The 57,671-nt window shown below is 36.8% G+C and carries 51 protein-coding genes (1 of these 51 running past the window's edge); 31 read left to right on the forward strand and 20 right to left on the reverse strand.

The window, feature by feature from the left end:
* Nucleotides 1–225: 225 nt before the first annotated feature.
* A complete protein-coding gene (gene hutH, locus MM239_RS04450) occupies nt 226–1,794 on the reverse strand; it encodes a histidine ammonia-lyase (protein ID WP_241346944.1) in 1,569 nt (522 codons plus the stop codon).
* Between the two features lie 349 nt (nt 1,795–2,143).
* On the opposite strand from hutH, the gene MM239_RS04455 reads away from it, so the two are divergent.
* Nucleotides 2,144–2,401 (forward strand): GxxExxY protein, encoded by a 258-nt coding sequence (locus MM239_RS04455; protein WP_241347092.1) that lies wholly within the window; start codon nt 2,144–2,146, stop codon nt 2,399–2,401.
* Nucleotides 2,402–2,721: 320 nt separating this feature from the next.
* Nucleotides 2,722–3,594: a LysR family transcriptional regulator gene (locus MM239_RS04460; protein WP_241346946.1), complete on the forward strand. Its 873-nt coding sequence runs from the start codon at nt 2,722–2,724 to the stop codon at nt 3,592–3,594.
* Nucleotides 3,595–4,292: 698 nt separating this feature from the next.
* Here MM239_RS04460 and MM239_RS04465 read toward each other — a convergent pair.
* The gene (locus MM239_RS04465; protein ID WP_241346948.1) at nt 4,293–5,327 is read right to left on the reverse strand and encodes an alpha/beta hydrolase; all 1,035 of its coding nucleotides are present in this window, start codon (nt 5,325–5,327) and stop codon (nt 4,293–4,295) included.
* A gap of 184 nt (nt 5,328–5,511) precedes the next feature.
* Here MM239_RS04465 and MM239_RS04470 point away from each other — a divergent pair, with 184 nt between their 5' ends.
* The 22 genes from MM239_RS04470 to MM239_RS04575 all read left to right on the forward strand — a co-directional run bounded on the left by MM239_RS04470 (nt 5,512) and on the right by MM239_RS04575 (nt 25,959).
* Nucleotides 5,512–6,018 carry a hypothetical protein gene (locus tag MM239_RS04470; RefSeq protein WP_241346949.1) on the forward strand — a complete coding sequence of 169 codons (507 nt, stop codon included), beginning with the start codon at nt 5,512–5,514 and terminating at the stop codon, nt 6,016–6,018.
* Between the two features lie 59 nt (nt 6,019–6,077).
* Nucleotides 6,078–6,905 carry a tetratricopeptide repeat protein gene (locus MM239_RS04475; RefSeq protein WP_241346951.1) on the forward strand — a complete coding sequence of 276 codons (828 nt, stop codon included), beginning with the start codon at nt 6,078–6,080 and terminating at the stop codon, nt 6,903–6,905.
* Between the two features lie 481 nt (nt 6,906–7,386).
* Nucleotides 7,387–7,893 carry a winged helix-turn-helix domain-containing protein gene (locus tag MM239_RS04480; RefSeq protein ID WP_241346953.1) on the forward strand — a complete coding sequence of 169 codons (507 nt, stop codon included), beginning with the start codon at nt 7,387–7,389 and terminating at the stop codon, nt 7,891–7,893.
* A 249-nt stretch (nt 7,894–8,142) separates the two neighbouring features.
* Complete coding sequence (locus MM239_RS04485; RefSeq protein ID WP_241346956.1) at nt 8,143–8,745, forward strand: DUF6624 domain-containing protein; 603 nt, start codon at nt 8,143–8,145, stop codon at nt 8,743–8,745.
* A gap of 143 nt (nt 8,746–8,888) precedes the next feature.
* Nucleotides 8,889–10,145, forward strand: coding sequence for an ABC transporter ATP-binding protein (locus MM239_RS04490; protein ID WP_241346957.1), 1,257 nt, complete (start codon nt 8,889–8,891; stop codon nt 10,143–10,145).
* The gene (locus tag MM239_RS04495; protein WP_241346959.1) at nt 10,142–11,212 is read left to right on the forward strand and encodes a DegT/DnrJ/EryC1/StrS family aminotransferase; all 1,071 of its coding nucleotides are present in this window, start codon (nt 10,142–10,144) and stop codon (nt 11,210–11,212) included. Before MM239_RS04490 ends, MM239_RS04495 begins: the two co-directional genes overlap by 4 nt.
* Entirely contained in the window at nt 11,209–11,826 is a 618-nt protein-coding gene (locus MM239_RS04500) for an acetyltransferase (RefSeq protein ID WP_241346960.1), read from the forward strand. The genes MM239_RS04495 and MM239_RS04500 overlap by 4 nt, the downstream gene beginning before the upstream one ends.
* On the forward strand, nt 11,819–12,706 hold the full coding sequence (locus MM239_RS04505) for a glycosyltransferase (protein WP_241346962.1): 888 nt from the start codon (nt 11,819–11,821) through the stop codon (nt 12,704–12,706). The genes MM239_RS04500 and MM239_RS04505 overlap by 8 nt, the downstream gene beginning before the upstream one ends.
* Complete coding sequence (locus tag MM239_RS04510; protein WP_241346964.1) at nt 12,685–13,659, forward strand: glycosyltransferase family 2 protein; 975 nt, start codon at nt 12,685–12,687, stop codon at nt 13,657–13,659. Before MM239_RS04505 ends, MM239_RS04510 begins: the two co-directional genes overlap by 22 nt.
* On the forward strand, nt 13,656–14,447 hold the full coding sequence (locus MM239_RS04515) for a glycosyltransferase family 2 protein (protein WP_241346966.1): 792 nt from the start codon (nt 13,656–13,658) through the stop codon (nt 14,445–14,447). Before MM239_RS04510 ends, MM239_RS04515 begins: the two co-directional genes overlap by 4 nt.
* Nucleotides 14,448–14,560: 113 nt before the next feature.
* On the forward strand, nt 14,561–15,307 hold the full coding sequence (locus MM239_RS04520) for a hypothetical protein (RefSeq protein WP_241346968.1): 747 nt from the start codon (nt 14,561–14,563) through the stop codon (nt 15,305–15,307).
* A gap of 10 nt (nt 15,308–15,317) precedes the next feature.
* Entirely contained in the window at nt 15,318–16,307 is a 990-nt protein-coding gene (locus MM239_RS04525; protein ID WP_241346969.1) for a hypothetical protein, read from the forward strand.
* Nucleotides 16,308–17,288 carry a glycosyltransferase gene (locus MM239_RS04530; protein ID WP_241346970.1) on the forward strand — a complete coding sequence of 327 codons (981 nt, stop codon included), beginning with the start codon at nt 16,308–16,310 and terminating at the stop codon, nt 17,286–17,288.
* Nucleotides 17,281–18,108, forward strand: a complete 828-nt coding sequence (locus tag MM239_RS04535) for a glycosyltransferase family 2 protein (RefSeq protein WP_241346972.1) — start codon at nt 17,281–17,283, stop codon at nt 18,106–18,108. The genes MM239_RS04530 and MM239_RS04535 overlap by 8 nt, the downstream gene beginning before the upstream one ends.
* Nucleotides 18,105–19,007 carry a glycosyltransferase gene (locus tag MM239_RS04540; protein WP_241346974.1) on the forward strand — a complete coding sequence of 301 codons (903 nt, stop codon included), beginning with the start codon at nt 18,105–18,107 and terminating at the stop codon, nt 19,005–19,007. The genes MM239_RS04535 and MM239_RS04540 overlap by 4 nt, the downstream gene beginning before the upstream one ends.
* Complete coding sequence (locus MM239_RS04545) at nt 18,997–19,860, forward strand: glycosyltransferase family protein (RefSeq protein WP_241346976.1); 864 nt, start codon at nt 18,997–18,999, stop codon at nt 19,858–19,860. Before MM239_RS04540 ends, MM239_RS04545 begins: the two co-directional genes overlap by 11 nt.
* A gap of 2 nt (nt 19,861–19,862) precedes the next feature.
* Nucleotides 19,863–20,810, forward strand: coding sequence for a hypothetical protein (locus tag MM239_RS04550; RefSeq protein ID WP_241346978.1), 948 nt, complete (start codon nt 19,863–19,865; stop codon nt 20,808–20,810).
* A 30-nt stretch (nt 20,811–20,840) separates the two neighbouring features.
* A complete protein-coding gene (locus tag MM239_RS04555) occupies nt 20,841–21,971 on the forward strand; it encodes a glycosyltransferase (RefSeq protein ID WP_241346980.1) in 1,131 nt (376 codons plus the stop codon).
* Entirely contained in the window at nt 21,968–23,068 is a 1,101-nt protein-coding gene (locus MM239_RS04560) for a glycosyltransferase (RefSeq protein ID WP_241346982.1), read from the forward strand. Before MM239_RS04555 ends, MM239_RS04560 begins: the two co-directional genes overlap by 4 nt.
* 27 nt (nt 23,069–23,095) lie before the next feature.
* Entirely contained in the window at nt 23,096–24,835 is a 1,740-nt protein-coding gene (locus MM239_RS04565; RefSeq protein WP_241346983.1) for a DUF6044 family protein, read from the forward strand.
* A gap of 171 nt (nt 24,836–25,006) precedes the next feature.
* Nucleotides 25,007–25,414, forward strand: a complete 408-nt coding sequence (locus MM239_RS04570) for a hypothetical protein (RefSeq protein WP_241346985.1) — start codon at nt 25,007–25,009, stop codon at nt 25,412–25,414.
* A 119-nt stretch (nt 25,415–25,533) separates the two neighbouring features.
* Complete coding sequence (locus MM239_RS04575; protein ID WP_241346986.1) at nt 25,534–25,959, forward strand: hypothetical protein; 426 nt, start codon at nt 25,534–25,536, stop codon at nt 25,957–25,959.
* Nucleotides 25,960–26,215: 256 nt separating this feature from the next.
* Here the strand turns inward: MM239_RS04575 and proC are convergent, their stop codons facing one another.
* The 17 genes from proC to MM239_RS04660 form a co-directional block, all read right to left on the reverse strand.
* Nucleotides 26,216–27,019 (reverse strand): pyrroline-5-carboxylate reductase, encoded by an 804-nt coding sequence (proC, locus tag MM239_RS04580; RefSeq protein WP_241346988.1) that lies wholly within the window; start codon nt 27,017–27,019, stop codon nt 26,216–26,218.
* Nucleotides 27,020–27,132: 113 nt separating this feature from the next.
* Nucleotides 27,133–28,350 carry an ATP-grasp domain-containing protein gene (locus MM239_RS04585; protein ID WP_241346990.1) on the reverse strand — a complete coding sequence of 406 codons (1,218 nt, stop codon included), beginning with the start codon at nt 28,348–28,350 and terminating at the stop codon, nt 27,133–27,135.
* 3 nt (nt 28,351–28,353) lie between these two features.
* On the reverse strand, nt 28,354–29,787 hold the full coding sequence (locus tag MM239_RS04590; protein ID WP_241346992.1) for a leucyl aminopeptidase family protein: 1,434 nt from the start codon (nt 29,785–29,787) through the stop codon (nt 28,354–28,356).
* 83 nt (nt 29,788–29,870) lie between these two features.
* The gene (locus MM239_RS04595; RefSeq protein ID WP_241346994.1) at nt 29,871–30,995 is read right to left on the reverse strand and encodes an alpha/beta hydrolase; all 1,125 of its coding nucleotides are present in this window, start codon (nt 30,993–30,995) and stop codon (nt 29,871–29,873) included.
* Between the two features lie 41 nt (nt 30,996–31,036).
* Entirely contained in the window at nt 31,037–31,534 is a 498-nt protein-coding gene (locus tag MM239_RS04600; RefSeq protein WP_241346996.1) for a hypothetical protein, read from the reverse strand.
* Complete coding sequence (locus tag MM239_RS04605; protein WP_241346997.1) at nt 31,531–32,247, reverse strand: 16S rRNA (uracil(1498)-N(3))-methyltransferase; 717 nt, start codon at nt 32,245–32,247, stop codon at nt 31,531–31,533. The genes MM239_RS04600 and MM239_RS04605 overlap by 4 nt, the downstream gene beginning before the upstream one ends.
* Before the next feature lie 123 nt (nt 32,248–32,370).
* Complete coding sequence (locus MM239_RS04610; RefSeq protein WP_241346999.1) at nt 32,371–34,125, reverse strand: DEAD/DEAH box helicase; 1,755 nt, start codon at nt 34,123–34,125, stop codon at nt 32,371–32,373.
* A gap of 204 nt (nt 34,126–34,329) precedes the next feature.
* Nucleotides 34,330–34,590 (reverse strand): acyl-CoA-binding protein, encoded by a 261-nt coding sequence (locus tag MM239_RS04615; protein ID WP_241347000.1) that lies wholly within the window; start codon nt 34,588–34,590, stop codon nt 34,330–34,332.
* Between the two features lie 263 nt (nt 34,591–34,853).
* Nucleotides 34,854–36,143 (reverse strand): citrate synthase, encoded by a 1,290-nt coding sequence (locus MM239_RS04620; RefSeq protein ID WP_241347002.1) that lies wholly within the window; start codon nt 36,141–36,143, stop codon nt 34,854–34,856.
* Nucleotides 36,144–36,443: 300 nt separating this feature from the next.
* Nucleotides 36,444–36,863 carry a BrxA/BrxB family bacilliredoxin gene (locus MM239_RS04625; protein ID WP_241347004.1) on the reverse strand — a complete coding sequence of 140 codons (420 nt, stop codon included), beginning with the start codon at nt 36,861–36,863 and terminating at the stop codon, nt 36,444–36,446.
* A gap of 27 nt (nt 36,864–36,890) precedes the next feature.
* Nucleotides 36,891–37,229: a DUF59 domain-containing protein gene (locus MM239_RS04630; RefSeq protein ID WP_241296959.1), complete on the reverse strand. Its 339-nt coding sequence runs from the start codon at nt 37,227–37,229 to the stop codon at nt 36,891–36,893.
* An 11-nt stretch (nt 37,230–37,240) separates the two neighbouring features.
* Entirely contained in the window at nt 37,241–37,669 is a 429-nt protein-coding gene (locus MM239_RS04635; RefSeq protein WP_262918438.1) for a SufE family protein, read from the reverse strand.
* Nucleotides 37,666–38,892 carry a cysteine desulfurase gene (locus MM239_RS04640; protein ID WP_241347006.1) on the reverse strand — a complete coding sequence of 409 codons (1,227 nt, stop codon included), beginning with the start codon at nt 38,890–38,892 and terminating at the stop codon, nt 37,666–37,668. The genes MM239_RS04635 and MM239_RS04640 overlap by 4 nt, the downstream gene beginning before the upstream one ends.
* A gap of 8 nt (nt 38,893–38,900) precedes the next feature.
* Nucleotides 38,901–40,178, reverse strand: coding sequence for a Fe-S cluster assembly protein SufD (gene sufD / locus MM239_RS04645; RefSeq protein ID WP_241347007.1), 1,278 nt, complete (start codon nt 40,176–40,178; stop codon nt 38,901–38,903).
* Nucleotides 40,179–40,211: 33 nt separating this feature from the next.
* A complete protein-coding gene (sufC, locus tag MM239_RS04650) occupies nt 40,212–40,970 on the reverse strand; it encodes a Fe-S cluster assembly ATPase SufC (RefSeq protein WP_241347009.1) in 759 nt (252 codons plus the stop codon).
* Nucleotides 40,971–41,152: 182 nt separating this feature from the next.
* Nucleotides 41,153–42,598 carry a Fe-S cluster assembly protein SufB gene (gene sufB, locus MM239_RS04655; protein ID WP_241347011.1) on the reverse strand — a complete coding sequence of 482 codons (1,446 nt, stop codon included), beginning with the start codon at nt 42,596–42,598 and terminating at the stop codon, nt 41,153–41,155.
* Between the two features lie 255 nt (nt 42,599–42,853).
* A complete protein-coding gene (locus tag MM239_RS04660) occupies nt 42,854–43,330 on the reverse strand; it encodes an Lrp/AsnC ligand binding domain-containing protein (RefSeq protein WP_241347013.1) in 477 nt (158 codons plus the stop codon).
* An 841-nt stretch (nt 43,331–44,171) separates the two neighbouring features.
* Here MM239_RS04660 and MM239_RS04665 point away from each other — a divergent pair.
* From MM239_RS04665 to MM239_RS04680, 4 genes are all read left to right on the forward strand, one after another.
* Nucleotides 44,172–44,645: a hypothetical protein gene (locus MM239_RS04665; RefSeq protein WP_241347015.1), complete on the forward strand. Its 474-nt coding sequence runs from the start codon at nt 44,172–44,174 to the stop codon at nt 44,643–44,645.
* 166 nt (nt 44,646–44,811) lie between these two features.
* Complete coding sequence (locus MM239_RS04670; protein ID WP_241347018.1) at nt 44,812–47,649, forward strand: S9 family peptidase; 2,838 nt, start codon at nt 44,812–44,814, stop codon at nt 47,647–47,649.
* A gap of 280 nt (nt 47,650–47,929) precedes the next feature.
* Nucleotides 47,930–49,573, forward strand: coding sequence for a sodium/sugar symporter (locus MM239_RS04675; protein WP_241347020.1), 1,644 nt, complete (start codon nt 47,930–47,932; stop codon nt 49,571–49,573).
* Nucleotides 49,574–49,809: 236 nt separating this feature from the next.
* Entirely contained in the window at nt 49,810–51,333 is a 1,524-nt protein-coding gene (locus MM239_RS04680) for a GH3 family domain-containing protein (protein ID WP_241347021.1), read from the forward strand.
* A gap of 2 nt (nt 51,334–51,335) precedes the next feature.
* Here the strand turns inward: MM239_RS04680 and MM239_RS04685 are convergent, their stop codons facing one another.
* On the reverse strand, nt 51,336–51,908 hold the full coding sequence (locus MM239_RS04685; protein WP_241347024.1) for a hypothetical protein: 573 nt from the start codon (nt 51,906–51,908) through the stop codon (nt 51,336–51,338).
* A 305-nt stretch (nt 51,909–52,213) separates the two neighbouring features.
* Here MM239_RS04685 and MM239_RS04690 point away from each other — a divergent pair, with 305 nt between their 5' ends.
* From MM239_RS04690 to MM239_RS04700, 3 genes are all read left to right on the forward strand, one after another.
* Entirely contained in the window at nt 52,214–56,296 is a 4,083-nt protein-coding gene (locus MM239_RS04690; protein ID WP_241347026.1) for a hybrid sensor histidine kinase/response regulator transcription factor, read from the forward strand.
* 198 nt (nt 56,297–56,494) lie between these two features.
* Nucleotides 56,495–57,367: a PKD domain-containing protein gene (locus tag MM239_RS04695; protein ID WP_241347028.1), complete on the forward strand. Its 873-nt coding sequence runs from the start codon at nt 56,495–56,497 to the stop codon at nt 57,365–57,367.
* Nucleotides 57,368–57,438: 71 nt separating this feature from the next.
* Nucleotides 57,439–57,671 carry the start of a SusC/RagA family TonB-linked outer membrane protein gene (locus MM239_RS04700; RefSeq protein ID WP_241347030.1) on the forward strand. The gene runs 2,704 nt beyond the window's last position, so the window shows 233 of its 2,937 coding nt (coding positions 1–233); the start codon lies at nt 57,439–57,441; its stop codon lies beyond the right edge, outside the window.

Genomic DNA, 57,671 nt, shown 5'->3' on the forward strand with positions numbered 1-57,671 from the left:
TTTCCAATTCCTCTACTACTTGCTTCTTGAAGCTAATACTGTACCGCTTGAACTCTCGAACACTTTTTGTCATGTTTTTCCCAATTTTAGTTTGATTTAATTTGTCAAGCTATTTCAGGACATGACATCTTTGTCTAATTTCTCGCATCTCGTCTCTCGAATCTAATCTTCAATTAATATTTATCTCCTATTTTTTTTGGTACCTTAGAGACTTAGTGACTTTTTTTAAAATCTATCAAAATCCCCCGACCATTGCGTCTCAAACTCTAATTCTTCTTTTTTTGCTACTTCTCGCGCTAAGATAAGCAATTCCCCACTTCTGATGATTTCAATGGCGGTTTCCATATCTTCATACATGATTTGATCTTCGGTGATATGCTTGATTTTGGTACGTACATGCTCGTAGAGGGCAGTCATGATTTTTCCTGATTTCATTGGTGCATGAAAATCTACAGCTTGCGCAGCACAGAATAACTCTACACCTAATATTTTCTCTACATTTTCGATCACTTGTAAGGCCTTTCTAGCTCCAATGCTTCCCATACTTACATGATCCTCTTGACCCAAAGATGTTGGAATGCTGTCAGCGGAGGACGGAAAACATAAACCCTTATTTTCACTGGCAAGGGCAGCTGTAGTATATTGAGGGATCATAAATCCTGAGTTTAGGCCTGTTTCTTTGAGAAGTAGTTTAGGAACTCCAGGGGTGTCACCTTCCAAGGAAAGATATATTCTTCTATCAGAGATATTGCCGATTTCGGATGCGGCCAAACAAGCATAATCCAGAGGCATGGCAATGGGTTGACCGTGGAAATTGCCACCGCTGATGGTGTGGTTTTCGTCAAATACCACTGGGTTGTCAGTCACTGAGTTGATCTCTGTTTCAAGCATCTGCTTCAGGTGCAGCCATGCATTGCGTGAAGCTCCGTGAACTTGTGGCATACAGCGCAAAGAATAAGGATCCTGCACCCGTGCACAGGTTGCATGGGAATGCACGATTTCAGATTCGTGTAAGAGGTTCAGGATGGTTTGGGCTACGTGCTGATTACCTGCGTAGGGACGTAGTTGATGGAGCTCTGCGGAAAATGGCTTGATCGAACCCAGCAATCCTTCTAACATCATGGCACCCGTGAGATCTGCATGGGCAAGGATATTGTAAAACCGCTCCAAAACTTTCACGCCAAAGGCGGCGATAAATTGTGTGCCATTGATCAATCCCAATCCCTCTTTGGGTCCAAGGTGAATGGGGGATAGGTGATGCTCTTGGAGGACTGTAGCTGCCGATAGTATTTTCTCACCTACATGTACCTTCCCCAAACCAATCAGCGGCAAAAACAAATGGGAAAGAGGAGCGAGGTCACCTGATGCACCTAAAGAACCTTGTTTGGGTACCAATGGAATGATATCATTTTCAATGTGCCAAAGTATCCTATCCAAAGTCTGTTCCTGAATGCCTGAGTATCCCTTGGCAAGCGCATGTAACTTCAGGATCAGCATCAGTTTGGAAATCTCCACAGGAATAGGCTCGCCCACACCTACTGCATGGCTTTTGAGTAGGTTTTCTTGGAGTTTCTGAGTCTGATCGGGAGAGATCAATGTGGTACATAATGGTCCAAAACCAGTGTTGATGCCATATACCGGTTTGCCATTAGCTACGATTTTTTCTATAGCAGCAGCACTTACCCGTACTTTTTCGCGGGTTTCAGGAGTTAGTATACCTCTTATTTCCCCTCTAGCGATGCCCAGGGCTATGGAAGGAGTAAGGTGTTGTTGGCCGTATTGGAAGGTTTTCATATGGTTCTTATTGTTTCTCGCAAAGTCACAAAGGCACTAAGAGTTATTTCAAGGTGTTTTTTATTAGCAAATTGAAACCTTAGTGCTTTCATGGCATTACAAATACATTTCAAAATTAGTCAGTTATAAACATAATTATAAATACCAATTTAATGCATTACTAATAACTTCAGGTTATTATAAATTAATCGTTTCAATTTGTTATAAATCTTGAGCCTTTTGAATTGAATCCGTATTTTGTTTTTTTTAATTTTAAACTTTTAACAAATGGAATTCAATAACCTATAGTTTTGAAAAAGAGAGAAAAGGAAAGTGTATTGTCAATGCTTGTTTTCTAATTCATAAAAGTATTGGACCTGGTCTTTTAGAGAAGGTTTATGAAGTTTGTCTTACCCATGAGCTTAGAAAAGCATGTTTGGAAGTTAAAAGGCAAGTAACGATTCCTATTCTATATGATGGAATAAAATTCGATGAGGGCTTGATATTAGATTTACTTGTAGAGGACAAGGTTATCATTGAGTTGAAATCTGTTGAACAAGTCAATCCAGTGTGGGAAGCTCAAATTATTAGCCATTTGAAGATGACAGGTGTATCCCTGGGCTTTTGATAAACTTTAATGACCATTGATAAAGAAAGGGATAAGGAGGTTTCGTTATTTAAAGGGTTGCCACTAAGGCTCATAGACACAATGGGAATTGAATAAAAAATAATCCAAAAATCATAAAGCACTAACCTCAGAAATAAAATGGTGGCAATACCCAATCCTATCATGTCCATAATTTAGATGCCTTTATGACTTAAAAAGCATCTTTGTGCCTTAGTGATGTTAAAAATAAACTTAATGCCTTGTGGCAAATTACACCTTCCTTAGTGCCTTTGTGGCATATAATTATCTTTGTGTCTTTGCGGTAATAAAAACATGGAACCTTGAACATAGAATTAAGACACCTCGAATACTTTCGTGCCGTTGCTGAAGAACTGAACTTTGGCCGGGCAGCGGAGCGACTGTTTATCTCCCAACCAGGTCTCAGCCGACAGATCAAGCAAATGGAGGAGATATTGGAAGTACAACTCTTCGAACGAACTAAGCGGAAAGTAGTACTCACCCCTGCAGGACACTTCCTGAAAGCGGAAGTGGATTACATCTTCAATCACCTAGAACTGACCAAAACCCAACTCAAGGAAATTGCTTCGGGTAACATAGGGGAATTGAGGGTTGGATTTCTAGGCTCTGCAGCTCATACAGTAATTCCTGAGCTCCTCGTCAAAATCTCTCAAACCTATCCAAGCATCCAAACTTCACTTGAAGAACTCAGTAATGCCATGCAGGTTGAAATGTTGGAAAAAAACAAGCTGGATTTGGGCTTCGTCAGGCTTGCTCGTGTTCCAGAAACATTGAAGATGAAATTGGTTCATCAAGATACTTTTTCATTGGTTTTGCCAAAGGATCATTCCTTGTCTGAAGTTGATTTCAAGCATGTTGGGCAATTAAAAGAAGAGAATTTTATACTTTTTTCACAGGATTATTCCTCCATTTACTACGATAAAATTATGTCTATTTGTGAAGATAGGGGTTTTTCACCACGCATCACCCATAAGTCTGTGCATGCTCTCACCATTTTCAAATTGGTGGAAGCTGGTTTGGGGGTGGCCATTGTGCCGACTTCTTTAAAGCAGGGGTATGATTTGAATGTGAAGTTTCTTGAACTGGATAAGATCAAGCAAAAAACGGAGCTGTATGCTGTTTGGAAAAAGGGGAATAGGAATGCGGCATTGGGTAAGGTGTTGGGTTTGATATAAATAAAAAATGATATTGATAGATATATGGTTTATGATATGCCATAGAAATTAGGTGGATATAGAATAGAAATATAATGATGATTATGTGGATATATAGTTGGAAATGGAGGAGGTCCGAAAAAACAAAATAGCAGTCTACACAATAATAGATCATCAAAAGATACCTTCGCAGATTGTTTTCAAGTAAAAAGTTTGTCTGAAAAAAGGTTTGTGAAGAAAATTGGAGTACTTACAGAACCTGAATTAGCCGAAGTCAAGGTTTGTTTGGCAAAAGTACTGGAGTTTATTTAGCTTTTTGGGATATTGCCTTTTAAGCTAGACCAAGTCAAGAAGCAAAAAATATTATCAAAAACTTGCTATTACACGATACACTATCTTTTTTTTTTTTTGTAAAAACTTCATAATATGAAAGTTAAATCGATAATTCCCCAGGAATTGATTAAAGAAGCTATGGGGCTTTCCAAGGCTGATATGATCACAGAGGCTTTGAAGGTGGCCTTAGTTTCTTACATCCGCTCTCATTAAGTCAAGCAATTGGAGATGCTAATGTGATTGAGCCCTTAGTGTTTAAATACACTGCTCAGGAATTAAGAGATTTGAATCGCCGATGAGAGGTGTTGTTTTTAAATGAATTAAAGCTTTGGACTTTGGATAAAAAGCTAAGAAGGTTCATGGGGTATGGTTTGTTATTTTATCCCTCAAAATTCTAAATCTCTAACCCAATTCGTAATAAACTCTTTCGGCTCGTGATCCATATTGTAGGCACCCATAATATCCACAGGGTCTTCTTTGAAAAAGTGTCCCAACCTATCAAAAACCTTAATTTTTATCTTAGAGTTTTTGATTGATTTCAATAGCTGAGTTTCGCTCTCAGCACTGATAAATTGATCTTTTTCGCCGATCACATAAAGTGTTGGGATAGCTAAATTTTCAAAAATGGGTTCGAAGTTTCTTTTGATCATCTCAAGATTGTAAGGTGTGGAGAAGTAAGAGAATTTATTATACCGTCTTTTGGTGTAGCCGATTTCTTTTGCTTTTCTATAGGCGATTTTCCTTATTTCTTGATTTGGGAGGTGGCTGTTTTTGCCAATTTCATCATTGATGATCTCGACTACACTGACTTTTTCTTCTAATGTGTTATACTTGAATTTATCTTTTAGGGTAGGATTGTCATTTTCTAACTGATGTGTAAAAAAGGCTCCATGCTTTTGGATGGGACTTGCCAAAAAGACAAGAAAATCAGGCTCAATACCTATTTCTATAGCTTCTAAAATACCCATTCCTCCATAACTGTGTCCCAGTATTCCAAAAATTTTGCCTTCAAGAATAGGAATAGATTTTAGTTTTTCAACCAATTTCTGCAAATCTCTTCCAAGCATAGGGAGGGTATAGCTGTAGTCATTGTAAGTTCCTGTTGAGCTTCCATTCCCACGTTCATCGTATCTGAAAATAGCTATGTTTTTTTCTAAAAAAGCTTCAGTCAAAAAAGGGTGATTGTGTCTTGTGTCAGGTCCTGATCCAGGTACGATAAATATAATCTTTGAAAAATCATCAGAAGGCATAATCAAACTGCCGAAAAGCATGATGTTATCTTTATCATTTATAGCCGAAATCTCTATTTCTGAATATGTTGCCTTCATCTCAATGGTTCTTTCATGAGTGAAGATTTCTTGAGATTTGGCTTGAAAGATAAAAGTGAATGCTATTAAAAAGGACGTAATTGATTTTTTCATCTATTAAAAATCTCTAAAATATCTTAGTTTTCAAAGGCATTTAAAGTTTCTTAACAAAATTTAAAATGCTATTCAGTATCTTACTCATAAGCTATTTTAGTAAAATTATAATGACTTTCCTTCGTGTTTAACTTGTTAGTAGCATTTGGAATTTCTTTCTTTGCATAGGTTAAAATTGTTTGATATGATTCGTATGCTATTGATGCTCATTGTTTTTGGATTGTTTTCATGTAATGCCAAAACTGAATTCAAACCCGAATATTTAAGACATATAGGGGATATTGTAACTGATTCAAGTTTAGATGATGCAGATTTTGAATTGTGCGGGGAGGAAGATGCTGTGTTGCAATATTTCAATTTTGGAGACTCTGACAAGTATGAAGGTGAAAGAATTGCTATTTACGATTACTTTCAAGAACATTATCAGCCTGTATCTATTGATGAATCTGGATGGATTAGGGTACGGTTTATAGTCAATTGCCATTGGCAAACTGGACGTTTTAGAATGATTGAATCGGATGAAAATTACAATGAAAGACCTTTTGATAAAGCTATTTCTAATCAAATCCTCGAATTGACAAAAAGCCTTAAAGGCTGGATTGGTTATGAAAATGAAGAGAGAGGCCTTGATTACTACCAGTATTTGGTATTCAAAATTAAAAATGGATCTATTGTGGAAATGTTACCCTAAGATAGGTTTGCCATTGGTAACTGATAACTAATTGAGGTTTTTATTTAATATTGATAGTCATGCATATTAGAAGTTTGATTTTTGTAGTTTTTATTTCTTTTTTGGGTAAAGCCGCCCATGCACAATACAATTGTGAATGGTTTAAAGCGCAAGGAAATATGGTAAGATACCAAGCTTGTCTCGAAGCAAATAAATCAAATGAATTCTATCAGTTTAGCAAAGAATTCCATGAAGTTTATGATAGAGTAATGGAAATGGATCCTACATGGGCTTTGCCTTATCGTGCAAAGTCTGTGTCTTACCTCAAATCAGGAGATTTTATCAATTGGAAAAAGCTTATAGACCAAGCTGTAGCATATGATACAGTTACTTACTTGGGCTATAGAGCAGGATGCAGGTTTCAGTTTTTTAGAGATTATACAGGGGCTATAGAGGATTGTTTGCTTCTGAAAAAAGTTATGAATAATGATATGGGATATACTGCCAATGGTCAGTATCATTTGGATATCGTTTTGGCCTTGAGCTACAAGGCGCTTGGAGATCCAAACAAAGCAATTGAGACAATATTGGAAAGACATCATGAGGCTAATTACATGATGGGAATATTTGATATGCTTCACCTTGGGGTACTGTATGCAGAGCAAGGTGATTTACAAAAGGCAAAAGCATGTTTTGAAAAGCAAGAAGCATTCAATGACCTTGCGGAAAACAGGTATTACCTAGCTATGGTTTATAAAAAGCTTGGTCAAAAGAAAAAGTATATCGAGCAATTGGAAAAGGCTAAATCACTTTATACTATAGGTTTAAAGATGAATGATCCATACCAAGCTCCTATGGATAAAATTTATCTCAAGCAAATAGAGATAGCCCTGGCTGAGCATTTTTAGAAATACTGTGCTTTGTCATTCTTGTTTGGAATAATAGATTTGATGCGCAAGACATAAGTTACAATACTCAAGATAAGACTCCTCTTTAAATTACACATGGGTATTGATAAAGGATGTATATTTCGCCCTATACATATATCAACTTTACATTTCTTTGGCATATTTCACCCTTCATCAGTCTCTCGAATCTTCTCTCTACATGGTACTTGGTACTTTATACTTCGTACTTTGCACATTTCTCATTTGCTATTTTCCCAACTATCAATAACTTTGCTACTGTTGAGTAAAAAAATTACTCATTCAAGCTAAGTTCACCTGTGACTGACAGGGCGAAGCTGTGGACAGGGGAAATGTGCAAATCGTAAATTGTTCAACGTTAATCGTGCATGATTTAACGCTTAACCCTCAACACACCCACGAACTCCGACAATGTTAATCGTTAACCGCGCATCACTCAACACTTAACACCCCAACCAACCCCTTGCTCTCCTCCATCGTTACTTCCAAAACTAGAATTAAGCTCCTTTTGAAGTTTTTTTCTCATAACAACACAGGATACTTGCGTGCATTGGCGAAGGAGTTTGACGAATCGACTAATTCGGTACGTGTCGAACTCAATCGGCTGACAGATGCAGGATTATTGGAGACAGTGGATGAAGGTAGGCTCAAGGTTTACAAGGCCAATGAAGGACATCCATTTTTCTCCGAAATCAGAAATATGGTATCCAAATTCTTTGGACTTGAAGAACTCATGGAGAAAATCGTCCGAAGAATGGGTGCTGTGGACAAAGCTTATATCATAGGTGAATATGCCATGGGCAACGATACTGGGGAGATAGAAATTCTCTTGATTGGCAAAAACTTAGACCTTCAATACCTCGAATTTCTAAAAAACAAAACCTACGAAAAACTCCAACGCAAAGTCATCGTCCACATTCAGGAAGATGAACTGGAGGAAGTAAAGGGAATTATGATTTTTGGAAGCTAAGATTCTCTTGCAGAGCGCGTAGAGGGGCAAAGCAACGCAGAGGGTTATGGGGAATAGATAGAGAATTTAGAGATGAGACATACGCTAAAACGAAAAAAGTTGATATTTGCCTGCAGCGATATTGGTCGGCTAGAGCAATAGTTATCGGAACTAAAATCTAAAATCTGAAATCTACAATCTTAGATATGAATGTCTTGATTCTTGTTTCTTGCCTCTCACATCTAGTCTCTCGCTTCTCGCTTCTCCAAAATGCCTCATTATCCAGCCATAGCAAATAAACTGATCAGCCTTCGTAATGCTGACTTGGCGCTTCGGGATATGCTGATGCGTAGTGGAAAGCTACAAGATGGGTATGCTGAAGAGATGGAAGCGATGCACTTGAAGCATGCAGCGATACTTGAGCAAGTGATCGATGAGATTGGTTACCCTACGATCAGCAAAGTAGGTGAGGAGGGAAGTGCAGCGGCATGGTTGATTATTCAGCATGCGATCAGCAACCCAAGTTTTATGCGAAAGTGTCAGCAACTGCTCTCTGAAGCTGTAGATCAAGGAGATGCTTCAGCGCTGGACTTGGCCTACCTCAGTGATAGGATTGCAGTGCTGTCAGGACAGAAGCAGCTGTATGGGACACAGTTTGACTGGGACGAGGAAGGGAAGTTGAGTCCCAATGCCTATGATAATATAGCTCTGGTCAATGAAAGAAGAGCCTCCCTCGCGCTTCCCAGCTTAGAGGAACAGACCCAGTCCATCAGGCTCCGAGCCCAATCCGAAAACCACCAAGCTCCTACAGACCTTCAGCAAAGAAACCTAGAAATGAATACTTGGAGAAAGAAAGTGGGATGGGTGGAGTGAGAGAGGGTTGGTGAGATTGTTGTTGGGGTTGGGAGGTTTTAAGAGCTTGTACATTGTGCTTGATTTGGAGGATATAAATATTCAACCAAAATTGGAAGATCATATCATGGATAAATGAGGAAAATTCATAAGACTAAATATAGATGTCAATAATTAAAGTAGAAGGAGTTTCCAAACGCTACCGGCTTGGCTTAAAAGAAAAGCAAGCAAAAACCTTGATGGAGCTGTTAGGAAATATCATCAAGTCACCTTATGATAATTTTAAAAGACTGAGAAGTCTTAGCAAGTTTGGTGAACAAAATGAATCTGTTTTCTGGGCTCTAAAAGACATCAATTTCGAAGTGCAGCAAGGAGAAGTATTGGGTATTATTGGGAAAAATGGAGCTGGTAAATCTACACTTCTGAAAATCCTTTCCCAGATCACAGAGCCGACCTCAGGAAGAATTGAAATGCGAGGTAGGGTAGCATCCCTTTTGGAAGTAGGGACAGGTTTTCATCCTGAACTTTCTGGAAGGGAGAATATCTATATGAATGGGACTATTCTTGGGATGACAAGAAGAGAGATAGATAGCAAGCTGGATGAGATCATTGATTTTTCTGGAGTGGAGAAGTTTATCGATACACCTGTGAAATTCTACTCTTCAGGAATGAAAGTACGCCTAGGTTTTTCAGTAGCGGCCCATTTGGATCCAGAGATACTGATTATTGATGAAGTGCTAGCAGTGGGAGATTATGAGTTTCAAAAGAAGTGCTTGGGCAAGATGGAGGATGTGAGTAAAAATCAGGGTAGGACGGTGCTTTTTGTGAGTCATAATATGGAAGCAGTGAAAGCATTATGCCCTAAAGCTTTGAGTTTGAATCAAGGGAAAATGCATCTATTTGATAAAACTGAAAATGTAATTAATGATTACCTTCAAAGGTGTTTTATTGGTGAGCATATGCAGGAGTGGAGTTATCAAGACGCACCTGGAAATGAATTTGTCAAGTTCAAGTCAATTGTAATAAGAAAATCAATTAACAATCAAGCTTCTTTTACTGTACATGATGATCTTGAGGTATTGACAGAGTTTTGGCTTGAAAAGGATGATTTGAGAATTAATTTAAGCTTGCATCTGTATGCTGGGACTGGTGAATGCTTAATGAATATTCACAGCCAAATGCCTCCTCCAACATTGAGAAAAGGTTTACACTTTTCAACCTGTAAATTCCCGAAAAAGTTGTTGAATTCTGGTTTTTATTCTATTTCAATGATGATCGTAAAGGACACAACTACAGCATTGTTTGAATTGAAAAATGCACTGTCCTTTGAAATTCAAGATATTCATAGAGAAGACATGCATTGGCATGGAAAATTCCCTGGTTTTTTCCGCCCTGATTTACCATTTACAATACAAGTATGATTCCAGTTACGCAACCTTTCCTGCCACCTAGAATTGAATATGAGGAGTACCTTGAAGGAATATGGCAAAGAAACTGGCTTACCAATGATGGCGAACTAGTGAGAGAGCTAGAAACCAAATTAAAAGAGATTCTTCAAGTTTCCAATATGCTTTTTGTTGCAAATGGTACTTTAGCTCTTCAGTTAGCAATCAAGGCTTTGGGAATCAAGGGAGAAGTTCTTACTACACCTTTTTCCTATGTAGCTACGACTTCGAGTATAGTATGGGAAGGATGTACACCTATTTTCGTAGATATCTTGCCTGATTATACGATTGATCCTAAGTTGATTGAAGAAGCTATAACGCCTAAAACTTCAGCAATTCTTGCTACTCATGTTTACGGTATTCCATGTCAGGTTGAAGAAATTCAGAGAATAGCTGATAAACATAATCTTAAAGTAATTTATGATGGTGCACATGCATTTGGAGTTAAAGTAAAGGGTAAATCAATTTTTGAGTATGGAGATATTTCTACTTGTAGTTTTCATGCCACCAAGCTTTATCAGACGATAGAAGGAGGGGCTGTGTTTACAAAGGATAAGTCACTATTCAAAAAATTGGGTTATTTGAGGAATTTTGGACATGATGGATTTGATAGGTTTAATGGTGTAGGCATCAATGCAAAAAATTCGGAATTCCATGCAGCCATGGGATTAGCGAACTTAAAGTATTTGGAAGAAATCATGCTCAAAAGGAAAGATCAGTTTATGTTTTATCATAAACGGTTGTCTCACTTAGCGGTTAGTTTAATCCTTTTGGAGAACTTGACTTCATTCAATTACTCGTATTTCCCAATACAATTTCAGTCCGAAGAAGAACTTTTAAAGGTAAAGGCTAAATTAGAGGATAATAAGATTGGTTCTAGAAGATATTTTTATCCTAGTTTAAATAAGCTTGATTATGTGGCAGGACAAGTTCCATTGGCTGAAAGTATTTCAAAAAGGGTATTGTGTATTCCTTTATTTCATGCATTGACTTATCCTGATCAACAGTTTATTTGTGATTTATTAACTGAAAGTTTAAAATGATTTTAGTGGGAGCTGGAGGGCATGCTTTGGAAGTGCTTGACATCTTGGAGATTGAAGGAAAACTTGATATCAAACTTTATGATGATATTAATCCGGATATCATTTCAGTGAGGAATTATAGGGTTATTAAAAATAAACTCGATCTTCTTGAAGTTTTTAAAAATGACAATCAATTTGTTATTGCAGTTGGTAATCCAAAACACAGGCAGGCATTGTATCAATTTTTTAAATCTCTAGGAGGTGAACTAGTAAGCCTTCGTAGCCAAACTTCGACAATTAGTAAATACTCAAGCTTAGACTATGTAGATGTGATGGATCAGTGTTTTATTGGCCCATATGTCAAGATAGGTAAGGGGACTTTAATAAATACTGCTGCTAATGTTCATCATGAATCAACTTTAGGTGAATTTGTAGAAATTGGACCAGGTGCAGTTATATTAGGTAAAGTTAAAATTGGGAGCTTTACCCTGATAGGTGCAAATGCTACGATCTTACCAAATATTCAAATTGGAGCTAATTGTGTGATAGGTGCAGGTGCCGTTGTGACTAAGAATGTTTCTGATGATTCAGTTGTATATGGGATTACAGTTCAGAAATTAAATAAAAATGGATAGAAATGTCATGGTTTCTGTGTGCATGATTACATATGGGCATGAAGCTTTTATAGCAAAAGCTATTGAAGGTGTGTTAATGCAAGTTGTTGATTTTGATATTGAATTAGTTATAGTTGATGACGCTTCTCCTGATAATACTCATCAAATAGTTAAAGAAATTATAGATAATCATCCAAATGGTAATTGGATAAGATATATTAAGCAAGAGAAGAACATTGGCATGGTCAAAAACTTCAGTTTTGCATTAAAAGAATGTAAAGGTGAATACATTGCAATTTGTGAAGGAGATGACTATTGGATAAATAATAAAAAATTGAAAATTCAAAAGGAGTTCTTAGAAAAGGAACCTGAATTTTCATTGTGCTTTGGAAATTGTAATGTTATTGATGTCGAAGGTAATAATCTAGATAATTTTAAAGTTAAAGAAATAGATAAATCTGATTATTCAAAAAGTGATTTAATAAAGTGTCCTTTGATTCCGACCCTGACTGTAATGTTCAGAGGTGATCTAAGTAATATTAGTTTTCCTTCAAAGTTACTTAATTGCGATTCATATTTGTTTGCATATCTTGCAAAATTTGGAACTGGAAAGTTTTTAAATGTAAACTTTGGAACATATAGAATTCACCCTAATGGCGTTTGGTCACCTTTGACTAAATATAAAAAAATGACTTCCTCATTGTATACAATTAGAAAGATTAAAGAAATAGACTTTTCAACCGACTTAAAAAAAATCGCACATCTATCCCACATAAAATACTTGATTTTTTTTTCTAAAGAGTTGCAAAAAGATAGAATTTATCATAGATGGATGTTTTTTGTTTTCCTATCTTATTATTATAGAATTTTAAAAAAAATATGGATTCAGAAAAAAAATTAATATCCATTTTAATACCAAATTACAATAAAGAGCTGTTTCTAAGAGAAACCTTAAATTCAGTTTTATTTCAAACTCATACAAATTGGGAATGTATTATTGTAGACGATCATAGCACGGATAATTCGTGGGAGATATTGGAAGAGTATGCTAATAAAGATTCTAGGTTTGAAATATATAAAAGACCATTAAAACTATCTAAAGGAGCTACTTCTTGTAGGAATTTTGCATTAGAACAGTCAAAGGGAGAGATGATTCAATATCTAGATTCTGATGATATATTGGAACATAACAAAATTTTAAATCAATTAAATTGTTTTCAAGATTATGAAAGTATTTTAATTTCAAATTGGGAGTATTTTGGGAGAAAAGATGCGAATAAGTTTTTGTCTAAGTATAAACTAGAACAATATCCAGAGTCCATAATCTCATTATTCGAAATTTTATGGAATGAACAAAAGTTTATTCCAGTTTTTTGTTTTTTAATTCCTAGAAAATTAATTCAATACAATTGGAGACCAAATTTGTTAAAAAATCAAGATGGAGATTTTTTTTTCAACATTTTAATGACTTGTGAAAACATTGTATATGTTAAAAAATCAATTGGTTATTATAGAGTTCCTGATTCTAATCATATTAGTGGTATAAAAAGTATAGCAGCATTTCGATCTGATTTTATTGTGATAAATTCTTATGAAAGAATATTGAAAGAGAACGAAAAGAATTTAAAAATTGTGAGTGGGATTATACAAAATTATGTGGGATTTATATTAAGAGTTTTAGACAAATCGCCAGCTCTTGCAAAATTAGCTTGGATGAGAATTGTAGTTTTAGATCCTAATTTTAGGATGCTAAAAAGTGAGAAAATGTTTTTTAAATATGCAAAAAAAATCGGATTCGATTTTTCACTTCTTATCAGAATTATATACCAGAAAATAAGATTAAAGGTAAAATGATTTCCATAATAATACCATGTTATAATACAGGTCAATACCTCGAAGATGCCCTAGAAAGTGTATTTAATTGCAACTTTCAAGATTATGAAATAATTATAGTGAATGATGGTTCGGATGATAATCAAACAAATCAAATATTGGGACTTATTAAGCATAAAAAAATTAAAATAATTACACAAGAAAATAAAGGGTTGAGTTCAGCACGAAATTTAGGAGTTAGAAATTCAAATGGAGAGTTTGTTTTATTTTTAGATAGTGATAATAAAATTTTAGATGGGTATTTTGAGCAAGCCATTAAATTTTTTAAAGAAGATTCAACCGTTGGTGTTGTATATTCTATTCCTGAGTTTTTCGGCTCAACAAATACTCCTAGATTTCAAACCAAAGCCTATAATTTCGACGCTCTTTTAGCAGGGAATTTTATTGATGCATGTTCTTTTGTGAGAAGGATTGCTTTTGATAGCGTTGGAGGATTTGACGAAAATAAAAATCTAAGAATTAGCGAAGATTGGGATTTATGGATTAGATTGGGGATTTCTGGTTGGAAATTTCAATTTATAAATGAGTACTTATTCAAATATAGGATAAGAGAAGACTCAATGATTGGCACAGCTGATGATGTAATTATTGAACAAACTCAAAAATATCTTGGTCAAAAATATGGCTATGTTATTCATAAGAAGTACCGTCAATATTATCGTGTTTTATTAAAAATTCAACATCGACCATTTTTATATTTTTTCAAGATTATTTATTATAAATACATTTTAAGAAGAACCATTATCTAATGATTAAATATTTTACGAATTTTTTATGTAAGATAAAGTTAAAATGTAACTATTATAAATTTTTATATAGTGGATTGAACGTTTTATATTTAAGTAATTCTAGATTAGCTATAATGACAATAGCATTTAATGACCCTGAAATAATTGAACTACAGATACAGCTTTTGAAAAAGTATTTGAAAGATGACTTTGATCATTATATACTTGATAATTCTTCAATTCAAGAAGCTAGAATCAATTTAAAGCGAATTTGTAAATCACATAAAGTTAAGTACATTGGATTACCTAAAAATCCATACTCAAATAATAAATCTCATGCAGCTGCAATGCACTGGGGATACTTTAATTTAATTAGAAAAAGTAAATACAGTTTTTTTGGTTTTTTAGATCATGACATCTTCCCGACTACTTCATACAGTGTATTAGATAGGATAAAAAATGGGGTATATGGAAGAAAAGTAAATGCATATTTCACAGGTGGATATCATGAGGACTTATCAAATGAACATCCTTATTGGTCTTTATGGGCAGGTTTTTGTTTTTTCGATAAAATTATGTTTAATGGGATTTATCCATGTAGATTTAATTTTTTCTCAAAGCATTTCCCAAATGGGGATTATTTAGATACTGGGGGTGGTTTATGGGATAAGGTCTACTCGAAAATAAACCTTCCAACCTCATTTTCAAGTTACGAAGTTGTTTCACTTTCAGATAAAATAAATAATGATATCCAAAATGATAAAATTGAAATCTTAGATAATACATGGTGTCATTTTGTGAGTCTATCTAACTGGAGAAAAGTAACAAATATCAAAGAAAAAAGAAGTCAGGTTTTTTATTATTTACAGAGATATTTATAAATAACAATCATTGAAAACTTTATACTTTACTCTTTGCTCAAATAATTACCTTCCATTTGCTTTTTCTTTAGAAAAGTCATTAAGGTGTAATTGCCCAGATATTCAATTTATAATTGGTTTAGTTGATCTTAAAGATGAAAAAATCAATTATGATGAAGTATCACAATCACTAATTCTCCCATGTTTTGATTTAGGATATCAAGAGTTTGATGATATGTTAACTCGATACAATGTCATTGAATTTAATACAGCTGTTAAGCCTTTTTATTTTGAGTATTTGTTTGAAAAATTCAAGGATGTAGATGCTATTTATTACTTAGATCCTGATCTTTATTTTTATCAATCGCCATCATTAATGGATACTTATTGGGGAGTTAACGAAATTATGCTTACCCCAAATCAAATTTCACTCCCAAATAAAACGACAACTGGGGAACTGGCATCCTTAAGACATGGAATAAATAATCTAGGTTTTATAGGGATCAAACGCGGGGTTCAAGGTGTTGGGTTGATTTCTTGGTGGAAAGAAAGATTAACAAATTATTGTAAAATTGATAAATGCAAAGGGATTTTTGTGGATCAAAAATGGATTGATTTAGCACCATTGTATTTTGACCAAATAAAATCCATAAAGAATTTTGGATGGAACATGGCTTGGTGGAATTTTAGTGAAAGAGAGTTGATCTTGAAGGGAAACACATATTATGTAAATTCAACGGAATGGCCCTTATTATTTTTTCATTTTTCAGGTTTTAAGCCAGGCAATAAAAATGCAACTGAAAGATTAGAAAAAAGGGAGTTTGAAATTTTAGATAATAGCATATTGCAAAAGTTTTTTGCTGATTACGCTGAAAAATTAAGACAAAATGACTACGATTATTTATCTAAGCTAAAGCCGAAGCTAAAGTTTTACCAAGAACCAAGCAAAAAGAAGCATAGGTTTGGTCGATTTATTAAGTCCAAGTTTAATAATTTGATTTTTAGAATTTTTAAAGTTTAAATGATAAGTATAGTAGTATGTACATACAATGGTAGTAATAGAATACTTCCTTGTTTAGAAAGTATTGTTAATCAAGAAGGAAATCCAGTTTTTGAATTAATTGTAGTAGATAATGCATCGAATGATGAGACCAATTCGATTGTAACTAATTATTTGGAAAATTATGCTAGTATCAATTGGTCTGTAATCAAAGAAATAAAGGTAGGACTAAAATACGCTAGAATAACTGGACTAAAATCAGCATTATTTGATTGGGTGCTTTTCTGTGATGATGACAACATTCTTTATAACAACTTTATTTCAAATTGTACAAAATTTCTTAATCTTGATTCTAACCTTGGTGTACTCGGAAGTTATGGTGAACCCCTATTTAATTCAGAAAAGCCAGTGTGGTTTGATAAGTATTCATCTAGTTATGCTTTAGGTAGTCAACTTAGAAGCAGTGAAGATATTGGTAATCTAAACTACGTCTACGGTGCCTGTTCAATTTATAGGAAACAACCTTTGTTAGAATTATTAAACTCAGGTTATGAGCCAATTTTAGGCGGTAGAATTGGTAATACTTTAAGTTCAGGAGATGACGTTGAATGGTGTTATTTGATGCAGTTTTTAGGATTTACAGTTTCATTTGAAGAATCATTGAAGTTTTACCATGTTCTTAATGCAAATAGGCTTACTTGGGATTATTACTTGAAACTAAAGTCTGGTATTACAAGTAGTGCAGGTGTTTTGGAGGTTTACAAATTGTATTATGAGAGAGGAATTCGCTCTATACTTAGTTTACAATTATATTACTTTACATTTAGCTTTAAGTCTTTCGCTTTATATGTAAAACATTTTATTATAAGTAAGATTGCAAAAGCAACTTCTGAAAGGCAACTCGCTTTAGTGATTCTGAGGTCAAGAATGAAATCATATTTTTTCCATTGGCGTAATGCTTCTAAATATTTTAATCAGTTAATTCAGGTATTTCATGCCTAAGTTTACTGTAATTATCCCAACTTTTAATCGATCTTATTGCATTAGTAATGCGATAAACTCGGTCTTAAATCAAACTTTCGATGACTACGAACTTATTGTAATTGATGATGGATCCACGGATAATACGAAAGAGGTTGTTTTAAGCCAACTATCAGCAAAGTATTACTATCAAGAAAATAAAGGAGTATCTGCTGCACGGAATTATGGAGCTGCTTTAGCTCAAGGAGATTGGCTTGTTTTTTTAGATTCAGATGATGAACTTATTTTTAATACACTTACTTTATTAGGTAATTCAATTGATCCAATTCATAATGTTATAAAAGGCAGCTATAGAATACTACGAAAGAATAGAAGATCATTAGTTAACCATGAAGCATTTATTCCTGGAACATTTACAATTAAAAGGGATTTTTTTCAGAGTTTAAATGGATATGATGAGAATATAAAATATGCAGAGAATACTGAGTTGTTTTTTAGAGTGAAGCAAAATGCAGGTCAAATCAAATATTTGTCAGAAATTCTGGTGAATTACCATGCAAGTGAACATGGTGGAAGTAAAAATAGAAAACAGCAAACCAATGCCTTACTATTTATTTTAGAAAAGCATCAAGAATTTTTAACAAACCATGTCAAGTTTTTATATAATCAAATCATAGGTGTGAATTACCTCAGAGCAGGTTTGCTAAAGAAAGGAAGGACTTTTTTGATAAAAGCATTATTCTACAAGCCATTTAAACTGAAAACATATTTGCGCCTTCTCATTGGATGTAGTAGGAAGCTTTCCCAATATGTGTATAGAAATCATAATAATCAAGCATGACATTTGCTGGCTTTATTATAACCTATCATAGACCAAAAATTCTGTTAGAAACCATTGAGCATGTGTTTGCACAATCCTATCCACCTGAATTTCTTTGGATTATTGATAATTCCAGTGATGATCAAACCAAGCATGCAATTGAGAGATTAAGTTTTGAAAATGTAAAGTACCATGCCATGGGCCACAATGCTGGTCCAGCTGGTGCAGCAGCTAAGGGATTGGAACTTTGTACAGCAGATGGAGCTGATTGGATATATTGGGGGGACGACAATGATCCGCCATTTCCTAATGATTGTTTTGAAAGGTTGTTCAATAATATTGTCAGTATACCGAAATTAGGGGTCATAGGAGCTGTTGGTCATTTTTTTGATAGCCAAAAGGGAAAAATGACAAAAGTTTCAAACAATGAGCTTTTTAGAAGTGAAGTAAGCTTAATTGATTGTGTCGCTGGCAATATGTCTATGCTTGTTTCAAGAAAAGTTATTGAAAGAGGAATAATACCTGATGATAGATTCTTTTTCGGTTTTGAAGAACTTGATTTTTGCCTCTCAGTTAAATCAAATGATTTTGAGATTGCTATAAATTCATCTCTATCTTTATTTTTAAGAAATCATTATAAAAGAAGTAATTTAACAAAACCTAATTACATCAAAAAGACTAATCTAAATCGTGAATATTATAGCTATAGAAACCTCTTATTGATTGCAGATAAACATGGATTTGGATTCATGAAGCTTCATTTGTTTCTTAGATGGTCTTTAAAATCGTTGTTTGGCTTTATGTATGGTTTCAAATATGGACTAGAAAATTTCAGACTTATTTGGTTAGCGTTTTTCCATTATTTATCAAACAAAACAGGTATGCAAATACCGCTAAACTCCTTTAAAAATGAAAGCTGACATTGGAGCGGTTATAGTCACTTATCAACGATATAATGAGCTTAAGTTAACTATAGAAGCTTTACTTTCAGAAGGTATAGGTTTGAAAGATATTTTCATTATTGATAACAATCAAGGTGAATCTAAAGATCAAAAATTCTACACTCAATTTTTAGGTGTCAATACCATACATCCCAATGAAAATATTGCTTCTTCAGGAGGTTTTGCATTAGGTATGCAATATGTTCATAAAGTAGGTTATGGATGGGCATTATTATTCAATGATGATTCCAGACCTTTAAAAGGTGCGTTAAATGCATTTTATGACGCTATCAATACTTTGAAAAATAAGCCTCTAGGCTTAGTTAAAATTGCAAACCTCAATTCCAATGGTGAAGCAATTGTTCTTCATTGGAAAGGCGTGAGAAAGCCAAGCTACCATTCGATTAGTAATGTTCCTATTGAGAGTGATCTGGTGACATTTGATGGATGCTTTATTCATAAAGATGTTTTTGATCAGATTGGCTATTGTGATCCTAGCTACTTCATGGGTACATATGAATTTGATTATTGTTTGAAAGCAAAAGATAAAGGCTTTAAGATTTATACCTTACCCAATGGCTTGATTGCAGATGAGAAGCTTGGTTCTCAAGGAGGTACACCACCTTGGAGACAGTATTATAATACTAGAAATCACCTTCATTTGGGAATAGCAAGGAGGGATTTATCTATAATTTTAGCATGGTTAATCAGAGAAGCGAAATTCACTTATGCGATCTTTAGATTTCAAGATCAAAAAAAAAGGAGACTTTATTTAAAGCTGTTGGCTTTCTTACATGCTTTAAAAGGGATTAGAGGTAAGGTTATTATTTAAAAATGGAAGAAATTTTTTTTTATTCACCAAGTGAAACTCCAAAAAGATCTAATCAGTTTCCAAAAAATGGTTTAGAGTGCTGGATAAATAATACTTATTTTCATTTGATAAAATACTCGGGTCAATTTAAATTTAATCTTGTAAATGAAATTCCAAAAAACGGGATAATTGTTTTTCATAAAGGTCATTTTCCATCAATGCTAAAACCTAACAAGAGTCAGTTTTTTATATGTGTTCAATCGGACCATGGAAGACATAAATTTGCTCAATATCATATTTGTCAAAACCCATGTCAATTAAATGTATTTGGAGGAAGTAGAAAGCTGATCCTAGATTTATTATTGAGTTTTGCAAAATCTTTTTTTATTCGTTCTTGGAGTCAGCCAAATTTGATCACAAGGGATAAAAAAAGAAAGAATGCGATAAAAAGGGTTAGTTACATGGGTCTAGAAAAGAACTTTCCTATAGAAATGAGAGAAAATCTAAAATATGATTTAAACAAAAAAGGCATAGATTTCCAGCTCGAAGAGAATTATGAAAATTGGAATGACTATTGTGAAATAGATATTGTTCTAACAATAAGATCATTCAAAAATGAAAGATTTTATCATAAGCCATATGCTAAGATTTTAAATGCACTAAAAGCTGGATGTTTGGTTATTGCAGGAAATGAAAGTAGCTCGATTTATTTTAAGAACAATTATTACCCAGATTTGCCAATTGTTTCATCATATGCAGAATTGATTTTTGAACTTGATAGGATAGTAAGCAATCCCCAAGAGACATTTAATAAGGTGTCAAAGGTTCATAAGATGGTAGAATCAAAATTTGAAGAAGAAAATATTGTTTCAGATTATATCAGTGTTTTTGAAAAAGCTGTAATTGATATGAAGGAATGGTCTTCTAAAAGTAAAAAAAGATGGTGGTTTAATGCATATAGAAGTTTATAATCTCCTATTTATAATCAAGAGATATCGCCTTTGAAAATCCTCTACCTCATAGATACCCTGCAAACAGGAGGGGCTGAAAGGAGCTTGCTAGAGATAGCAAGTGGTTTGAGGGGCTTTGAGGCTGTATTTATTACTGTCTATAAAGATACTCATGCTTTACATGCAGCTTATGAAGGACGAGGAGTGAGCGTAATTCATCTTGATTTCCCTAAGGGGACACCATACAGCCATATTTTACCTACACTCAAGGAGCATATTGCTATACTTAGGCCTGACTTAGTTCATGCCACACTTTATAATGCAGAGATGCTCTCTCGACGATTAGGCCTTCGTGTACCTTTGATCAATAGCTTGGTGAACAATTCCTACCACAAAAGAAGGTATGCAGGACTTACTTGGAAAGGGAGGTTGGCATTGCTTAGGGTGCAGGTGATGGATTACCTGTGTAAGGGAAAAGTAGACATGTTTGTTGCAAACTCAAGCTACATTAGTCAAGTTCATCAGCGCTACTTGGGTATTCCTTCAGCAAAAATCCAAGTGATACACCGAGGTAGATCTATTACATCCCAAAGTGATTCTGATCCAATTGAAATTCAAAAAATCAGATCAAGCTTACCAAGGCAAGATACTAAAGTTTGGTTGACGGTGGGTAGACTTATCCGTCGCAAGGGACACAACGAGTTGATCCAAGCCTTTCATCGCCATATACAAAAATACCCGAATGCTGTTCTGTGGATTTTGGGAGAAGGAGAGGAGCATAAGAGACTAGATCAATTGATTGAAGACCTGAATTTGCAGGAACATGTCTTTTTACTCGGAAACCAATCAAATGTAGTTTCTTGGTTAGGAGCTGCTGACTTCTTTGTTTTTCCAAGTCACTATGAGGGTTTACCAGGTGTATTGATAGAAGCGATGATTTCTAAGCTGCCCATTATTGTTTCGGATATTCCTGAAAACAGAGAATGTCTCCAAGAAGGCATGGCGATCTTTCATCAAGTAGGGGATGTAGCAGACTTGGCAAATCAATTAGAAAATGCATTAGCCGTATCAGACTGGGATTTACGTACAAATAAGGCTTTTGAATATGCAAAAGCACAGTTTAATATCAAGAAGGTAGTTCAGCAGTATGAGGACTTGTATCAGAAAATGATAAATGGATGAAAATCCTTCAACTTATCCAAAAGCCACAACGAAGAGGTGCAGAGATTTTTGCCGCTCAATTGGCTCAAGAATTGGAGAATCGTGGTCATCAAGTTATCTTGGTGTCTATATTTGAAGGGAAAGCTGATTTACCTTTTGATGGGCAGCAAGTACATTTGGATAGGCCTATTTCACGGAGATTTTATGATTGGAAAGGGTGGCAATCATTTGCGAAGCTAATAAAAACTTTTAAACCAGACCTGATTCAAGCAAATGCTGCAGATACCCTGAAATTCGCAGTTTTTTCAAAGCTTATTTTTAGGTGGAATATTCCGATAGTCTACCGAAATGCCAACCAAATGGGTGATTTTATCACAAATTCTTGGCATCAGAAATTCAATCAATTTTTACTCTCTAGAACAGCCACCGTAATCGCTGTATCCAAAGCCTCTCAAGTTGACTTTTTGAGAAAATTCCAATATCCACCTTCTCTTACCACAGTCATTCCAATAGGGATAGATAGCAAAGCTATTAATTCCAGACTAGCAGAACCACATGATCTGAAGGTCGAGCGACCCTATTTGATTCAAATTGGGGGATTGGTGCCAGAAAAAGATCCAATGGCCATGGTGGAGATATTTCATGCCTTAAAAGAACCTCAGCTTAAGCTCCTGTTTTTAGGAACAGGAAAGTTAAAGCAACCGCTTTTGAGTCAAGTCAATGACTTGGGATTATCAGATTGCGTACAATTCATCCCTAGTCAAAACAATATTTTCCCATGGTTGCAGCACGCAGCAGCCTTGGTCATGCCTTCGAAGATAGAAGGTTTGCCGGGTGTAATACTTGAAGCCATGTATTGTAAAGTGCCAGTGATAGCGTATGGAGTAGGAGGGATTGCCGAAGTGTTGATCAATGACCAAACAGGATGGTGTGTTCCTAGTGGAGATAGGATATCTTTTCTTCGTGCAGTCAAAGATGTCTTACACAAAGATCCCGCATCTAAAGAAAAAATACTTTCTCAAGCCAAATTTCTTGTGGAAGAAAAATATGCTCTTGAAAATATAGTGGCTGAATTTGAGCAATGTTACTCGGCTATTATTTTGGAACAGGATGATTGAAATACACATTAATTCCTTCTCAAAACCTTGCAATTTCTCAGAAATCTAAAAATCAATCCACTACTGTTAGGCATCTTGATGGTGCTACTTTTTTACTCGCATTACTTGTGGCTTGGCCAGGATAGTGTCTGGTATGCCAATGATTACATGGAGTTGATCGTACATTGGTACAAGCTACTCATAGACAGTGGGGCAATGTTTCAGCCCAATGCTAAGGGTGTAGAAGGCATGTTGGGAATATTGCCTAGAGGCTCTTATGCATCCGAGTTTTCTTTGATGACATGGATTTTCTATAGCCTGGACACTTTCCATGCTGTCTTGTTCAATAAGCTGCTGATACACCTTATTGCTTACCTTGCTGCTTATTACTTTTTGATCAGTTTGACAAAGGACATCATTCGTGGCCCAGTGTATTTGTATGCTTTGTTTTGGGCCTGTTCACCATTTTGGCCAGAAGCTGGGGTAGGATTGGCCTTTGTTCCAGTCTTATTTGTGGTGTTTTATAAGTTAGCTCAGGGCGAAAGGCTAAGGTTAAGCCATGTTTTCCTCCTGATTATCTACTGTTTTTATTCCATTGTTTACCTCAATGGTGTATTTGTCTTAGCAGCTATTGCCTTGGCAGGGTGCTATGACCTATTGATTCGAAAGTATTTTACAGCGTCCTATTGGTTGGCTTTGGCACTGCTTTTCATAGCATATTTGGGTTTCAACTATAGGCTGTTTGATATTTATTACTTTCAGCGTGACTGGTTTGTTCCTCACAGGGTGGAGTTTGATATTTATAGTTTTGGCAGGTATCATGATGCATTTTGGGCAAAACTCTTCCAAATACTCTTTATGGGGCAGGTACATGCGATGTATATTTCACCTTTGGTTTATGTCAGTTTGATGGGGTACATGATGTACTTGCTCAGGCAGGAGGGGAGGCAAGCTTGGAAAAGGCATCGGTTGATGATTGGTCTATTTTTAGGGATTCATGTGGTGGCGCTGCTTGCTGCGCTTTTCACTTACCTTCCTTTGGTAGAGCGGATTCCCTTGGTGCTGAAGATCAATCAGTTTAGTTTTGAGCGGTTTTATTTCCTGATTTATCCCATTATGCTGTTTTTGTTTGTTTTGATGCTGGATCAGCTTTTACATTTGGGGAAAAAGTACAGCAAGCAAGCCGCCTTTGTGTTAGGGCTGAGCGTGTTGAGCTATAATTTTTTCATCCTAGACGATAATGTCAAAAATCAGCTGATCAAACCCATGCTTGGCATAGGGGAGAAGTATCCAACTTATAGACAGTTTTTTGCCGAAGAGCAATTTGAAGAGATCAAGGCATTTTTAGTAGAAGACCGAGCAGGCGAAGTGAAATATCGCGTTGGGAGTATTGGGATGCATCCTGCTATAGCTTCATACAACGGTCTTCATGCGATAGATGGTTATACCAGTAATTACCCCTTGGCTTACAAGCATTTGCTATATGAAGTGCTTGAGCAGGAGTTGGGTTTACCAGACAAGGAGAATTGGCTTTATTGGCATTTTCAAGGCTGGGGCAATAAGGCATACCTTTTCAACCATACCTTAGGAGATGATTTCATGAGGTTCAAATGGAGAGCATCAGTGGAGGTGAAAGAACCCAAGTATAATTATGAAAAATTGCGGTCTTTAGGATGTGAGTACGTCCTTTCTGCCGTGCCAGTGATCGACCCACACCTCAACTTGAAAAAGGTCTTCACCCATGATAACTCAGCTTGGGATGTGCATTTGTATGAGGTGGTTTTTTAGAGGGTGTGTATGATGCTGAAGAAGGAATATTCTTGTTAATAGAGTTACATAGGTGATTATTTAATGTTCTTTTCAGTAGGATATTCATAATATTTTGAAAAAATATTAAAGTGCATAAGACATTTTTCAACTAATCTCCGTCTAGAAGATATAACCAGATGTTTAGTGCTTATGAAAAAGATCTTACTTGCCTTTTTGTTTCTAGTTTTCTTTGCTTCCTGCGTTGAAGATGAATTTCTAGGAGATGGAGAATTTCCTATTGGTAATTGGACAATCAGTGAAAGACATGAAAACGGTTTTAGCTTGATAAGGAATGAAAGTTTGCCTGAGAATACCTATGGTTATTCTTTTCATAAAAATGGGAAAATGACTTCCAGGACAATTGCAGGATTCTGTGGAACTCCACCTGTTATATATGCTGACTATTCTGGAAATTGGTCGAATAGAGGTTCAATATTTAACCTAAATATGGGTTTTTGGGGTGGTAGAAATGTCCAGGAATGGAAAGTTGTCTCCACCAACGATACTGGTAACATCGTCAGGATTGAAATCGTTAATTCTGAAAGTGTTTTCGACTAAATTTATATATTTGTTAAACAACCAAAATTTTAATAATACAATATACCATGAAAAAAATATACTTGTTATTCCTGCCTTTTCTATTATTCTCTTGCATAGAGGATTCAGACAAATTAAACATGGAAACTGTCCAGGGAACCTGGGTCCATGAGTTCGAACTTGAAAACCAAACAATAGAATCAACTTTCATCTTTTACTCCAATGGCACTTTTGAGCGGCATAATGACAGAACGCAAGGGGAAGGGGATTATGAAACTGGAATATTGTCTTTTTCAACAGGAAATTATGCTTTTGAAGATGATAAGCTTGTGGTGTCAACACAAACAGCATTCAATGCTGAAATCTATGAAAATCCACCTGCTACTGTAGAAGAGTTGGTAGAGAGTCATAAATTCTTTATCCGTACTGAGAGAGTAGAAATTACCTTTGAAGACAACAACAAGGTAATGATTCTGCTATTTTCTGAATGTCATGATATGATTACAGGAGTTCTCCCCATTTGTGCCGTACCAACCCCTATGCGCTATATCAGAGTAGAGGAGTGAGTTTTTAAATAAAGATTTGTGTTAGCACAAACGAAGAGATAAATTTATACCCATGGCCTGTGTCTCCACAGGCCATGCTTTTTGTAATTCATTCTAGGTTGATTTTTTGCAGGCTTTATCCTGCTAATCTTAATTTTATATCTTTATCTTTAATTTATCCCTTCCAACTTCATCTAATGGATATTCCGATAATCGGAACAAGTTCTACACACTAAAACCGATATCAGGACTATGATTTAAAATCTAATATCTACAATCAATCCTTAGCAATTTTCTCATAGGAAGCGAGTACACCTCGTACCATGGCTGATGAAAACCCTTGGTGTTCCATTTCGTTGAGTCCTACTATGGTACATCCTTTTGGTGTAGTTACCTTATCTATGGCTTGCTCTGGATGCATGTCTTTTTGAATCATCAATTCTGCAGCACCTTTCACCGTTTGGTTTACGATTTGGGAGGCTGTTTTGGCATCAAAGCCAATCTGAATTCCGCCTTGAATCATCGCTCTCATAAACCTCAACACATAAGCAATCCCACAGGCCCCCAAGACGGTAGCAGCTTCCATCAATGCCTCATCAATGGTAATGGAAAAGCCAATACTATTGAATAAATTTTTGACTTGTTCATCAGCATCAAGGGTATTGTTCCTGCCACAGATGCAAGTGATGGATTCGTTGATGTCAGCTGCGATATTTGGCATAGCCCTATAGACCACCATGCTAGGATCTACGACAGCATACATCTCATCAAGGGTAATCCCAGTCGCCAGAGATATGATGGTGTGTCGTTTAGGGTCTAGGACGGGTTTGATTTGCTTCAGGATGCCAGCCACATTATAGGGTTTTACGCCAAGAATGATGATGTCTGACTCACTGGCAGCGATCAAGTTATCACTATGTACCCTTACACCTTTATCTTGAAGATGAAGTAGGTTGCCAGGATTCCTTTTGGTAATGTGCAGGTCTTGCGCAGAAAAGTTGGTTTGTTCAAGTAGTCCATTTGCAATGGAAGTACCCAAGTTGCCACAACCGATGATGGCTATTTTTTTATGCTGAATCATGAGGATGCAATAGATAAATGTACACGTTGAGTCAAAGTTAAGTATAATTCAACTAGACTCAATGATACGAAATGAATTACCAGGATGTGGAGGTCAATTCGAAATTTTATTTTTTAATGTAGCTTTTTTAACTTTTCCGGTGCTGCCACTGAAGAGAAATCACTGCTGAGTTTTTCAGCATAGCTATCTAATAGTGCTCTTACCCTTCCGTGATCTTTTGACTTGACAATCAAGCCTGCGTGGTACTTCAATGGCACCCTAAAGCAAACCTCTTTATCATCAAATGAAGACAAATCCGGGTGTTCGAATTTAGACAAAGTGAGGACTATGCCTGCATACTCCTTGCGGATTTTCGGGAGTTTATATTCATATGATTTGGCAATGGCATCTTCAATTTTTGCCCATTCTGCCCAAAGGTTTATTCCTGTAGCTGCTTCTACCATTTCGGCTAGATGAGCACCGCCCACTCGGCTAGAAGTCTCAAGGAAATACATTTTACCATCTTCTCTGTTTTTGATGAACTCGGTATGAGAGGCGCCATTTTTCATTCCAAATGCCTTCATAACTTCCTTATTGGCTTTTTGGATAGCTTTTTCATCCGCTGAACCATAAGGCACATTGGCACTTCTGAATATGCCGCCACCTTGGGAGATTTCCATAGGAGTGGCCAGGTACTGAGAAACCGTGCATGAAAGTACCTTTCCATTGACATTCAAGCCATCTGCATGGTAGACATCTCCTGGTTTGAACTGTTCTACCAAATACTTCACACGTTGATCCCCTAGTTCATGGATGTGCTTCCAGAGGTCGTCCTTATCATGTACTTTTATGATTCCATTGGCAGAGGCTTCTGATCTTGGTTTCAATACCCAAGGTGCAGCGACAGTGTCTGCAAAATGGTTGATCTCTTCATCATTGAATAGTCCAGAAAATGCAGGAACCAATACACCCTCATCTTGGGCTTTGATACGCATGGCGAGCTTGTCTCTGAAATACCTTCCTGTGGTTTGACCCATGCCAGGGATGCGTAAGTTTTCTCTTAGAAAAGTACCCTTTTCTACATCATAATCATCAAGGGCAATGATAGAGGCAATTTTGTTTGACTTCATCAGTCCCGCCACGCCCAAAAGTAAATGATCCATGTTCCACTCCAGATCCAATCCTGGCATGTAAAAAATCTCCTCCAAATGCTCATGAGGCCAACCTGCATCTCTGAGGCTTTCTGTTGTGATTAGATAGACTTTGTTACCAAGTTTATTCAATTGGATCATGAAGTCTTTGCCTTTAAAATAATTGGACAAGCAAATAAAAGTTTTGGATGTGGTTTTCATAGCTTACATGTTTTCGATCAATTTAACAATTAAATGGACACCATATGCAGTGGCATGTTTTGTTTTTGCAAATTCAGAATCTCCGAATGCTGTCCCTGCGATGTCTATATGTGCCCAAGAGGCATGAGAATCCGTAAAAGCTTCAAGGAATTTTGCTGCAGTGATCGCTCCTGCAAAAGGTTTTCCGTGATAGTTTTTGATATCTGCGATTTCACTGTCCATTTCTGAGGCGTAAGTATCCCACATAGGAAGTGGCCACATTTTCTCTCCGACATCGGAGCCAGCTTTTTGAAGCGCATCAAGGAGAACCTGATCTTTGCTAAACAATGCGGCACATTCATAACCAAATGTCCCAACTGCACTACCTGTAAGTGTAGCTAGGTCTATTACCGTGTCTATCTCATAGTTTTTGATCAGATAGCTTAATCCATCTGCCAAGATTAATCTTCCTTCTGCATCTGTGTCTATGATTTCTATGGTCTTGCCGCTGTAGCTATTGATGACATCCGAAGGCAGAAATGAATCCTTGTCGATGCTGTTTTCTACGCAAGGGACGATAGCTGTCAGGTTGACCGGCAAGGATAAGCTAGCCACAGCAGCTAAAGCTCCTAGCACGGCTGCCGCACCTCCCATGTCACACTTCATGTGTACCATGCCAGCTGTTTTGATGTTGAGCCCTCCCGTGTCAAAAGTCACCCCCTTGCCCACTAGACCGAGGTGTTTTGTGGCTTTCTCATTTCTATATTCTGCTATGATGAATCGTGGGGATTTTTTTACACTACTCCCTTGGCTTACCGCTAGGAATGCATGTAGACCCAGAGCTTCCGCTTCCTTCCTCTCCAATACGGTCGCTTTAAAGCCGAGCGCTTTACTTTTTTCTTTTGCCCAATTGGCTAAATATGCTGGAGTAGCTTCATTGGATGGTAGGTCTACCATTTTCATGGTTTCCAGCTGAGCTGTTGCCAAAGTCAAGCTGTATTCAGCTATCTTATCGAGGTCTGAGCCATTGGAAAATAGATTGAGGTTTACTTGATCCCAATCTTTCTTTTTGGGTTCGGATTTCTTGAAGTGTGCTAATCTATAAGTTCCAAGCTTCAAGCCAGTGATGGCTGCCTGAATTTGATCAGAGTCAAACGCTTCGGGGAAAATAATGCTTATCTCATTTTCTATAATTGACTCATGCTTGGCAGTCACCCTCCTAAAAGCTGTTTGGATGGTTTTATAATGGGTATCGCTTTTCCCAAGCCCAAGGAGTAAATACAAGCCTTTTTCATCTTCAAAAAGATAATGGCTGTCTTTTTTTCCAGTGAAAAGTTTAGTAGAGATAGATTTCTCGCTAAGTCCTTTTGGAAATGCTACTCCTGCTTCATTTTCGAAAAATGGTAAAATGATGAGCCCGTTTGATTCTTCAATGGATTGGTGGATCTTAATTTTCATTGTTTGGAGTTTAGCAATTGATTTAAAAATTTGGGGATATAAATTATGTTTTAGGTGTTTGAATAGCAATTAAATTTCTAATGCTATTCTGATTTTTCGCTAAAGAAAAGCCATTCCATTGCTTTTGGGAATTCATCACTCCAATAGCTTTCGTTATGCTTTCCTTCTTGATTGATAGACAGTCTTACTTTCATTTTCCCTTCTAAGTGATCCTTTTTCAAGAGTTTCTTTTTGAATTTTTTGACATGTTTGATCATTTTCTCACTCTCATCACCACCTGCGTAGAGATAGATTTTGGTTTCGGATACATCATCCATGTCTAAAAAGGAAAACTTGATCTTAGGCAATACCCATAGGGAAGGAGAGAAGATCATGAGCTTTCCGTAAACTTCTGGATACATCAGGCCACTGAATATACTCACCAGTCCACCCATAGAGCTGCCACCGATTCCGGTGAACTCACGCTGTGGTTTGGTACGGTAACTTTTATCTACAAATGGCTTTAAAGTATCCGTAATGAACCGGATGTATTTTTTCCCTTGACCTTTTCCCAGTCTTGTGTTCCCCACATTATATTCTAGGACTCGCTCACTCTCCCCATGCTCTATGGCGATCACGATGAGCTTGCCAATGCCATAGTATGCCATTACAGCTAATTTTTTGTCAATTTGCCAATTGCCAAAAGCTGAGTTTTCATTGAAAAGATTCTGTGCATCATGCAAGTAGAGTACGGGATACGAGTCGGTAGATTCATCATAATCATTGGGTAGGAGGGCCCAGATTTTCCGCGTTTTATTGAGCTGTGGAATTTCAAATTCTTCCGAAATAAGGTGGATTTTTGGCAGATACTCTTCTTTGAAGGGAAGCCAGTTTTTTCTCCATCTAGGGACAAATGCTTCTACTTGACTTTCTTGCTTCTCAAGCTTCCTATTTGGTGTTTTGTTTCCGTACTTGTCTATCTCTACTTCTGACCAGTCTCCTTTAGTGAATTTATATTCAATTGGATAGTTGAAGTGAAAATCTTCTGGAAATTGAAATTGGTACTTACCCTCTTCCAATTTTTCCATGCGATGTTTTTTGTCTTGAGTTACCCAGTTATTAAAATTGCCTGATATATAGACTGGCCTTTCATCATCTTCGTCAGTAGTCAAGACAATGGTCAAGCCAGCATTTTTTTTTGTAGATTGTTCTAAAGGTTGAAAAGTCATGGTTGAAATATACTTTGAATAATTAATCTGAGCGATTTTTATCAAAACCTAACAGGGGAAGTTCTTACTTCTGGCTCTTTGATCATGATAAAGGATTCGCCTTCCTTGGCATGGCAAGCATTGCAGGCAGATGTTAGAGACCTGAATCCTTTGAGAAATTCCTCTTTATCTTCTTTCTTGATCACGGCTTCTATGCTTGGGATAGCCTCATTTAAGAAGCTTTCAGCTGATGCAGCCCTTTCTTTTCTCCGCTTCAAGCCATCTTCCAATGCTTCCAGCAAATGCTCCACTTGATGATCTGCATATTGCCAGTTTTCATCCATACCAGCCCAATATAATTCAGAATACCTGTATGATACCTCAATCATGGTTTTGCTAAACCCGCCCAGTTGATGAGCGACTTCTTCAAACTTTTCATTGGTGTCCCCTGCTAGCCATCCTCCGCTACCAACAGCAGATGCTTCTTCTTTTTCTTGATGGTTGATTTGACAGGAAGATATGGTAGCGAATGCTGCGAGGATAAGTAAGTTTTTTTTCATAAATCTTTTAAGTTATTTACCAATTGTAAAGTATGCACAGCTGCTACTGCTGCTGTCTCTGACCTAAGCCGACTTTTACCTAATGAGCAAGGTAAGAAATGATTGTCAAATGCAAGCTGTATTTCTTGCTGTGAGAAGTCACCTTCTGGCCCTATAAGAATTAAATAAGCTTGGTCTGCTTTAGCTTTTGCAAACAAATGCCTGTCATTCTCTTTATCTACATAGGCAATGAATCTCTGATAATCATTGAATTGCTGGTCTTGAAGCAATTCTTTCATTGGCCTGACAGGGTTTAGCTTAGGAAGCCAAGTTTTTAAACTCTGCTTGCATGCTGCAACGATTTTTTTTTCAAGCCTTTCGAGCTTGAGATGGCTTCGTTCAGAAAATTCAGACTCCATAAATGTAATCTCATGTACCCCTATCTCGGTAAGTTTTTCTATCATCCATTCCATGCGGTCCGCATTCTTGGTAGGGGAGATTGCTAAGTGGATATAGTAGTCGTCTTCAGGCTGGAACTCCCGATCCTCAATTCTCAAAACAGCTTTCTTTGCATTGGCATCAATGATTTTGCAATGGTAGAGATTTCCTCGCCCGTCTGTGAAATATACCGTATCTCCCTGAGACTTCCTTAATACCTTGATGAGGTGCTTGGATTCTTCAGAATCCAATTCGAACTGATTTTCTGTGGTTTGCGATGTGAAAAATAGCTGCATGCTTCTTTTTTTTCTGAATTCGTAAAAATAGCAAATCCTTGGGATATGATAGCGTTAAATCAAAAAAAGCGTGTCCAAACCGGACACGCTTTTTGAATTTACTAACTAACTAACCTTTATGAATTAACCTTTTGATATCTCAATGTTAACTACTTTTCCTTTGATCGTATTGTCTCTCATTACGCTGATTACGTGTTGAGCATCTTTCTGAGGTACATCTACAAAAGAGAAGTTGTCAAAAATGTCAATTCCTCCAATGCTTCTTCCAGGTACACCTGTTTCTCCTGCGATGGCACCTACGATATCATTAGGACGTATTCTATCTTTTTTACCTACATTGATGAAAAGTCTGGCCATTCCTGGCTCTCTTACACCTTTCTCTCTGCTTGGTCTTTCTCTTCTTGGACCTCTATCACCACGATCTGATTTATCTCTTCCTGAGAATCTATCTCCACGCTCTGATCTTCCTTCTGATCTTCCTCTACCTCCAAAGTCACGCTCTCTTCTTCCGCCTCTGTCTCCACCTCTTTCTCTACTTCCGAAGTCTAAGCCAAAGTTTTGGTCTTCCATTTCTTTGAGTGAATCACCAAGGTAAAGTTTAGCCATTCCAAGAGTAACCTGTTCCATGGTAATGCCTTCAGAAAGCATTTGACCAATTACCTCTTCGATAAACTGGTTATTTTCTTCCTTGCTGATTGCTCTATGGATATCTTTTACTAGAGATGCTTTCTTTAACTCTATCAAATCACTCACGGAAGGAGGATCCATTTTTGTAATGCTAGTCTTGATGAATTTCTCCAAGTCACGAAGTCTGTAAGTATCTTTTCTACCAGTGATAAAGCTGATAGCCATACCAGATCTTCCTGCTCTACCCGTTCTGCCGATTCTGTGAACGTAGTTCTCTTCATCAAGGGGAAGGTCGTAGTTGAATACTGCTTCTACATCATCTACATCTATACCTCTAGCTGCTACATCTGTAGCGACAAGAACAGTACAAGTACCTTTTCTGAATTTATTCATTACTTTGGTACGCTGTGCTTGAGAAAGATCTCCATGAAGTGCTTCGGCTCCGATACCTTTAGACATCAAGGCTTCAGTAACTTCGTCAGTTGATCTTTTTGTATTACAGAATACTACACTTAGCTTGAACTGATTGATATCCATCAACCTAGCCATCAATTCTACCCTTAGGCCTGGCTTTACTTCATAGTAAGACTGTGTGATGTTCTCTACAGTCAACTCTTTTCTCAATACTTTTACAATCTCAGGATTGTCTTGGTATTTTCTTGTAAGATCCAAGATTGGTTTAGGCATGGTAGCTGAGAAGAAGACTGTCTGTCTATCATCATTCATCGAGCTTAGGATGGTTTCGATATCATCTCTAAAACCCATGTCTAGCATTTCGTCTGCCTCATCCAATACGATCATTTTAACATCAGATAGATTCAATGTTCTTCTATCCATGTGATCCATGATACGTCCAGGTGTTCCTACGACGATTTGAACACCTCTTTTAAGGCTTTTGATCTGTCGATCGATGGATTCACCACCATATATACATGTGCTGGTAACTCCTCTTTTAAATTTTGATAATTTTACGATTTCACCTTCTACCTGTACGGCTAGCTCCCTTGTAGGACAAAGGATAAGTGCCTGTGGCTTTTTTGAAGAGGGATCTACCGAATCGATGATTGGTATACCAAAAGAAGCTGTCTTACCAGTACCTGTTTGGGCCTGTCCGATAACGTCTTTTCCTTCAAGAAGTAATGGGATAGATTGTGCTTGAATTTGGGAAGGTTGGGTATAGCCCATTTCTTCCACTGCCTTTAGGATTTCTTCTGAAATCCCAAGGTCTGAGAATAATAATTCTTGTTCCATGAAATGTTTCCTTACTTTTCTCAACCATGATTTCCTAAGAACCTCCTATTGTAAGCGACAGTAAGGAAACCCACGGCTAGAAAAATGTTATAATTTAATTCGAGTGCAAAGGTAGGAGTAATTATTTGGAATTCCTAATCATTCTAGAATGTTTTTGGAATATTCTCAATTTTTACTTCTGTATTTTAAAAAATAATTTGGTGATCAAAGGTATTTCGGTGAAATTTCATTGATGAAATCCACATATTCTTGACTAGCATCTGATTTACTTTTTCCAGCTTGTGCAAGCCATGCATTGTATTTGGCAGCTGCTTTGAAATCAAATCCTCCTGGTCTTTCGGTTTCATTATCCCCTTCAGTAGCTTGCTTATACAAAGCATAGATTTTCAAAAGTTCTTCATTTGAAGGTTTGGAAGTGAATTTTTTGGTAAGCGCCATGGCTTCCTCAATGGTATTTGCTTGCATAGAAAACTCGATTTATATGTTTTGGTTTCCAAATATAGGGATTAATGAATTTTCTAACTAATTAATACTAAAAATCCACAAGAGAATGTTGTAACCTATTAATTTATGGTAAAAATAGACCTTCTAGGCTTTACTCGATTTTGTCTAATAACTGATTGGTAATCAATAATAAAATGAAAGGTTTGAGGGTTTAGGTAATCATTAAAAAATCCCCCAACTTTGTGAGTAGGGGGACTTTCTTTATTCTAAAAGGCCAGTTAAAATTAGCCTCTTTTGTTCATAGATACATACTCTCTATCAGTTGCACCTGTGTAAATCTGTCTAGGTCTTCCGATTGGTTCGCCATTTTCTCTCATTTCTTTCCACTGAGCGATCCAGCCAGGAAGTCTACCGATGGCAAACATTACTGTAAACATATCAGTAGGAATACCTAATGCCCTATAGATGATACCTGAATAGAAATCTACATTTGGATAGAGGTTTCTGTCCACAAAGTATTGATCGCTCAATGCAGCCTCCTCTAGTTCTTTTGCAATATCCAATACTGGATCGTTTACACCAAGCTTAGCCAATACATCATCGGCTGCTTTCTTGATGATTTTTGCTCTTGGGTCAAAGTTTTTGTATACCCTGTGACCGAAGCCCATCAATCTGAATGGATCATTTTTGTCTTTGGCTTTGTCCAAGAACTTCTTCGTGTCACCACCGTCAGCCTTGATAGCTTCAAGCATTTCAATTACTGCTTGGTTTGCTCCACCGTGTAGTGGTCCCCAAAGGGCATTGATACCAGCAGAAATAGATGCATAGATAGACGCTTGTGAAGAGCCTACGATTCTCACTGTAGAAGTTGAGCAGTTCTGCTCATGATCTGCGTGAAGAATTAGTAACTGATCCAAGGCTTTTGAAACTACTGGGTCTACATCATAGCGCTCAGCAGGAAGTGCAAACATCATTTTCAGGAAGTTTGAACAATAGTCTAAGCTGTTGTCTGGATAGTTTACTGGATGTCCTACTTTGTTTTTGAATGCCCATGCTGCAAAAGTTGGCATTTTGGCTAGAAGTCTGATGATGCTTAAGTTAACTGCATCTTCGTTTCTTGTAGGATCCAGGGATTCAGGATAGAAAGCGGTAAGCGAACAGATCAATGAAGAAAGTACTCCCATTGGGTGAGAGTTGGAAGGGAAGCCATCCAATATTTTTTTGATGTCTTCATGTACCAAAGTGTGTGTTGTTATTTCTCTGGTGAATTTTTCGTATTCTTTTTGAGTAGGTAACTCACCATATATCAAAAGATAAGCTACTTCTAAAAATGAAGATTTTTCAGCCAAATCTTCTATCTTATAACCTCTATATTTCAAAATTCCATTCTCTCCATCTAAGTAAGTGATGGCAGAAGTTGTAGAACCTGTGTTTTTGAACCCTGGGTCTATGGTGATCAAGCCTGATTGCCCTCTTAATTTGGCGATATCTACTGCTTTCTCATTTTCTGTTCCTTCAATTACTGGGAGTTCGTATTCCTTCCCGCCGTATGATAACTTAGCTATTTCGGACATAGATTGATTATTATTAATTAGTTTATTGATTCTAATGTTTTATTAACTGGTTTCAGCGCCTTAAGTTAGCAAAAATGAGTGTTATTTACATGTTATTTAAAACCAACGGTAACTATAAATGTTAAGTTTTGTAAACAATTGCTTAGACTTAAAGAAAAGCACTTAAATGAACTTGAGTCCTTTTAGATGTTTTCGGGATTTAAGTTCGGATATATGGATTTTTCCCAAATATAGTTTCGAATTATACTTCCAAAATTTCTATATTTTTTTAGCAGAAAAAAAGCCCAATAGGGCTTTTCGTTATTTACAGAAGTGTTCGAATACTTCTACTAAATGTTCTCCAATCATCTGAGCATTTCTACCTTCAATGTGGTGTCTTTCGATGAAATGTACCAACTCTCCGTCCTTGAAAAAGGCCATGGCTGGAGATGAAGGAGGATAAGGAAGTACTACTTCTCTGAATTTGTTGACAGCTGACACATCATTTCCAGCAAATGCTGTAGCAAGATGTGTAGGCTTTACACTGCTTTTCTCAAGTGCAAATCTTACCCCTGGTCTGGCAGCACCAGCCGCACATCCACAAACGGAATTGATCACTACTAGCGTGGTGCCTTTATGGTCTTTGAGGTGATTGACGACATCTTCGTCAGTTCTGAATTCTTGAAAACCTACATCTGTAAGTTCTGCCCTCATTGGGGCAATTAAATCCTCTGGATACATATTGTTATCGTTTTTGTATACTTAAAATTACAGAAAACCTAGTTCTAGCTTAGCGGCTTCTGACATCATATCTTGTGAATATGGCGGATCGAAAGTCAGTTCTAGCTCGACATGGTTGATTCCTTGAATTTGTTGAATTTTATCTTTGATTTCGCTAGGTATAAATTCTGCTGAAGGGCAGTTTGGTGAGGTCAGTGTCATCAATATGAATACATTATTGACAGGATACACACTGATCTCATATATCAAACCTAGTTCATATACATCTACAGGGATCTCTGGGTCATAGACTTGTTTGATCGCTGTGATTACTTTTTCTTTCAGTTCTTGTGCAGGGATTTCCTGAAGGTTGTTAGTTTCAGACATTTTGTGATTATTTAGGAGTTGAGCTTTGCCTGATATCCCAAAGCATAAAGTTTCATTTGCTTGATCATCGCTGCGAGTCCATTAGATCTTTGTGAACCAATGATGTTTCCCATTCCGATTTTCTCTATGAAGTATAATTCTGCTTGAATGATTTCTTCTGGGGTTCTACCTGATAGTATTCTAATCAGAAGACTAATCAACCCTTTGGTAATGTCAGTATTAGAATCTGCAAGAAAGTTGATCTTTCCTTGTGCTTCACTTGCAGAGAGCCAAACTTTGGATTGACATCCTTTGATGATGTTTTCTTCTGTTTTATCATTTTCAGGCATTTCTGGAAGTTTTGCACCTATCTCCATGATATAGAAAATAGTAGATTCTCTATCACTTCCTAGGATATCGAACTCTTCGATGATCTCTTCCTGAACCTTATTTATACTCATGATTTGTTTTTCAATTTTGCAATTTTGGCCACAGATGCTACCAAAGTATCTATTTCTGATTTGGTATTGTAAACAGCAAAGGAAGCCCTTACAGTTCCCTCTATCCCAAATCTCTGCATCAAAGGCTGTGTGCAGTGATGTCCAGTTCTTACTGCTATTCCATTCGCATCAAGCATCATGCCCACATCAAAAGGGTGCATGCCATTGATATTGAATGAGATCACTGAAACTTTGTCCTTGGCAGTTCCCACAGGAATGAAGCCATTGATTTTTGAAAGTTCAGCACTAGCGTAGGAGAGGAGTTCATCTTCATGTGCCTTGATCGCTTTTTTACCCAAGTCGTTGATGAATTCCAATGCTTTTCCAAAAGCAATCACATCAGCTATATTGGGTGTACCAGCCTCGAATTTGAATGGAAGCTCATTGAAGGTCGTTTTTGCAAATGTCACTTCTTTGATCATCTCACCACCTCCTTGGTATGGAGGCATGGCGTCTAGGACTTCTCTTTTGCCATAAAGTGCACCAAGTCCAGTAGGGCCATATAGCTTGTGTGCCGAAAGCACAAAGAAATCACAGTCCAGTGCTTGAACGTCGATTTCTAAATGAGAACTAGACTGAGCTCCGTCTAGTAGTATTTTTGCACCTACTTGGTGGGCTTTGGAGATGATTTTTTCTACCGGGTTGATCGTACCTAGCGCATTGGAAGCATGGACGATGCTAACTAGCTTTGTTTTTGAACTTAGCAAGTTTTCAAATGCTTCAAAGTCTATTTCACCTTCCTCATTGATAGGGATGATGTTTAGCTTTGCGCCTTTTTCTTCACATAGTATTTGCCAAGGAACGATATTCGAATGATGCTCAAGCGTAGAAATGATAATTTCATCACCTTGTTCAATGAACTTTTTCCCAAAGCAAGTAGCAACTAAATTGATACCTTCTGTGGTGCCTTTCGTGAATATGATTTCAGCCTCCTCCTTCGCATTGATAAAATCCTTGAGCAAAGTCCTAGTCGATTCATAATACCTGGTAGCACGATCAGCTAAAGTATGGGCACCTCTGTGAATGTTTGAGTTATCCATATGGTAGTAGTTGCTTAAGGCATCTATTACTTCTTGTGGTTTTTGCGTCGTTGCAGCATTGTCAAAATAGATCAAAGGTTTACCATTGACTTGCTGATGAAGAATGGGGAATTGAGCTCTTATTTTTTGGATATCTAATGCCATGAATTTTGTTAGAATTGTGTCCCTAATCGCTCCTGAACCATTTCGATGCAATATGCTTTGAAAGGTTCATAGGCAATGTGATCAAGAACCTCTCCAGCAAAAGCATATAGCAAAAGCCCGCGTGCTTGATCTTTGCCAATACCTCGCGCTTGAAGGTAGAACAATGCTTCCTCGTCCAGTTGACCTGTGGTACAGCCATGTGAACATTTCACATCATCAGCCCAAATTTCCAATTGTGGTTTGGTGTTGATGATTGCGTCTTCAGAAAGCAGGATGTTGTTGTTTTGCTGGAATGCATTTGTTTTTTGCGCGTCCTGTCGGACAAATATCTTTCCATTGAAAACGCCTCTGGATGAATCTGCCAATATTCCTTTGTACAGCTCATTGGAGTCTGCATGTGGCTTGGTGTGGTCTACATTGGTATGGTTGTCAACATGGGTTTTGCCATTGAGCAAGTACAATCCATACATGTTTCCTTCACAGCCAGCATCAAGCAGGTTTAAGCTTAGGTTGTTTCTAAGCATGTCACCACTAAGTTGGGTAGCTACAGTAGTGAATGTAGCTGATCTATGAATGTCAGTTACAAAATTATTGGCCACAATAGCTTGTCGATTTTCATTCTGAAGCCTGTAGTAATGGGCATGTGCATTGGAACCAACTTTTACCTCTGTGACAGTGTTTGAAAAGTACACATCCTGGTCAAGAGAAATGGTGTTTTCCAAAAGTGTAACTTCAGCTTGTTCTTCTACTTCTATCAGCACACGTGAATGTATCGCCTGACCACCTTGTGCTTGATTGAAATGAAGAATGAATATTGGCTTTTGAACTTGGCTACCCTTTAGCACTTTGATACTAACCCCATTTTCAAAAAACAAGTTGTTTAAAGCTACAAAAGGATCAGCTTCTGCATTGGCAATACTACCTAGCAAGCTGCTTGAAGATTCTTGAAGAGAAGATAAAGTATAACCCTCATTAGAAACTTTGGAAAGTGATGGCTCAAACTTGCCATTGTTGAACACCACGATATCTCCTTCAAAACCATTGAATAATGCTTGATCGACTTGATCAGCTGTCAATGTCAATGAAGTAGCAGGTCTATAATCCTTGATTTGTTGCTCTATTTTTTTGCTAATAGCGGTGAACTTGTATTCTTCTTCTTTGAAATGTGGCAGACCAACATGTTCGAGTATCTCAAGGCCAGCTTTTCTCAATTCAGAAAAACTGGTATGAGATGGCTGAACTTGAAGGAATTGCTCTGTTGCCTTATTTATTTGGATAGTTTTCATTAGTTGTGAATTGATTAGCAGATAAAAGGAAAATTATACAGCGGCATCTACCTCTTCTTTGATCCAGTCGTATCCTTTTTCTTCCAATTCTAAGGCTAATTCTTTTGTGCCAGATTTCACAATCCTTCCTTTGTAAAGGACATGAACATAATCAGGTACAATGTAATCAAGCAACCTTTGGTAGTGGGTCACTACGATGGTCGCATTTTCATTACTTTTCAGTTTGTTTACGCCATTTGACACGACTCTCAAAGCATCAATATCTAGTCCAGAGTCAGTTTCGTCTAGAATAGCTAGCTTAGGCTCAAGCATTGCCATTTGGAAGATTTCATTTCTCTTCTTCTCTCCACCTGAAAAACCTTCATTAAGCGCTCGACTTAGAAGTTTTTGATCGATTTCTACAAGTTTCATTTTCTCTTTCATTTCAGAAAGAAACTTTACAGCATCCAAAGGTTCTAGTCCTCTATATTCTCTGACTTGGTTTACGGCAGTTCTCAAGAAGTTGGTAGAGCTTACTCCAGGGATTTCAACGGGGTATTGAAATGCCAAAAAGACACCTTCTCTAGCCCTGTCTTCAGGAGCAAGATCCAAAAGATCTTTTCCAAGGAAGTTTACCGATCCTTCAGTTACTTCATATTCTTCTCTTCCTGCTAGGACAGAGGCCAAAGTAGATTTACCTGATCCATTAGGACCCATGATGGCATGAACTTCGCCTGGCTTTACTTCTAAGTTGATTCCTCTAAGTATGGGTGTGCCTTCAATAGAGGCGTGGAGATTCTTGATTGATAACATAATTGATATTATAATGCTAAAATTTAGCTCATTTTTTAATTTAATAAACTTCTACAAATCCAATGGCTTAAAGTGAAATGCTCTAGTCCATGTTGAATTTATTGGGCTTCATGAAATACCCTCCATTTCAGATAAATTTTACTGATTTGGAAAGTACTTAGATGAGTGTGTTAATGCTATTATTAACCCACTGATCCTTCCAAAGTCAAAGCCAAAAGCTTCTGTGCTTCAACAGCAAATTCCATAGGAAGTTGATTTAGAACTTCTTTTGCATATCCATTGACAATAAGTGCTACAGCATCTTCAGTCGATATACCTCTTTGGTTGCAATAAAACAGCTGGTCTTCACCGATTTTGGAGGTAGTCGCTTCATGCTCAACTTTAGCGGATGAATTCTGAATGTCTATATATGGAAAGGTATGTGCACCACATCTATCTCCCATAAGCAATGAATCACATTGAGAGAAGTTTCTAGCATTGGTAGCACGTTTCATTACTTGTACCTGTCCTCTGTAGGAGTTTTGAGATTTTCCAGCAGAAATTCCTTTAGATACAATTCTTGATTTTGTGTTTTTACCAATGTGGATCATTTTGGTACCTGTATCTGCTTGCTGATAATTGTTTGTCACAGCCACAGAATAAAACTCACCAACAGAATTGTCACCTTTTAGGATACAAGAAGGGTATTTCCAAGTTACGGCAGAACCTGTTTCTACCTGTGTCCAAGAAATTTTGGAATTGTCTCCTGCGCAAATACCTCTTTTGGTTACGAAGTTATAGATTCCACCTTTTCCGTTTTTGTCTCCTGGAAACCAGTTTTGTACTGTTGAGTATTTTACTTCAGCATTTTTGGCAGCATAGATCTCAACCACAGCGGCGTGAAGTTGGTTTTCGTCTCTTTGCGGAGCTGTACATCCTTCAAGGTATGAAACATAAGAGCTGTCCTCTGCTACTATCAATGTTCTCTCGAATTGCCCTGTATTTGCGGCGTTGATTCTAAAGTAAGTTGAAAGTTCCATTGGACATCTTACTCCAGCGGGGATAAAACAAAATGATCCGTCAGAAAAAACGGCTGAATTTAAAGCTGCATAGTAATTGTCAGTCATTGGAACGACAGACCCTAGGTACTGCTTCACCAATTCAGGGTGTTCTTTCACCGCCTCAGAGAATGAGCAGAAAATGATTCCCAATTTGGATAAGGTTTCTTTGAAAGTGGTTCCAACAGAGACAGAATCTAGCACGGCATCTACTGCAATTCCTTGAAGTTTCTTTTGCTCATTGAGGGAGATTCCTAACCTTTCATATATCTGTAATAATTCAGGATCTATCTCATCCAAGCTTTTAGGCTTTTTAGATTTTTTAGGTGCTGAATAATATCTTAATGCTTGTAAGTCAATTTTAGGGTAGGTGACATTTGCCCATTCAGGCTCGGTCATTTCAGACCAAGTTTTGAATGCCTTGAGCCTCCAATCCAATAGCCATTGTGGTTCTTCTTTTTTGGCAGAAATCCATTTGATAATTTCTTCATTGAGCCCGGGAGGAGCCTCGTCCACTTCCATATCTACTGACCACCCGTGTTCGTATTCTTTGGAGGTAAATTCTTCTAATATTTGGTTGTCTTTGCTCATGTTGTGAGTTATTTAGACTAATTATATTTTGTTCTGCGAAGATACAACATTTATCTAAAATATATTGTTCAGCGGGATTTCAAATATCTATTTGATATAGAAAAAAACTATCATAAATATTTGATAATAAGTAAGGTGTATGAATTTCCGGGTCAAGGATTAAAAACTTGACCCGGTTGTTATAATTATAAATATTATTTAAATAATTATAAAAAAAATTTATTTAGATTTAATCTAAACTAATGCTAATAAATGTTACTTTCCTGTTTTGTCAAAAAATTGAATTGGACGATTGATGCTTTCTTCTAACACAATCAAAGTCTCTGTACGATCAATACCTTCCACTTTTTGAATATTATCTAATACAGTTCTGAGGTGATTGGTGTCTTTACAGATGATTTTTGCGAATATACTGTAGTTTCCAGTGGTGTAATATGCATTGATTACCTCAGGGATTTGCTTTAGATTTTCAATCACTGCATCATAGAGTGAACTCTTTTCTAAATAAATCCCCAAGAAGGCAGAAATATCATATCCTAATTTTGAAAAATCTATGTTTAAGGTAGCGCTTTTTACAATCCCCAGATCTTCTAGCTTTCTCATCCTTACATGGACTGTTCCAGAAGATACAAATACTTTCTTTGCGATTTCGGTGTAAGGAGTTTTTGCATCCTCATTGAGGAGGGATATTATCTTTAAATCTACATTATCAATATCTAAATTTTTATCCATTATTTTGAGTTTTTATTATTGGTATCGTAACAAATATGGCGTTAAATTATGAAATACTTAAAATAAAGCAAAATTTATTTTTCAATTTGTAAAAGTGATGAAAATACATTTATTTTGGCATTTAAGAATTAAGAGTAAATTTAATTTGGCTTTGGTTCAATTGAATCAAATTTTCATTTGAAATTACCTTTAATGGTTTTTATTTCAAGTGTATAACATATGAAAACTTTTAATCTCTAAAGTTATATTTGGGTTTATATTCTGAAAAGGGTCTTGCTGTTGGCAAGACTTTTTTATTTTTTACCCATTGAAAATAAGTTTTTTAGTATACCTGATTATGTATATGCTAAGGTACCAGTAACCAAATTATATAAGGTGCTAACAAGATTCAGGTATTAATTGATATTAGACCCGCCACAAGCGGACAAGTTAATAATTGATGCTAATCCTGAATTAATCTAATGTTTGTATGAAATACTTTTTCTACTGTAAAAACGGACAATCATATACCCGACTATTCAAGATCTACCACCCCAGCTAAACCATGCTTCTCGATCAGTTATTCTTGATGATTTTATTCTCCTTAGAAAGCCTCAATATGTGATCGATAAATAAAACATTGAGCTGTATGTACAACAAAAAAGCAGCAGCACTTTAATCTTTAAATTAGGTATGGGGTTACTAAAGTACTGTTTTTCAATTCACTTGAACCCACAATGAATGTGTTAGAAAGTTATTCCTAGATTATTGTTAATTCACAAAAAAAATAAAATACAATATAAGTGGTTTGAAATTTAAAAAAATGTATATTTGAGCATTGTAAGAAATTCAATCCAAAGTTATGAAATTCGTTTTACCAGCTTTTATCGCAATTTTTATGTTTACAGCTGTTGTTGGTCAAGCTAATACAAACTTCAATGATGATAAAAAGGGAGATGAGCTATTTTCGAAAGGCATAAATCTAATTCCTGTCCTCAAAGTACTAAAAGATGAAAAGTCAAGGGATGCTGAAAACGTGTCTTCAGAAGAAGATTTTGGATGTGCTTGGGAATGGCCAGCGCACACTTCGGAATTATTGGCTAGTTATATTCCGTTCTTGTTCAGGACAAAACAGAGCGCTATGCTTGATGAAGTAAGGATCGTATTGAATGTGAATAATCAAGGCAAGCTTACAGGCTATCAAATGCTTACCGATTCGGACAAAGGATTGGAACAGCGCGTGGGGCATGTACTCAGAAAGCTTCCAAAGTGTACACCAATTCCTGGATATGCTAACTATGATGCTGTTGATTTTGAATTGGTGATAAAAAAATAAGATAGTTGAGTGTTTAGTATTCCAAATCCCTCTTGAATATTCAGGAGGGATTTTTTTTTCATTGAAGTCTCAAAGGGATTTCTTATCTCGCATATTTTCCTTTGATATAAAAGTAGGTCTGTGTAAGCTTTTTGTTTTTTTATATTGTGATCAAATGATAAGAACTATGGTATTGAAAACAAAACTATGTTTGTCAATCTTATGCTTTTTCGTGGTATTTGTTGTAAATGCCCAACAGAAGCGTGCGTTGACACATTCAGATTATGATGGTTGGGAGTCTGTATCGGCAGATAAAATATCTTCCGATGGCAAATGGGTAGGATTTGAAGTGAATCTACAAGATGGAGACGGGAGATTAGAATTAGTCAATCATGCAGATGCTCAAAAGCGTCACTTACTTCATAGAGCTGATAGATGGACTTTTTCTAATGACAGTAAATTTGCGGTAGGAAGAATCGTTGCAGCGCGTGATTCGGTTAGGGCTCTCAAGTTGAAAAAAACCAAAACTGATGATATGCCGAAGGACAGTCTATTTATTTTAGATTTAGCTTCTGGTAATGTTGAAAAATTGGCAAGGGTCAAATCTTTTGCTACACCAGAAAAAGAAGGCAACTGGTTAGCCGTTCTTTTTGAAAAGGAGACAGCAAAAAAGCCAGAAAAGAAGGCAGAAGGAGACACAACTCAAGTAGCGAAGCCAGAAAAACCAAAGAAAACTGACGGTACCAAGCTTTTGGTGAGATCGTTTGATGGTAAAGCAATCTATGAATATGATCGTGTTAAATCTTACGGTTTTTCTGAAAATGGTGCTCACTTATATTATGTGAAGGCAGAAGAAGATACTTTGAAAAATGCCGGGATATTTATTTTAGACTTGAAGTCAGGTGTTTCTCAAATTATAGACATTGGAAAAACTGATTATGTAGCCACACAAATCTCTGAATCAAATAAATTTTTGGCTTACATGGCCACAGAGGATTCTTTGAAAGCGAAGAAGCCTTATTATGACCTTTATCTATATGACGTAGCCAAGAAAAGTAATCAAAAAATTGTTTCTAAAGATACCCCAGGTATTTTGAAAGATGGTATGGTGAGTAAATCAGGTAGGATCAGCTTTGCTCAAGATGACAGTAGGTTGTTCTTTGGAACCACCTATGATCATAAGTCTTTTGCTTATGAGGATGATACCACCATACTGGATGATGAGCGTGTCAAATTAGATATTTGGGGATGGCAAGACGCTGAAATTCAGCCTATGCAGCTAAAAAATAAAAATAGAGAGCTGAATAGAAGCTTGTTGGCTTCTTATAGTCTCAAAGAAAAAAAGGTTGTTCAGTTGGCTGATGAAGAGGTAAGTAATGTGATGTATGATGCCAAATCCAAGCATAATTTGGCACTTGGATCTGATGACTCAGCCTACAGGAGGGCTTATAGCTGGGATACGCAAGTTGGTTCGGATTTGTATTTGGTTAATGTAGAAACTGGAGCAAAAACACTTATCCAAAAGAAGCTTTCAGGAAGACCTTCTCTTTCTCCTTCTGGAAAATTTGCCTACTGGTATGATAGTTACGATAGTGCTTGGTTTGTGTATGATGTTGCAAGTAAGGTTTCCAAGAATATTTCAAAAGATCTTGGTGTTCTGGTCTACAACGAACAGCATGATTCTCCTTCATTACCTGGTAGTTATGGTTCAGCTGGTTGGTTGCTTGATGATAAAGCATTTTTGCTATATGATAAATATGATATTTGGAAAATCGATCCAACTGGAAAAGTTGCTCCACAAAACATTACCAAGGGAGAAGGAAGGGCTCAGCAGATTGAGTTTAGAAGACAGCGAGTGGAACTAGAGGAGGAAGAAGGAATCGATCCAAAAACTCCATTGATACTGACTGCATTTCATGAGTTTAGCAAGCAAAATGGTTTTTACAAAGGCGATATCAATGGATCGAAGGCACCTGAAAAAATCTTGATGTCAGACCATAGGTATATGGGTTTGAAAAAAGCTGAAAATACAGATGATATTATCATAAGAAGATCTACTTATCAGCAATATGCAGATGTGTATGCTTCTAACCTGTCTATGACTAACCTTGAGCAATTGTCCTTTGCAAACCCTCAGCAATCACAAGTAAATTGGGGTTCTGTAGAATTGGTTGAGTATTTGGCTAATGATGGTACTCCATTACAAGGATTGTTGTTCAAGCCTGAAAACTTCGATTCAAGCAAGAAGTATCCTATGATGGTTTATTTCTATGAAAGAAATTCAGATGGTCTGCATATGTACAGGGCACCTGCACCAAGTGCTTCTACTATCAATATTCCTTATTTTGTTAGCAATGATTATTTGGTATTTGTTCCAGATATCAAATATGACCTTGGTCTTCCAGGGCCAAGTGCTTACAATTGTATCATACCTGGTGTTCAGTCTATTGTGGCCAAGGGATTTGTTGATGCAGAGAATATGGCTATCCAAGGACAAAGCTGGGGAGGATACCAAGTAGCCTACTTGATTACAAGGACTAACATGTTCAAGGCGGCAGGCTCAGGAGCACCTGTAGTCAATATGACTTCAGCTTATGGAGGTATTCGCTGGGGTACGGGAATGAGCAGGATGTTCCAATACGAAAAGACACAAAGTAGGATAGGAGGGACGCTTTGGGAGAAGCCACTATACTATATTGAAAACTCACCTTTGTTCTTTATGGATAGGGTAAATACACCAGTATTGATCATGCATAACGACGAAGATGGAGCAGTTCCATGGTATCAAGGTATAGAGATGTTTATGGCTTTGAAACGCTTAGATAAGCCCGCTTGGTTGCTACAGTACAATGGAGAGGATCATAACTTGGTTCAAAGAAAAAACAGGAAAGACCTTTCTGTCAGACTCTCTCAGTTTTTTGACCATTACCTCAAAGGAGCGCCTGCCCCACTATGGATGACAGACGGCCTACCAGCTGTGGAGAAAGGAAGAACATTGAAATATGAATTAGAAGATGATAAATAATTTTGTTGAGAAACATAATTTGTAGCATAACACTTTAAATTCCTAAACAAGACTTCAAGCTTGATTTCCTCTTAACATTACAATGAATTTGTAAAAACAAGAGAAATTTGGGCTTGAAGTTTTTTTATTAAGTGTGGAAAAAACAGTTTTTAATAAAGATTATTTTTCAAAAGGAAAGATAGTGCTATACATTTTTTCAAAATACATATATTAATAAGTTGAAAAACTTATATTTGAGCCTCTCAAACAAAATTAAACCCCAATTAATCAAATTCAGCGTATGTTATTAGAACCTTTAGACCTTATAGTATTTGTCGGCTATTGTTGCCTCATTATAGGGATGGGGCTTTTTGTCTCTCGTGAGAAGAAAGGTCACGTTAAAAATTCACAAGATTACTTCTTAGCTTCCAAAGCTTTACCTTGGTGGGCTGTAGGTGCATCTTTGATTGCTTCCAATATCTCTGCCGAGCAGTTTATAGGAATGTCTGGATCGGGCTTTGCGCTCGGGTTGGCAATTTCTACTTATGAATGGATGGCTGCGATTACCCTTATCGTAGTAGCCATTTTCTTTTTACCAGTATATATCAAAAAAGGCATTTACACCATGCCTGGTTTCCTTTTGGATAGATATGATACAAGAGTAAGGACGACCATGGCCATATTCTGGCTTGCCTTGTATGTATTTGTCAACTTGACTTCAGTATTATACCTTGGAGCCTTGAGTTTGAACACCATTTTGGATGTGGACATGACCTATGGTATTATAGGTCTAGCATTGTTTGCTATGATTTATTCGATCTATGGTGGGTTGAAAGCCGTAGCATGGACTGATGTGGTTCAGGTTTTCTTTTTGATAGCTGGAGGTCTAGCGACCACATACATCGCCTTGTCTATGGTTGGAGATGGTAGCGCTTGGGAGGGCTTAGGAATGTTGAGAAAAGAAGTTCCAGGGCACTTTTCGATGATCTTGTCAAGAGGAGAAATGATGGCTCCAGATGGTCAAGGTGGTGTAAAAGATGCCTATTTGGATTTGCCAGGTATCAGTGTACTTGTGGGTGGTATGTGGATTACAAACTTATCATATTGGGGTTTCAACCAGTATATCACGCAAAGAGCTTTGGCTGCCAAGAGTTTAGATGAAGCACAAAAAGGGATGATTTTCGCTGGTTTCTTGAAGTTATTGATGCCACTTATCGTTGTGATCCCTGGTATAGCTGCCTTGGTTATTGTAAATAATGGAATTGACGCTGGTTTTGTAGAGTCGATGAAAGATCCAGTTACTGGAATCATCAAGTCTGATAGAGCATACCCTACACTATTACAATTACTTCCTGTTGGACTTAAGGGTCTTGCTTTCGCAGCATTGACTGCGGCAATTATTTCTTCACTTGCTTCCATGGCAAATAGTACATCGACTATATTTACCATGGATATTTACAAGAAGTACTTTGGACAAGATGCTTCTGAATCCAAGCAAGTGAAAGTAGGTAGAATCACCGCTGTAGTTGCATTTATTATTGCTGCGATCATAGCACCAGCTTTGGGTCAACTGGATCAAGCATTCCAGTTTATTCAGGAATACACAGGTTTTGTTTCTCCAGGTGTTTTTGCCATTTTCTTCTTTGGTGTATTCTGGAAAAAAACCACATCCAATGCAGCCTTGACAGGAGCAGCTTTGAGTATTCCACTTTCTGTGGTATTGAAAGAATTCTGGCCTTCTCTTCCTTTCCTAGATAGAATGGGTATTGTATTCTTGGTACTTGCAGCCTTGATGATCATCATCAGTTTGCTAGAAGGTAAAGGAAAAGATCATCCAAATAGTATTGATGTCAGTGGAGACTTGTTCAAGACGAGTGCAGGTTTCAAAGTGGGAGCATTTATCATTACTTTGATCACTGCAGCACTTTACATTGTGTTTTGGTAAGATTCAGACAGAATAAGTTTCAGTAGTATTGTTTTGTATAATACTATTGATTCTTGTAAAAGTTAAAATAGATATAAGGATTTGTCCTTATAACTTACAAACCCTCAAGATTTTCATGTTTTATGGAAAATTTTGAGGGTTTTTCTTTGGTATGGCTTGAAAGTTGTGTGGAATTACAAAAGCAAATATTTTTCATTTTGCCAAAACAATTATTCACCTTTTACCACAAAACGAATATGCCAATTATAGGAGAAATTATTAAAAGATCTGTAGAAACAGTAGATAAGATTTTTACCAATCCAAATCCAAAAGAAGCACAGCAAAAAGTTTTGGAAAGTTTGTTGTCGAAAGCCAAAAACACAGCATTTGGGAAGTATTATCAATTTGAGAATATTCTAAAATCTTCAGATATCAGAGCTTCTTTCGCTGCAGAAGTGCCTTATTTCAATTATGATCAATTGCGAGATGAATGGTGGCAAAAAGTAATAGATGGTGGTGAAGATGTCACTTGGCCAGGGAAAGTCAAGTACTTTGCAGTCTCAAGCGGAACGACTTCCACCAAAAAGCACATACCCGTAACCGATGAAATGCTTCAGTCCATTAGAAGGGCGGGAATGCAACAGATCAAGGGTATTGCTGATTTTGATCTTCCAGCAACTTTTTTTGAAAAGGAAATACTCATGTTTGGGAGTAGCACCAATTTGAAAGAAGTAAATGGGCACCTTGAGGGAGAGATTAGTGGAATTAGTGCAAGTCAAATTCCTTATTGGTTTGAAGGATTCTACAGACCAGGCAAAGATATTTCGGCCATAGATGATTGGGATGAACGTGTAGAGGCTTTGGCGAAAGAGTCTGGGAATTGGGATATAGGAGCTATTTCTGGGATTCCTTCTTGGATAGAACTTATGCTCAAACGTGTGATAGCGCATCACAATGCTGAGACAATCCATGATGTGTGGCCAAACTTTCAGGTGTATACCTCAGGTGGGGTGGCATTTGAACCTTACAGAAAGTCTTTTGAAAAGCTTTGTGGAAAAGAAATCACAGTTATTGATACTTACCTAGCTTCTGAAGGTTATTTGGCTACACAGCTTCGTAAAGAGACTGATGCTATGGCGTTAATCACGGATAATGGTGTCTATTTTGAATTCGTACATTTCACACCTGAAAATATGAATGAAGATGGAAGCATCAATCCAGAAGCTAAAGTAGTCAATATAGAAAATGTAGAGGAGGGGAAAGATTATGTGTTATTGATTAGTACGGTGTCTGGGGCATGGAGATATATGATTGGTGATACGATTACTTTTACAGATAAAGATCGTGCTGAAATAAAGATCACAGGGAGGACTAAACACTTTTTGAACGTCGTTGGCTCGCACTTGTCGGTGATTCAGATGAACCAAGCCATGGAAAAGCTTAGCGATGAGTTTGACTGCCAGATTAAAGAGTTTACAGTGGCAGCAGTAGAGCAGGATGATGAGTACAGGCACAGATGGTACTTGGGAGTAGATTGTGAGAAGTCCCTGGATGAAAATCAGATCGCAGAGCGACTAGATGATCTACTCAAGGAGAATAACAAAAACTACAAAGTAGCCAGGGGTAAGGCTTTGAAGCATATAGAGGTAAGAATAGTGACTGACGAAATGTTCAGAAAGTGGACGGAAGACACCAAGCAAAAGGGAGGTCAGGTAAAAGTGCCTCGTGTGATGAAAGCGGAAGATTTTAAAGAGTGGGAAGCATATGTATCCGAGCACTGAGGTTAGTCAGCCACGGATTTGTTTTCCATAAGGTACATGATCTCTTCTGGCGGGAGGTATAGTCTTTTTATTTTTTCAATATAAGCCTCTGGCATACCTGCCTGATGCAGGATAAAGTCCTTGGTGGCTAAGATATAGTCACCAAGGCCATGATCTACAGCGTAGGTGTCGGCTACTCTTTCCGCCGATATGATAAAGGACTTAGATGTCAAGTACCCGATTCCGAAAAGGATCATTGACCAATTACTTCTATTAAGGTAGTCGGATATATGTCCAAGTTCATGGCCAATCCAGCCTATAAGTACATCCTCAGGAAGGTCTTCAATGGGCATGGTGACACCTTTTAGGGTAAAGCACCTACTGATATTTATGAGATAGGTTCGTTTTTTTCTTCTACCAAACATGGTAGTGAACTTTGGTTGAGCTTGCATGACGGATTTTCTAATGTTTTCATTGAATCGAAATTCAATGGTGACATCTGCCAAGTCAGGATAAAAATCAAGGGTTTTGATGATCACATGCTTAAGTTCATTAGGCATGCTATTTTGTATGTATTTGGTCTCTGTGATTTTCATATGTTCTTAGATTTACATTTAATAACTATGAACTGGGTTCAATGTTAACCTTAATTTCATACTCCGAAATTTTCAAATTGATGGTGACTAATTTTTTTTAATCATGTTCTGATGTTGAATTAAGTGAATTGAGCATTCTTGGAACATCCATTTTGTCCTGACATTGGGATAGTTTTTGTTTTAAACATCATAATTTGTTCATATAGCTATCCTATTGTTTTTGAATTAGCTACTTAGACAATAATTCATTTTCTTTAGACAATAATTAACGAAGCTGAACTTTGTTCTGACGTTATTTGAAGGTAATGAACATTAAACCCATCATAATCTTTTTCTTATTATTCAGTTTTGGACAATACCTATTTGCCCAACAGGATAACTATATCATCAAAAGTCTTACCATAGAAGGCGGACTATCAAATAATCATGTCACCGCTGTTTTAGAGGATTCCAAAGGATTCATTTGGGTTGCGACTTATGATGGGTTGAACAGGTGGAACGGATATGGATTTGAAATTTTTAAGAAGGACAGTAGTGACCCGAATTCTATTTCTGGGAATTTTATTTACAGCCTCGCTGAAGATAGAAAAGGAAATATTTGGATAGGAACCAATAATGCTGGTTTGGTAAGGTACAATTTGGCAGAAGATAGGTTTTACAGATATTATACAGAACCAGGGAGTGAAAATTCTATACCAGGGAACATTATCCGATGTCTAAAGGTAGACTTAAACGGAAATGTTTGGATTGGGACTAATTATGGTTTGGCTAAATACCAGTCGGGCACTGATGACTTCAAACGCTATTCTTTTCCTACTGGTATGTCCAACGATTTGGTTTTAGATACCAGAAGAATCATTGACTCAAATTCCATTGAAATTATAGTTCAAAATAGCTTAGGGATTTTTACTTTAAACACTGAAAATGATCTTATTAATAAATTAAGTTTGAAGGTAAACGGTTTTGATGATTTAAAAATTAGTCACACCAGCCCTATATTTTTTGATAGCTATGAGAACCTTTGGATAGCAAGCTCGAAAGGATTGATCAAAAGAGACTCTACTGGGAGTGTTGAGGTTTTTGAAAACCAGCCAAATAATCCGAGGAGCTTAAGTAGCAATTCAATTTCACAGATTTTTGAAGATAGTAAAAAGAACCTGTGGATAGGTACGACAAATAAAGGGTTGAATCTTTATGATAGATTGCAAGGTGAATTTGTGGTATTTCGTGAAAGTAATCTTTTGGATAATGATATAAGCAATGATATCATTACGCATATTACAGAGGATTCGCATTCAAATCTTTGGGTAGCTACTCAGGAAGGGGGAGTGAATGTGTTGAGTAAAAACCAAAGCCCTTTTATGTTTTTTAGTCACAATCACCAAGATAAATTCTCTTTGAGTAGTAATAAAATTGGTTCAATTTGGGAAGATAAAAATGGCATAATTTGGATTGGAACTAAGGAAGGAGGAATAAATAAGTATAGCCAATCTACCAATACCTTCGATAGGTATCACCTCAACACACCAGCTCATGCATCTAGCGTATTAGGTATTGTATGCGCTGATTCAGACAAACTTTTTGCAGCGGGATGGGATATGGGATTGTATAGTTTTGATAAAAGAAATGGTCGCTTTGAAGATCTCATGAAAGGACGGGGGGCTGGTGTCAAGTCTTTGTCTACTAATGTAAAAGGCCTTCTAAGAGATTTTAAAGGCAATGTATGGTTGGCTACTCATGAAAAGAAGGGGATTACAGTATATGATGCAAAATCTGATCAGTTTTATAATGCAGACAATGTTGGAGACTTTGATCCTATTTTGTTAGGAGTAGAATATGCGGTTTCTTTTATGGAGGATAGTAAGGGTAGGTTATGGATAGTGACTTACGCTGGAATATACATGTATGATCACAAAGTCCATAATATCAAGCATGTGGAAAACGATTCTGAAACTTTAAGTTCAAATTATTGCTTTGATATCATGGAAGACGCCAAAGGGAATATTTGGGTTGGAAGTGCAGGAGGGTTAGATCAGATCTTTGTAGAGAATGATGGCCTTAAAGTCAAAAGATGGAATGAAGTAGAAGATCTGCCTATCAATATAAAAGGGCTACTGGAAGATGATAGAGGAGATTTTTGGTTGAGTTCCAATCAAGGTTTGACAAAATGGAATCACCAAAATAGCCAGATAAAGCATTATAGGATCAATAAGGAGATTCCAAACCAGGAGTTTTATGAACGATCCAGGCTGAAATCCAAAGCTGGCGAATTGTATTTTGGAGGTATTCATGGTTTGCTGAAATTTCATCCAGATAGCTTGATAGATCAGGAGAATAGCCCTAAAGTATATGTGGTGGATTTCCAGCTCTTCAATAAATCACAAAAAGCTGGAGTAGAAGATTCTCCAATCAAGAAGTCGATCATAGAAACAAACTTTATTGAGCTAGCGCATGATCAGTCTGTTATGACTTTTGAGTTTGCAGGTCTAGATTTTAGACCTTTCCAAAGGCTAGAGTATGCATACAAAATGGAAGGCTTTGATGAAGAATGGTATTTCGTTGGTGAAAAAAGATTTGCTACCTACACCAACTTACCTCCTGGTAGTTATACGTTCAAGGTTCAGTTGGCTGAGGGATCTGAGTTGAAGGATTCTGGAGTGGCTATTGAAATACTTATACATCCACCGTTTTGGTTGACCCCTTGGGCTTATTTTGCTTATTTCTGTTTCATCATTGCTGTTTTTTATTTTTTTAGAAAAAGTATATTATATCGAGCTCAATTGAGGAATGAGCTAAAACTTGAAAAGATTCAAATCAAAAATGTTACTGAGACAAATTTGATGAAATTGAGATTTTTCACTAACGTTTCACATGAATTCCGAACACCTTTGACACTGATAAAAGCTCCTATCGAAAAGCTAAAATCAGAAAAGACATTAGGTGATGAAGAAAAGCAATATCACTTTGATTTAATTCAAAGAAATACTGATAAACTGCTTAAACTGGTAGATCAGCTCATGGATTATCGAAAAATGGAAGCAGGAAGCCTTGTCCTGGAAACATCTCAAGGAGATATTGTTGCATTTGCCAATAAAGTTTGGGCAATATTTGAGGTGTTAGCCGCAAAGAAGCATATTACTTATACTTTTGAGTCAAAAGTTCAGAAAATTCACATGACTTTTGATGCAGATAAATTGGATAAAATCATAAGTAATTTACTATCTAATGCTTTTAAAAATACCAAGGAACATGGACACATTACACTGATTGTGGATGTGTTAGAATTAGAAAATGAATCAGAAAAGTTAGTTTCGATTTCAGTAAAAGATAATGGTGTTGGTATTCCAAAGAAAGACTTGAAGCGTATATTTGAAAGGTTCTATAGTGCACAGCAAAATGAAGAGGATGCATCAAGCGGTACAGGTATTGGGTTGGCACTTTCACAAGAGTTAGCAGAATTACACAATGGCAAGATCACAGTGACTTCAAAGAAAGGAGAAGGGTCAGTATTTTCTCTCCTGATTCCACTCAATGTTCAAAGTGTTTCGCAAAAACCAATCAATAAAGTCGATGTAATTCTGGAGTATAAGCAAGAGCATGATGCCAATGTCCATAACTTAAAGAAAACCTCACTTTCTCGTATACTCGTACTGGAAGATGATACTGAACTAGCAGAATTCATTGCCAATGAGCTTAAAGACACTTATGAAGTCCTGCTTGCAAAGAATGGAGTTGAAGGTTTGAGAATGGCAACATTGGATATGCCTCAGCTTATCATAAGTGATATCACTATGCCAGAAATGGATGGATTGGAATTTTGTAAAAAAATTAAAGAGGACGAGTTGACTAGTCACATTCCTGTGATATTACTTACCGCGCGGTATGCTCAAGATGTAAAGCTAGAGGGGTTGAAGTCTGGAGCAGATGATTATATTGTTAAGCCTTTCAACCTAGAAATCCTCAAGTCCAGGGTTTCGAATCTATTGAGTTCCAGAAAGGAACTTGCTAAAAAGTTCAGAGAAAGTCAAAGTTTTGAATTTGATTCTAATTCTATTGAAGATAGTGATGGGAAACTGATTCAATCAATTATTGATATCATTTTGCAGAACATTGAACAAGAAAAAATCAATGCAGATTTTATTGCAGAGCGAGTTAACATGAGCAGATCTTTGGTGTATTTGAAAGTAGAAGCTTTGACTGGCCAGTCTGTCAATGAGTTTGTAAGAAATATTAGGTTAAAGAAGTCAATGCAGCTTTTAAAAGAAAGCTCAAAGAATATTACTGAAATCGCATATGCTGTTGGATTCAGCAGTCAATCATATTTTTCAAGATCTTTTGTCAAGCAGTTTGGTATTTCTCCAAAAGAATATAAAAACAAACAAGGGTAAACAGGATAAATCTGAATTGTTTTTTTAGCAGCTATTTTTCTCAATTCAAGCCCTTGAATCTGATCTTAAATTACTTTTAATGAGATGTTTACGGTGTGTAAGACAATAATGAATTAAATTTAAACAATATTGAATCCCTTTTTTTGCATGACAAATTAAAATTGTACCCATATAATTTTAACAATAAAACCTAAAATAATGAGTACAATTACTAAACATGCAAGACTTCTTGCCATGGCACTGATCACTACGCTGGTCTATGGTGCATGTGTAGAAGAGGGGGGAGATCTCGAACTTCCAGAACCAGGAGAATTGATTGCCACATCAAGCACAAATAGTGTGATGGCGGGAGAGATAGTGACTTTTAAAGATCAATCCACAAAAGTTCATACCAGAAGATGGAGTTTTCAAGGAGGTACTCCAGCGGTATCAGAAGACCAAGAAGTTGATGTGATTTTTGAAAGAGGTGGCACATTCATCGCTACATTAGATGTGACTTATAGAGATAACCTCACTGACTCCAAAAATTTTACGATAGAAGTGGAGGGATTGCCAGAGCCAGAAGTACAGCGGATAGGATTTTATACAGAAAATCCAGCGATTACAGCCATGGTCAGTGTAAATATTCAAAGAAATAATCAGTTTACTATTACTGAAGTAGAGACTAATGCCTTTGAAGGAACCAAGGCATTGGCACTTACGATAGATGGGTCTTCTGATTGGGCTATGGCATCGATTACCCCACAGTCTGGACCTGTTGATCTTAGTGATTACGAGGATGGTTTTTACAATGTAGCGATGAAATCTACTAGTAATGGAGAATTTTTGATTAGGTTTCAAAGTGCAGGGCAAAATGCAATCTTGAAATTTACCGCATCAGGTGAAGAATACGGATTCAAAAGAGATGGTAACTGGCACAAACTATCCATTCCTATTGCAGACTTTAAAGCTGCCAACAATAGTTTGAATTTAAGCGCAATCAACAACTTGCTAGTATTCAGAAGCGAGGGGGATGTTAGAAATGCCAATAACTATGATTTTTATATTGATGACTTCTATATATCTAAATAGAATGAGCATTGAATTGTCCCAGATTGCAAATCCCGAAGATAGAAAAAAGTAAAACCAAAATAACCAATCCAATGAAGTTAAAAATACTCACGATGATCTGTGGACTGATATGCTTGCTAGGTCAAGCATATGCTCAACAGAGTAGAATAACAGGAAAAGTGATAGATCCAGATGATGGGTTAGGAATACCAGGAGTCAATGTAGTGGTGGAAGGTACTAACACAGGTACGGTGACTGATATAGAAGGGAACTATGAAGTAAGTGCTGAATCTAATGCTGTTTTAGTATTTTCTTTTGTAGGCTA

This window comes from Belliella filtrata (genome assembly GCF_022549775.1).
Classification (GTDB): Bacteria; Bacteroidota; Bacteroidia; order Cytophagales; family Cyclobacteriaceae; genus Belliella; species Belliella filtrata.

Excerpts from the sequence above, each read along its gene's own strand:
- hutH (WP_241346944.1), bottom strand. The coding sequence starts at position 1,794 with ATGAAAACCTTCCAATACGGCCAACAACACCTTACTCCTTCCATAGCC.
- MM239_RS04465 (WP_241346948.1), bottom strand. The coding sequence starts at position 5,327 with ATGAAAAAATCAATTACGTCCTTTTTAATAGCATTCACTTTTATCTTT.
- MM239_RS04470 (WP_241346949.1), top strand. The coding sequence starts at position 5,512 with ATGATTCGTATGCTATTGATGCTCATTGTTTTTGGATTGTTTTCATGT.
- MM239_RS04475 (WP_241346951.1), top strand. The coding sequence starts at position 6,078 with ATGCATATTAGAAGTTTGATTTTTGTAGTTTTTATTTCTTTTTTGGGT.
- MM239_RS04485 (WP_241346956.1), top strand. The coding sequence starts at position 8,143 with ATGCCTCATTATCCAGCCATAGCAAATAAACTGATCAGCCTTCGTAAT.
- MM239_RS04490 (WP_241346957.1), top strand. The coding sequence starts at position 8,889 with ATGTCAATAATTAAAGTAGAAGGAGTTTCCAAACGCTACCGGCTTGGC.
- MM239_RS04495 (WP_241346959.1), top strand. The coding sequence starts at position 10,142 with ATGATTCCAGTTACGCAACCTTTCCTGCCACCTAGAATTGAATATGAG.
- MM239_RS04500 (WP_241346960.1), top strand. The coding sequence starts at position 11,209 with ATGATTTTAGTGGGAGCTGGAGGGCATGCTTTGGAAGTGCTTGACATC.
- MM239_RS04505 (WP_241346962.1), top strand. The coding sequence starts at position 11,819 with ATGGATAGAAATGTCATGGTTTCTGTGTGCATGATTACATATGGGCAT.
- MM239_RS04510 (WP_241346964.1), top strand. The coding sequence starts at position 12,685 with ATGGATTCAGAAAAAAAATTAATATCCATTTTAATACCAAATTACAAT.
- MM239_RS04515 (WP_241346966.1), top strand. The coding sequence starts at position 13,656 with ATGATTTCCATAATAATACCATGTTATAATACAGGTCAATACCTCGAA.
- MM239_RS04520 (WP_241346968.1), top strand. The coding sequence starts at position 14,561 with ATGACAATAGCATTTAATGACCCTGAAATAATTGAACTACAGATACAG.
- MM239_RS04530 (WP_241346970.1), top strand. The coding sequence starts at position 16,308 with ATGATAAGTATAGTAGTATGTACATACAATGGTAGTAATAGAATACTT.
- MM239_RS04535 (WP_241346972.1), top strand. The coding sequence starts at position 17,281 with ATGCCTAAGTTTACTGTAATTATCCCAACTTTTAATCGATCTTATTGC.
- MM239_RS04540 (WP_241346974.1), top strand. The coding sequence starts at position 18,105 with ATGACATTTGCTGGCTTTATTATAACCTATCATAGACCAAAAATTCTG.
- MM239_RS04545 (WP_241346976.1), top strand. The coding sequence starts at position 18,997 with ATGAAAGCTGACATTGGAGCGGTTATAGTCACTTATCAACGATATAAT.
- MM239_RS04550 (WP_241346978.1), top strand. The coding sequence starts at position 19,863 with ATGGAAGAAATTTTTTTTTATTCACCAAGTGAAACTCCAAAAAGATCT.
- MM239_RS04560 (WP_241346982.1), top strand. The coding sequence starts at position 21,968 with ATGAAAATCCTTCAACTTATCCAAAAGCCACAACGAAGAGGTGCAGAG.
- MM239_RS04570 (WP_241346985.1), top strand. The coding sequence starts at position 25,007 with ATGAAAAAGATCTTACTTGCCTTTTTGTTTCTAGTTTTCTTTGCTTCC.
- MM239_RS04575 (WP_241346986.1), top strand. The coding sequence starts at position 25,534 with ATGGAAACTGTCCAGGGAACCTGGGTCCATGAGTTCGAACTTGAAAAC.
- proC (WP_241346988.1), bottom strand. The coding sequence starts at position 27,019 with ATGATTCAGCATAAAAAAATAGCCATCATCGGTTGTGGCAACTTGGGT.
- MM239_RS04585 (WP_241346990.1), bottom strand. The coding sequence starts at position 28,350 with ATGAAAACCACATCCAAAACTTTTATTTGCTTGTCCAATTATTTTAAA.
- MM239_RS04590 (WP_241346992.1), bottom strand. The coding sequence starts at position 29,787 with ATGAAAATTAAGATCCACCAATCCATTGAAGAATCAAACGGGCTCATC.
- MM239_RS04595 (WP_241346994.1), bottom strand. The coding sequence starts at position 30,995 with ATGACTTTTCAACCTTTAGAACAATCTACAAAAAAAAATGCTGGCTTG.
- MM239_RS04600 (WP_241346996.1), bottom strand. The coding sequence starts at position 31,534 with ATGAAAAAAAACTTACTTATCCTCGCAGCATTCGCTACCATATCTTCC.
- MM239_RS04605 (WP_241346997.1), bottom strand. The coding sequence starts at position 32,247 with ATGCAGCTATTTTTCACATCGCAAACCACAGAAAATCAGTTCGAATTG.
- MM239_RS04610 (WP_241346999.1), bottom strand. The coding sequence starts at position 34,125 with ATGGAACAAGAATTATTATTCTCAGACCTTGGGATTTCAGAAGAAATC.
- MM239_RS04615 (WP_241347000.1), bottom strand. The coding sequence starts at position 34,590 with ATGCAAGCAAATACCATTGAGGAAGCCATGGCGCTTACCAAAAAATTC.
- MM239_RS04620 (WP_241347002.1), bottom strand. The coding sequence starts at position 36,143 with ATGTCCGAAATAGCTAAGTTATCATACGGCGGGAAGGAATACGAACTC.
- MM239_RS04625 (WP_241347004.1), bottom strand. The coding sequence starts at position 36,863 with ATGTATCCAGAGGATTTAATTGCCCCAATGAGGGCAGAACTTACAGAT.
- MM239_RS04630 (WP_241296959.1), bottom strand. The coding sequence starts at position 37,229 with ATGTCTGAAACTAACAACCTTCAGGAAATCCCTGCACAAGAACTGAAA.
- MM239_RS04635 (WP_262918438.1), bottom strand. The coding sequence starts at position 37,669 with ATGAGTATAAATAAGGTTCAGGAAGAGATCATCGAAGAGTTCGATATC.
- MM239_RS04640 (WP_241347006.1), bottom strand. The coding sequence starts at position 38,892 with ATGGCATTAGATATCCAAAAAATAAGAGCTCAATTCCCCATTCTTCAT.
- sufD (WP_241347007.1), bottom strand. The coding sequence starts at position 40,178 with ATGAAAACTATCCAAATAAATAAGGCAACAGAGCAATTCCTTCAAGTT.
- sufC (WP_241347009.1), bottom strand. The coding sequence starts at position 40,970 with ATGTTATCAATCAAGAATCTCCACGCCTCTATTGAAGGCACACCCATA.
- sufB (WP_241347011.1), bottom strand. The coding sequence starts at position 42,598 with ATGAGCAAAGACAACCAAATATTAGAAGAATTTACCTCCAAAGAATAC.
- MM239_RS04660 (WP_241347013.1), bottom strand. The coding sequence starts at position 43,330 with ATGGATAAAAATTTAGATATTGATAATGTAGATTTAAAGATAATATCC.
- MM239_RS04665 (WP_241347015.1), top strand. The coding sequence starts at position 44,172 with ATGAAATTCGTTTTACCAGCTTTTATCGCAATTTTTATGTTTACAGCT.
- MM239_RS04670 (WP_241347018.1), top strand. The coding sequence starts at position 44,812 with ATGGTATTGAAAACAAAACTATGTTTGTCAATCTTATGCTTTTTCGTG.
- MM239_RS04675 (WP_241347020.1), top strand. The coding sequence starts at position 47,930 with ATGTTATTAGAACCTTTAGACCTTATAGTATTTGTCGGCTATTGTTGC.
- MM239_RS04680 (WP_241347021.1), top strand. The coding sequence starts at position 49,810 with ATGCCAATTATAGGAGAAATTATTAAAAGATCTGTAGAAACAGTAGAT.
- MM239_RS04685 (WP_241347024.1), bottom strand. The coding sequence starts at position 51,908 with ATGAAAATCACAGAGACCAAATACATACAAAATAGCATGCCTAATGAA.
- MM239_RS04690 (WP_241347026.1), top strand. The coding sequence starts at position 52,214 with ATGAACATTAAACCCATCATAATCTTTTTCTTATTATTCAGTTTTGGA.
- MM239_RS04695 (WP_241347028.1), top strand. The coding sequence starts at position 56,495 with ATGAGTACAATTACTAAACATGCAAGACTTCTTGCCATGGCACTGATC.